At 40.5% G+C, this 57,355-nt stretch carries 59 protein-coding genes (2 of these 59 cut by a window edge); 33 read left to right on the top strand and 26 right to left on the bottom strand.

Annotated elements, in window-relative coordinates:
- The 5 genes from aspA to FTV13_RS05690 all read left to right on the top strand — a co-directional run.
- Positions 1-1,226, top strand: partial view of an aspartate ammonia-lyase gene (gene aspA, locus FTV13_RS05710; RefSeq protein WP_179992326.1) — the 3' portion only. Its footprint begins 223 nt before the window's first position; the window shows 1,226 of its 1,449 coding nt (coding positions 224-1,449); its start codon lies off the left edge, out of view; the stop codon is at positions 1,224-1,226.
- Positions 1,227-1,350: 124 nt separating this feature from the next.
- On the top strand, positions 1,351-1,710 hold the full coding sequence (locus FTV13_RS05705; RefSeq protein WP_179992327.1) for a hypothetical protein: 360 nt from the start codon (positions 1,351-1,353) through the stop codon (positions 1,708-1,710).
- Between the two features lie 124 nt (positions 1,711-1,834).
- Positions 1,835-5,296 carry a transcription-repair coupling factor gene (gene mfd, locus FTV13_RS05700; protein ID WP_179992328.1) on the top strand — a complete coding sequence of 1,154 codons (3,462 nt, stop codon included), beginning with the start codon at positions 1,835-1,837 and terminating at the stop codon, positions 5,294-5,296.
- 226 nt (positions 5,297-5,522) lie between these two features.
- The gene (locus tag FTV13_RS05695; RefSeq protein ID WP_004786072.1) at positions 5,523-5,957 is read left to right on the top strand and encodes an HIT domain-containing protein; all 435 of its coding nucleotides are present in this window, start codon (positions 5,523-5,525) and stop codon (positions 5,955-5,957) included.
- A 57-nt stretch (positions 5,958-6,014) separates the two neighbouring features.
- Complete coding sequence (locus FTV13_RS05690) at positions 6,015-7,505, top strand: adenylate/guanylate cyclase domain-containing protein (RefSeq protein WP_159122747.1); 1,491 nt, start codon at positions 6,015-6,017, stop codon at positions 7,503-7,505.
- A gap of 74 nt (positions 7,506-7,579) precedes the next feature.
- Here the strand turns inward: FTV13_RS05690 and fdx are convergent, their stop codons facing one another.
- The 8 genes from fdx to FTV13_RS05650 all read right to left on the bottom strand — a co-directional run bounded on the left by fdx (position 7,580) and on the right by FTV13_RS05650 (position 13,782).
- Positions 7,580-7,918, bottom strand: a complete 339-nt coding sequence (fdx, locus tag FTV13_RS05685; protein ID WP_034702567.1) for an ISC system 2Fe-2S type ferredoxin — start codon at positions 7,916-7,918, stop codon at positions 7,580-7,582.
- A 15-nt stretch (positions 7,919-7,933) separates the two neighbouring features.
- Positions 7,934-9,793: a Fe-S protein assembly chaperone HscA gene (gene hscA, locus FTV13_RS05680; protein ID WP_179992329.1), complete on the bottom strand. Its 1,860-nt coding sequence runs from the start codon at positions 9,791-9,793 to the stop codon at positions 7,934-7,936.
- A gap of 39 nt (positions 9,794-9,832) precedes the next feature.
- Positions 9,833-10,348, bottom strand: coding sequence for a Fe-S protein assembly co-chaperone HscB (hscB, locus tag FTV13_RS05675; RefSeq protein WP_104426170.1), 516 nt, complete (start codon positions 10,346-10,348; stop codon positions 9,833-9,835).
- A 131-nt stretch (positions 10,349-10,479) separates the two neighbouring features.
- On the bottom strand, positions 10,480-10,800 hold the full coding sequence (gene iscA, locus FTV13_RS05670; RefSeq protein WP_004786063.1) for an iron-sulfur cluster assembly protein IscA: 321 nt from the start codon (positions 10,798-10,800) through the stop codon (positions 10,480-10,482).
- Positions 10,801-10,836: 36 nt separating this feature from the next.
- Positions 10,837-11,223 (bottom strand): Fe-S cluster assembly scaffold IscU, encoded by a 387-nt coding sequence (iscU, locus tag FTV13_RS05665; RefSeq protein ID WP_004786061.1) that lies wholly within the window; start codon positions 11,221-11,223, stop codon positions 10,837-10,839.
- A 104-nt stretch (positions 11,224-11,327) separates the two neighbouring features.
- Positions 11,328-12,545 (bottom strand): IscS subfamily cysteine desulfurase, encoded by a 1,218-nt coding sequence (locus tag FTV13_RS05660; RefSeq protein WP_166136649.1) that lies wholly within the window; start codon positions 12,543-12,545, stop codon positions 11,328-11,330.
- A 1-nt stretch (position 12,546) separates the two neighbouring features.
- Positions 12,547-13,020, bottom strand: coding sequence for an Rrf2 family transcriptional regulator (locus FTV13_RS05655; RefSeq protein ID WP_004786058.1), 474 nt, complete (start codon positions 13,018-13,020; stop codon positions 12,547-12,549).
- A gap of 111 nt (positions 13,021-13,131) precedes the next feature.
- Positions 13,132-13,782, bottom strand: a complete 651-nt coding sequence (locus FTV13_RS05650) for a hypothetical protein (protein WP_104426168.1) — start codon at positions 13,780-13,782, stop codon at positions 13,132-13,134.
- Between the two features lie 205 nt (positions 13,783-13,987).
- Here FTV13_RS05650 and FTV13_RS05645 point away from each other — a divergent pair, with 205 nt between their 5' ends.
- From FTV13_RS05645 to FTV13_RS05635, 3 genes are all read left to right on the top strand, one after another.
- Positions 13,988-14,467: a phasin family protein gene (locus tag FTV13_RS05645; RefSeq protein ID WP_034170344.1), complete on the top strand. Its 480-nt coding sequence runs from the start codon at positions 13,988-13,990 to the stop codon at positions 14,465-14,467.
- A gap of 157 nt (positions 14,468-14,624) precedes the next feature.
- A complete protein-coding gene (locus FTV13_RS05640; RefSeq protein WP_004786051.1) occupies positions 14,625-14,897 on the top strand; it encodes an HU family DNA-binding protein in 273 nt (90 codons plus the stop codon).
- Between the two features lie 130 nt (positions 14,898-15,027).
- A complete protein-coding gene (locus tag FTV13_RS05635) occupies positions 15,028-16,893 on the top strand; it encodes a SurA N-terminal domain-containing protein (RefSeq protein WP_180011299.1) in 1,866 nt (621 codons plus the stop codon).
- A 110-nt stretch (positions 16,894-17,003) separates the two neighbouring features.
- Here the strand turns inward: FTV13_RS05635 and FTV13_RS05630 are convergent, their stop codons facing one another.
- Positions 17,004-17,876 carry a DUF2797 domain-containing protein gene (locus FTV13_RS05630; RefSeq protein ID WP_179992333.1) on the bottom strand — a complete coding sequence of 291 codons (873 nt, stop codon included), beginning with the start codon at positions 17,874-17,876 and terminating at the stop codon, positions 17,004-17,006.
- 35 nt (positions 17,877-17,911) lie between these two features.
- On the opposite strand from FTV13_RS05630, the gene FTV13_RS05625 reads away from it, so the two are divergent.
- Positions 17,912-18,382: a DUF6231 family protein gene (locus FTV13_RS05625; RefSeq protein ID WP_004786043.1), complete on the top strand. Its 471-nt coding sequence runs from the start codon at positions 17,912-17,914 to the stop codon at positions 18,380-18,382.
- 113 nt (positions 18,383-18,495) lie between these two features.
- A complete protein-coding gene (locus FTV13_RS05620) occupies positions 18,496-19,170 on the top strand; it encodes a YidB family protein (RefSeq protein ID WP_179992334.1) in 675 nt (224 codons plus the stop codon).
- Positions 19,171-19,228: 58 nt separating this feature from the next.
- Here FTV13_RS05620 and FTV13_RS05615 read toward each other — a convergent pair whose 3' ends face one another.
- From FTV13_RS05615 to FTV13_RS05605, 3 genes are read right to left on the bottom strand one after another with little or no spacing between them, the layout of a single operon-like run.
- Positions 19,229-19,849, bottom strand: a complete 621-nt coding sequence (locus FTV13_RS05615; protein ID WP_179992335.1) for an OB-fold-containig protein — start codon at positions 19,847-19,849, stop codon at positions 19,229-19,231.
- 20 nt (positions 19,850-19,869) lie between these two features.
- Positions 19,870-20,178, bottom strand: a complete 309-nt coding sequence (locus FTV13_RS05610; RefSeq protein WP_373684488.1) for a Rieske (2Fe-2S) protein — start codon at positions 20,176-20,178, stop codon at positions 19,870-19,872.
- A gap of 14 nt (positions 20,179-20,192) precedes the next feature.
- Entirely contained in the window at positions 20,193-21,197 is a 1,005-nt protein-coding gene (locus tag FTV13_RS05605) for an adenosine kinase (RefSeq protein WP_166136667.1), read from the bottom strand.
- Positions 21,198-21,458: 261 nt separating this feature from the next.
- Here FTV13_RS05605 and FTV13_RS05600 point away from each other — a divergent pair, with 261 nt between their 5' ends.
- From FTV13_RS05600 to FTV13_RS05590, 3 genes are all read left to right on the top strand, one after another.
- A complete protein-coding gene (locus FTV13_RS05600) occupies positions 21,459-21,908 on the top strand; it encodes a GNAT family N-acetyltransferase (RefSeq protein WP_034170350.1) in 450 nt (149 codons plus the stop codon).
- A 147-nt stretch (positions 21,909-22,055) separates the two neighbouring features.
- The gene (locus FTV13_RS05595) at positions 22,056-24,995 is read left to right on the top strand and encodes an insulinase family protein (protein WP_180011297.1); all 2,940 of its coding nucleotides are present in this window, start codon (positions 22,056-22,058) and stop codon (positions 24,993-24,995) included.
- A 22-nt stretch (positions 24,996-25,017) separates the two neighbouring features.
- Positions 25,018-26,160: a phospholipase A gene (locus tag FTV13_RS05590; protein WP_179992337.1), complete on the top strand. Its 1,143-nt coding sequence runs from the start codon at positions 25,018-25,020 to the stop codon at positions 26,158-26,160.
- A gap of 64 nt (positions 26,161-26,224) precedes the next feature.
- On the opposite strand, the gene FTV13_RS05585 is transcribed toward FTV13_RS05590, so the two are convergent.
- From FTV13_RS05585 to ilvA, 3 genes are all read right to left on the bottom strand, one after another.
- Positions 26,225-27,565: a TrkH family potassium uptake protein gene (locus tag FTV13_RS05585; RefSeq protein ID WP_159122737.1), complete on the bottom strand. Its 1,341-nt coding sequence runs from the start codon at positions 27,563-27,565 to the stop codon at positions 26,225-26,227.
- Positions 27,562-28,218, bottom strand: coding sequence for a TrkA family potassium uptake protein (locus tag FTV13_RS05580; RefSeq protein ID WP_104426160.1), 657 nt, complete (start codon positions 28,216-28,218; stop codon positions 27,562-27,564). Before FTV13_RS05580 ends, FTV13_RS05585 begins: the two co-directional genes overlap by 4 nt.
- 162 nt (positions 28,219-28,380) lie before the next feature.
- Positions 28,381-29,919, bottom strand: coding sequence for a threonine ammonia-lyase, biosynthetic (gene ilvA, locus FTV13_RS05575; protein ID WP_179992338.1), 1,539 nt, complete (start codon positions 29,917-29,919; stop codon positions 28,381-28,383).
- Between the two features lie 104 nt (positions 29,920-30,023).
- On the opposite strand from ilvA, the gene rpiA reads away from it, so the two are divergent.
- From rpiA to FTV13_RS05540, 7 genes are all read left to right on the top strand, one after another.
- On the top strand, positions 30,024-30,695 hold the full coding sequence (gene rpiA / locus FTV13_RS05570; protein ID WP_159122734.1) for a ribose-5-phosphate isomerase RpiA: 672 nt from the start codon (positions 30,024-30,026) through the stop codon (positions 30,693-30,695).
- A gap of 144 nt (positions 30,696-30,839) precedes the next feature.
- Positions 30,840-31,520, top strand: a complete 681-nt coding sequence (locus tag FTV13_RS05565; RefSeq protein WP_179992339.1) for a M48 family metallopeptidase — start codon at positions 30,840-30,842, stop codon at positions 31,518-31,520.
- 198 nt (positions 31,521-31,718) lie between these two features.
- Entirely contained in the window at positions 31,719-32,774 is a 1,056-nt protein-coding gene (gene argC / locus FTV13_RS05560; RefSeq protein WP_179992352.1) for an N-acetyl-gamma-glutamyl-phosphate reductase, read from the top strand.
- Positions 32,775-32,850: 76 nt separating this feature from the next.
- The gene (locus tag FTV13_RS05555) at positions 32,851-33,597 is read left to right on the top strand and encodes a DUF6776 family protein (protein WP_179992340.1); all 747 of its coding nucleotides are present in this window, start codon (positions 32,851-32,853) and stop codon (positions 33,595-33,597) included.
- Positions 33,598-33,615: 18 nt separating this feature from the next.
- On the top strand, positions 33,616-34,029 hold the full coding sequence (gene clpS / locus FTV13_RS05550) for an ATP-dependent Clp protease adapter ClpS (protein ID WP_034170359.1): 414 nt from the start codon (positions 33,616-33,618) through the stop codon (positions 34,027-34,029).
- 9 nt (positions 34,030-34,038) lie between these two features.
- Positions 34,039-36,315, top strand: a complete 2,277-nt coding sequence (gene clpA, locus FTV13_RS05545; protein WP_034702512.1) for an ATP-dependent Clp protease ATP-binding subunit ClpA — start codon at positions 34,039-34,041, stop codon at positions 36,313-36,315.
- Between the two features lie 107 nt (positions 36,316-36,422).
- A complete protein-coding gene (locus tag FTV13_RS05540) occupies positions 36,423-36,776 on the top strand; it encodes a YnfA family protein (RefSeq protein WP_175967520.1) in 354 nt (117 codons plus the stop codon).
- Positions 36,777-36,857: 81 nt separating this feature from the next.
- Here FTV13_RS05540 and FTV13_RS05535 read toward each other — a convergent pair whose 3' ends face one another.
- From FTV13_RS05535 to FTV13_RS05525, 3 genes are all read right to left on the bottom strand, one after another.
- Positions 36,858-37,331 (bottom strand): hypothetical protein, encoded by a 474-nt coding sequence (locus FTV13_RS05535; RefSeq protein ID WP_179992341.1) that lies wholly within the window; start codon positions 37,329-37,331, stop codon positions 36,858-36,860.
- 103 nt (positions 37,332-37,434) lie between these two features.
- Entirely contained in the window at positions 37,435-38,355 is a 921-nt protein-coding gene (argF, locus tag FTV13_RS05530) for an ornithine carbamoyltransferase (protein WP_004786004.1), read from the bottom strand.
- Positions 38,356-38,469: 114 nt separating this feature from the next.
- Positions 38,470-39,120: a TetR/AcrR family transcriptional regulator gene (locus FTV13_RS05525; RefSeq protein ID WP_179992342.1), complete on the bottom strand. Its 651-nt coding sequence runs from the start codon at positions 39,118-39,120 to the stop codon at positions 38,470-38,472.
- A gap of 229 nt (positions 39,121-39,349) precedes the next feature.
- On the opposite strand from FTV13_RS05525, the gene prpB reads away from it, so the two are divergent.
- Together prpB and prpC are read left to right on the top strand one after the other, a co-directional pair.
- The gene (gene prpB / locus FTV13_RS05520) at positions 39,350-40,234 is read left to right on the top strand and encodes a methylisocitrate lyase (protein ID WP_004785998.1); all 885 of its coding nucleotides are present in this window, start codon (positions 39,350-39,352) and stop codon (positions 40,232-40,234) included.
- Between the two features lie 4 nt (positions 40,235-40,238).
- Positions 40,239-41,378: a 2-methylcitrate synthase gene (gene prpC / locus FTV13_RS05515; protein WP_034702497.1), complete on the top strand. Its 1,140-nt coding sequence runs from the start codon at positions 40,239-40,241 to the stop codon at positions 41,376-41,378.
- A 77-nt stretch (positions 41,379-41,455) separates the two neighbouring features.
- Here prpC and FTV13_RS05510 read toward each other — a convergent pair whose 3' ends face one another.
- Both FTV13_RS05510 and FTV13_RS05505 read right to left on the bottom strand, forming a co-directional pair.
- Positions 41,456-42,070 carry a hypothetical protein gene (locus tag FTV13_RS05510; protein ID WP_034702494.1) on the bottom strand — a complete coding sequence of 205 codons (615 nt, stop codon included), beginning with the start codon at positions 42,068-42,070 and terminating at the stop codon, positions 41,456-41,458.
- A gap of 108 nt (positions 42,071-42,178) precedes the next feature.
- The gene (locus FTV13_RS05505; RefSeq protein WP_034702490.1) at positions 42,179-42,652 is read right to left on the bottom strand and encodes a CinA family protein; all 474 of its coding nucleotides are present in this window, start codon (positions 42,650-42,652) and stop codon (positions 42,179-42,181) included.
- Positions 42,653-42,906: 254 nt separating this feature from the next.
- On the opposite strand from FTV13_RS05505, the gene FTV13_RS05500 reads away from it, so the two are divergent.
- Positions 42,907-43,137 (top strand): hypothetical protein, encoded by a 231-nt coding sequence (locus FTV13_RS05500; RefSeq protein ID WP_034702487.1) that lies wholly within the window; start codon positions 42,907-42,909, stop codon positions 43,135-43,137.
- 625 nt (positions 43,138-43,762) lie between these two features.
- On the top strand, positions 43,763-43,972 hold the full coding sequence (locus tag FTV13_RS05495) for a hypothetical protein (RefSeq protein WP_179992343.1): 210 nt from the start codon (positions 43,763-43,765) through the stop codon (positions 43,970-43,972).
- Positions 43,973-44,065: 93 nt separating this feature from the next.
- On the opposite strand, the gene FTV13_RS05490 is transcribed toward FTV13_RS05495, so the two are convergent.
- Positions 44,066-44,407: a hypothetical protein gene (locus FTV13_RS05490; RefSeq protein WP_179992344.1), complete on the bottom strand. Its 342-nt coding sequence runs from the start codon at positions 44,405-44,407 to the stop codon at positions 44,066-44,068.
- A gap of 581 nt (positions 44,408-44,988) precedes the next feature.
- Between FTV13_RS05490 and FTV13_RS05485 the strand changes: the two genes are divergently transcribed.
- The 4 genes from FTV13_RS05485 (at position 44,989) to FTV13_RS05470 (ending at position 46,750) form a co-directional block, all read left to right on the top strand.
- Positions 44,989-45,135 (top strand): hypothetical protein, encoded by a 147-nt coding sequence (locus FTV13_RS05485; RefSeq protein ID WP_179992345.1) that lies wholly within the window; start codon positions 44,989-44,991, stop codon positions 45,133-45,135.
- Positions 45,136-45,691: 556 nt separating this feature from the next.
- On the top strand, positions 45,692-45,982 hold the full coding sequence (locus FTV13_RS05480; RefSeq protein ID WP_034706646.1) for a type II toxin-antitoxin system HigB family toxin: 291 nt from the start codon (positions 45,692-45,694) through the stop codon (positions 45,980-45,982).
- A gap of 1 nt (position 45,983) precedes the next feature.
- On the top strand, positions 45,984-46,385 hold the full coding sequence (locus FTV13_RS05475) for a type II toxin-antitoxin system HigA family antitoxin (RefSeq protein WP_004785978.1): 402 nt from the start codon (positions 45,984-45,986) through the stop codon (positions 46,383-46,385).
- A 212-nt stretch (positions 46,386-46,597) separates the two neighbouring features.
- The gene (locus tag FTV13_RS05470) at positions 46,598-46,750 is read left to right on the top strand and encodes a hypothetical protein (RefSeq protein ID WP_179992346.1); all 153 of its coding nucleotides are present in this window, start codon (positions 46,598-46,600) and stop codon (positions 46,748-46,750) included.
- A gap of 41 nt (positions 46,751-46,791) precedes the next feature.
- Here the strand turns inward: FTV13_RS05470 and FTV13_RS05465 are convergent, their stop codons facing one another.
- The 4 genes from FTV13_RS05465 to FTV13_RS05450 form a co-directional block, all read right to left on the bottom strand.
- The gene (locus tag FTV13_RS05465) at positions 46,792-47,427 is read right to left on the bottom strand and encodes an SOS response-associated peptidase (protein ID WP_179992347.1); all 636 of its coding nucleotides are present in this window, start codon (positions 47,425-47,427) and stop codon (positions 46,792-46,794) included.
- A 358-nt stretch (positions 47,428-47,785) separates the two neighbouring features.
- Positions 47,786-49,015 (bottom strand): alpha/beta hydrolase family protein, encoded by a 1,230-nt coding sequence (locus FTV13_RS05460; protein ID WP_373684485.1) that lies wholly within the window; start codon positions 49,013-49,015, stop codon positions 47,786-47,788.
- A 182-nt stretch (positions 49,016-49,197) separates the two neighbouring features.
- Complete coding sequence (locus tag FTV13_RS05455) at positions 49,198-50,340, bottom strand: catalase family protein (RefSeq protein ID WP_179992349.1); 1,143 nt, start codon at positions 50,338-50,340, stop codon at positions 49,198-49,200.
- 155 nt (positions 50,341-50,495) lie between these two features.
- A complete protein-coding gene (locus tag FTV13_RS05450; RefSeq protein WP_064096117.1) occupies positions 50,496-50,711 on the bottom strand; it encodes a hypothetical protein in 216 nt (71 codons plus the stop codon).
- A 122-nt stretch (positions 50,712-50,833) separates the two neighbouring features.
- Between FTV13_RS05450 and FTV13_RS05445 the strand changes: the two genes are divergently transcribed.
- The 3 genes from FTV13_RS05445 to FTV13_RS05435 all read left to right on the top strand — a co-directional run bounded on the left by FTV13_RS05445 (position 50,834) and on the right by FTV13_RS05435 (position 51,924).
- Positions 50,834-51,229, top strand: a complete 396-nt coding sequence (locus FTV13_RS05445) for a transposase family protein (protein ID WP_180011295.1) — start codon at positions 50,834-50,836, stop codon at positions 51,227-51,229.
- Complete coding sequence (locus FTV13_RS05440; RefSeq protein ID WP_179992471.1) at positions 51,177-51,647, top strand: transposase family protein; 471 nt, start codon at positions 51,177-51,179, stop codon at positions 51,645-51,647. Before FTV13_RS05445 ends, FTV13_RS05440 begins: the two co-directional genes overlap by 53 nt.
- Positions 51,648-51,783: 136 nt before the next feature.
- Positions 51,784-51,924, top strand: a complete 141-nt coding sequence (locus tag FTV13_RS05435; RefSeq protein WP_179992472.1) for a hypothetical protein — start codon at positions 51,784-51,786, stop codon at positions 51,922-51,924.
- Between the two features lie 113 nt (positions 51,925-52,037).
- Here FTV13_RS05435 and FTV13_RS05430 read toward each other — a convergent pair whose 3' ends face one another.
- Positions 52,038-52,895, bottom strand: coding sequence for an IS982 family transposase (locus tag FTV13_RS05430; protein WP_179992473.1), 858 nt, complete (start codon positions 52,893-52,895; stop codon positions 52,038-52,040).
- A gap of 279 nt (positions 52,896-53,174) precedes the next feature.
- Between FTV13_RS05430 and FTV13_RS05425 the strand changes: the two genes are divergently transcribed.
- Together FTV13_RS05425 and FTV13_RS05420 are read left to right on the top strand one after the other, a co-directional pair.
- Positions 53,175-53,516: a hypothetical protein gene (locus tag FTV13_RS05425; protein ID WP_034170370.1), complete on the top strand. Its 342-nt coding sequence runs from the start codon at positions 53,175-53,177 to the stop codon at positions 53,514-53,516.
- Positions 53,517-56,725: 3,209 nt separating this feature from the next.
- On the top strand, positions 56,726-57,355 hold the 5' portion of the coding sequence (locus FTV13_RS05420; RefSeq protein WP_179992474.1) for an MFS transporter. It continues 537 nt past the right edge of the window; 630 of the gene's 1,167 nt are visible here — the first part of the coding sequence; it begins with the start codon at positions 56,726-56,728; its stop codon lies beyond the right edge, outside the window.

Raw genomic sequence — 57,355 nt, 5'->3', positions numbered from 1 at the left:
AACAACAAAGTAGTGCTATTCAACAAGCCTGTGATGAATTAATTCATCAACCTCAGGACTGGCAGGAGGCATTTCCGCTTGATCCTTATCAGGGTGGAGCTGGTACTTCTATCAATATGAATGCGAATGAGGTTATTGCAAATCGGGCGCTAGAATTGCTCGGGCATCGTAAAGGCGATTACCATATCCTGCATCCAAATGATCATGTGAATACTTCACAATCAACCAATGATGTCTATCCCACGGCACTACGTCTAGCGACTTATACACGTCTGGATGAACTGCTTCATGTACAAAAATCGTTGATTGATACTTTATATAGCAAGTCATCAGAGTTTCAATATGTGATCAAGATGGGGCGTACCCAGTTACAGGATGCAGTCCCAATGACTCTGGAACAGGAATTCCGTGCTTTCGCAACCTTATTAAAAGAAGACCTGAAGCTGATTGAGCAAATGCGTCAGTTATTGCTGGAAGTGAATCTGGGTGCGACCGCCATTGGAACCGGCGTGAATACTCCAGATGGTTATGCCAAACATGCAGTACAAACTTTAGCGAAAATTACTGGCCTACCTTTAAAAGGCGCGGAAGATTATGTCGAAGCGACCAGCGATTGCGGCGTGTTTATTATTCTATCAAGCAGCCTGAAACGTCTGGCTGTTAAATTATCCAAGATCTGTAATGACTTGCGTCTTTTAAGTTCTGGCCCGCGTACCGGTCTAGCGGAAATCCGTTTGCCAGAATTACAGGCGGGTTCTTCTATCATGCCAGCTAAGGTCAATCCGGTTATTCCAGAAGTAGTCAATCAGATTGCATTTCGTGTGATTGGTAATGACCTGACTGTGACAATGGCAGCAGAAGCAGGGCAATTACAGCTTAATGTTATGGAGCCGGTCATTGCAGTATCCTTAAATGAATCCATCCAATTATTAACTCAAGGTATGCAGACCCTACAACAAAAATGTATTGCCGGGATTCAGGCCAATGAACAGAACTGTTTAAATGCAGTGATGCGCAGTATCGGGATTATCACCTTACTGGAACCACTTTTAGGTCATGCCACTTGTGATGAAATTGGCAAGCAATGTATTCGTGAAAATAAAACTGTACCCGAAGTGGTGCTGGAACTGGGTTTGTTAAGTGAAATTCAGCTGGATGAAATTTTTGCCTTTGAAAATCTGGTTTCAGAAGTCCCAATGATGAATCAATGGGAACAGGTATCCTGAAAGTTTAAGGATGAGCCGAATATAGATTCGTGCTGATTTTAACCATTTGCCTCAAATCCCGTCTGTGGGTTTGGGGCATTTTCATCTAGACTATATCGATGACACAATGAATTGAGTGCATAGCATGTTTGATAAAATCAGCAACTTATTTAAATCAAATAAACCTGATCCGGCTCAGATTTTTCTGGAAGAGAATCATATCCAATATGTAGAAGGGACTGGCTATATTGTGGATGGGATTAATTTAAATCAGGAGCTGGGTGAGCGACTGGAATATTTGTCTAACCGACGCATGAAAACTTTTGATGATTTAAAAGCGCTATATTCAACTGCAATGATCATTAATGAAAAAATTGATCTGGAAATTGCCAATCAGCGTTTTAATGCAAGATTAGGAAATACTGAAGAAAACCTGCTGCAATTCAAAGCAATTGTGAAAAAGTTGAATGACTATTATCGTAACTTTTTACGTGATAAAAAATAACTGAATCATAGGCTGATTTTATCCTATGCAGTCAATCTGTAACGACTGCATAAAAATAACGAAATAGCACCAGATCATCGTGATAGTATAAGCTTCATGTTGTTTAGACTTTAAAGCTATATACATGTTCCAACAAGAAATTTCCCAACTTAATTTAACAAAGCTCAAGGTAGGCGAGAAACGCTGGTTAGGCAATCTGCAAGGCTCGTCTACTGCATTATTGCTGAAAGAAATTATCAAGCAGCAACGATCGCGTCTATTTGTTATTGTTGCGCGTAATAACCAGCATTTGGGTCAACTGGAAAGTGAACTGGAATTTTATGGGATTAAACCGACCATATTTCCAGACTGGGAAATTTTGCCTTATGACCGTCTGTCACCGCATCAGGATATCGTCTCTGAACGTCTGGCAATTTTATCTAATATGCCCCAAGGTGGCGTATTGTTGCTGGCAGCTTCTACATTGGCACAGCGTGTTGCACCTACTTCATGGGTGCTGGGTGAACACTTCGATATTCGAGTCGGGCAAAAGCTGGATCTGGAACAGCAAAAGAAAAAACTGATTCAGGCTGGTTATCATCTGGTCGACACCGTTTATGACCATGGTGAATTTGCAGTTCGCGGTAGCATTATCGATATATATGCTTCAGGTCAGGATGCACCAATCCGGATTGACCTGTTCGATGATGAAATTGAAACCCTGAAATTTTTTGATCCGGAAACGCAACGTACTACGCAAACTCTAGAACAATTTACCGTATTACCTGCACAAGAATTTCCACTGAAGGAGGGTCGTGCTACTTTCCGTGACCGTTATGCAGAATTTTTCCCCACAGCTAATCCAAAGAAAAATCCAATTTATCAGGATGTAATGGATGGCATTGCTTCACCGGGAATTGAGTTCTACCTGCCTTTATTCTTTAGTCATGAAGCGATGCAAGGGCAAAGTACCTTAATTTCATACTTACCAAAGAATGGCATTGTCATTACAGATAAGGCGTTGGAGCAGAGTTTAGAACAGTTCTGGCAGGACGTAACTCGCCGTTATGAAGATCGCTGCCATAATATTGATCAGCCGATTCTGCCGCCTGAAGCACTGTTCTGTCCGACCAATCAGCTTTTAGAACAGCTAAATCAGTTTAGTCGCATCATTGCGGCACAAGAAGCTTTTGATGAGAAAGCCGGCGTGATTAATCTGGATACCCAGTTACCACCACGCTTGCCTGTTGATCCAAAACGTGAAAAGCCCTTTACCGAAGTCAAAAAATATATTGATGCGGCCGATCATCCGGTTTTACTGGTTGCTGAAAGTGCTGGTCGTCGTGAAACCTTAAAAGATGCGCTGCGCCCAAGTCTGGGCGATATTCCGACCGTAGAAAACTTTGATGCTTTTGTCGATTCTCTGCATGCGATTGCGATTACCAGTGCACCATTGGAACGTGGTCTGGTTCTGACAAATCGGATCAGTGTGATCTCGGAAAATCAGCTTTACGAACATCGTGTGGTCCAACGTCGTCGCAAGCGTCAGCAGGAAGTATCAGAAGAATTCCTGATCCGCAGTCTGACCGAGCTAAGCATTGGTGCACCAGTGGTACACATTGATTATGGTGTAGGACGTTATGCAGGCTTAATTACTTTAAGTATCGATGATCAGGACCATGAATTTCTGCAACTGGACTATGCTGAAGGCGCTAAAGTCTATGTGCCGGTGACTAACCTGCATCTGATCAGCCGCTATAGTGGTGGCGATCCAGATCTCGCACCGTTACATAAACTGGGTACGGATGCCTGGAATAAAGCCAAACGTAAGGCTTTGGAACAGATTCATGATGTCGCAGCCGAGTTATTACATATTCAGGCACGTCGTTCATCTAAGCCGGGCATCAGTTTTGAGGTTGATCAAAGTCTGTATATGCAGTTTGCTAGCGGCTTTGCTTATGAAGAAACACCGGATCAGGCCAATGCGATTGAAGCCACACTATATGATATGCAACTGGCAAAACCAATGGACCGTCTGGTCTGTGGTGATGTCGGTTTTGGTAAAACTGAAGTCGCCATGCGGGCAGCCTTTGTCGCAGTTCAAAATAACCGTCAGGTTGCGGTATTAGTGCCTACCACTTTGCTGGCACAACAGCATTATGAATCTTTTAAAGACCGTTTTGCGGACTGGCCAGTTCGGATTGAGGTGCTTTCCCGTTTCGGTTCATCTAAAGCGCATACCAAAACGATTGAGGGTTTAGCGGATGGCAAAGTCGATATTGTCATCGGCACCCATAAGCTTTTACAGGAAAATGTCCAGTTCCATAATCTGGGACTGATGATTGTCGATGAAGAACATCGTTTCGGGGTGCGTGATAAAGAACGTATTAAAGCCTTGCGTGCCGATGTGGATATGCTGACCCTAACAGCAACGCCAATTCCACGTACCCTAAATATGGCCTTTAGTGGTATGCGTGATCTGTCCATTATTGCAACACCACCAGCACGCCGTCTGGCTGTAAAAACTTTTGTGCAGGAACATACCAGCGACACCATTCGAGAGGCGATTCTGCGTGAATTACTGCGTGGTGGTCAGGTCTATTTCCTGCATAATGAAGTCGATACCATTGACCGTGCTGCAGAAAATATCCGGAATCTGGTGCCGGAAGCACGTGTCATTGTGGCCCATGGGCAAATGCGTGAGCGTGAACTGGAGCAGGTGATGCAGCAGTTCTATCACAAGGAATACAATGTTCTGGTGTGCTCGACTATTATCGAGACCGGGATTGATGTACCTAATGCCAATACTATTATTATTGAGCGGGCAGACAAGCTCGGTCTTGCACAGTTACACCAGTTGCGTGGCCGGGTTGGGCGTTCGCATCACCAGGCTTATGCCTATCTGTTAGTGCCATCCCTAAAAGCCTTGAAAGGTGATGCAGAAAAACGTCTGGAAGCGATTCAACGTGCCTCGACTTTGGGTGCAGGCTTTATGCTGGCCACCGAAGATCTGGAAATTCGCGGTGCAGGTGAACTTCTAGGTGAGCAGCAAAGTGGTTCGATGCAGGCGATCGGCTATAGCCTGTATATGGAAATGCTGGAAAAGGCGACTAAAGCGATTCAAAAAGGTAAAACGCCGAATTTTGATGCACCACTGTCTTTAACTGCGGAAATCAACCTGCATATGCCAGCCCTGATTCCGGACGATTATCTGGGTGATGTACATCAGCGCTTGCTGTTCTATAAACGCATCAGTAATACTGATACTCAGGAAAAACTCGATAATATCCGTATGGAACTGATTGACCGTTTTGGCATTCCGCCGCAACCGGTGAAACAATTATTTGCTGTGCATCAGCTACGTCTTAAAGCCGAGCAATTGGGCATCACTAAAATTGACATTGGTGGGCAGGGTGGCCATATCGAATTTGCACCAGATACGCCAGTTCAAGCCATGAGTATTATCCAGATGATGCAGAAACATCCGACATATTTCAGGATGGAAGGCGGTCAGCGATTAAAAGTGATGGTGATGCTGGAAGATTATCAAAAAAGAATCCAGTTCATCAGCGATTTACTGGATAGCCTATTAAAAGAGCTAAATTAATAGTTTTAGATTTTATAGAATATGAATATTCACGCTATATTTCATTTTTATAAATATAGTGTGAATATCAGCTTGTTTTCATATGAAATTATTTAAGCTAATAGTTTGCCGTTTTGTCCTTCACAATTCATACAAAATTGCCCTAAAGCACCCGCTTACAATACTCAGCCGCAATTGTATATGGTAGTATTAGCCATCATTCTAATTTTGCATCATTTATAAAGATATGTTTAGTTTGCATCCACAACTTGCTCAAGATACGTTTTTTGTAGGCGACTTTCCTTTATCAACATGTCGTTTGATGAATGATATGCAATTTCCGTGGTTGATTCTGGTTCCGCGTGTACCAGGCATTACCGAATTATATGAATTGAGCCAAGCTGACCAAGAGCAGTTTTTACGTGAATCAAGCTGGTTATCTAGCCAGTTAGCGCGTGTATTCCGTGCCGACAAAATGAATGTCGCAGCTTTGGGCAATATGGTGCCGCAACTGCATTTTCATCATGTGGTTCGTTATCAAAACGATGTGGCATGGCCTAAGCCGGTATGGGGCACTCCAGCAGTTCCTTATAGCAGTGAAGTATTGGCACATATGCGTCAAACCTTGATGCTGGCTTTACGCGGTCAAGGAGATATGCCATTTGACTGGCGTATGGACTAAGCGTTGACATACATTTTATGGTCCATTCAGGATTTTGGACTTTAAGAGAGTAATTGAGTGCAATTAGACGACTGGATTCATCAGGAACCAAAACAGTTTGAATATTTCCATCGGATGATGGGATATATCATGCTGTCTCTGGTTCTGATCGTCTATCACTACACGGAACCGGACACCAATTACCAGATTTTTGTTCCGTTATTTCTGGCACTGGTTTTGGTGATCACACCGAAATTATCCCGGTGGATGATTTATAAATACGACTATAATTTAAAACGTAATTTCTTCTTTGTTCTAGATGTGATTATCGTATCGGTTGTACTTGCAGCTGTGCATCTGGATCTGGTGTTGTCTCTACTGGCAGTGGTCACATTGCTATATACCGCCATTAATAACAAGATTTCGTTCATGATGGTGTCACTGGCTGGCCTGATTGGCACCATGATCTTTTATCTGTCTACCATTGGCATTTTTGGGTTTACCAGCTATTTCAGTCCCACCAGTACCGAACTCACCGTACTAGGTTTCATCTGTTTGATTACTTATTTTGGTGTCGGAAATTTCTATCAAAGCGGTCGTATGCAATATATGACCCAAAAGAAAAATCATTATTTTGACCAGATGAACCGTTATATGGAATTTGCTAACCAGCTCAGCCGTTATGCGCCAGTGCAGTTATGGCAATCCATCATGAAAGGCGAGTCTGAAGCTAAGATCGAATACAAACGTAAAAAACTCACGATTTTCTTTTCGGATATTCAGGGATTTACAGAGCTTTCTGAAACTCTGATTCCGGATGATTTGGCTTTCCTGTTGAATGACTATTTAAGCCATATGACTGAAATCGCAAAAAAATATGAAGCAACGGTCGATAAGTTCATGGGGGATGCCATCCTGATCTTCTTTGGCGATCCGCACTCTGATGGTGTAGAGCAGGATGCTAAAAATTGTCTGGAAATGGCGATTTCAATGCGTCAGCAAATGAAATTACTACGCGAACGCTGGATTAAAATGGGTTATCCGCCATTACATATCCGTATGGGGATTTCGACCGGTTATTGTCACGTGGGGAACTATGGTGCCAATCACCGTATGGCCTATACCATTGTTGGTCGTGATGCCAATCTGGCTGCACGCTTACAAAGTGCTGCGGAAGTTGATGAAATCCTGATTTCTGAAGATACCCATAACCTGATCAAAAATGATTATCTATGTGCACCTAAAAAGCCAATTTTCCTGAAAGGGATTAAGGCGCCGGTACGCACCTGGCAAGTGATGGAAAAATATGCCTTCCAGAAAGTTGAATATCAGCGCTGGTTTGATTATGAATATAAAGGTTTCCATTTACTGTTAAATCTGGATGAAGTGCAAAACTATGATTATCCAGAGTTGCTGCATGTGCTGGAGAAAATGATTAAACGCATTCAAACCCAACAGCAACTGACCAACTCTCAAGGAATTGTGAAATTAAAACTTGAAGATGAAGTCATTGAACCTTTGTCTGCTGAAGAAGCATTTCGAGCAGCTGAACGATCAAAAGTCATCTAATTTTTATGATTTAAATAAATGATAAAGACCATAAAAAAAACCACGCCTAAGCGTGGTTTTTTGATTGCAGAATCTTAGTGATTTTCTGAAGCATGGTTGATGGTATATTTTGGAATTTCAACTTCCAGATCTTCATCCACAATCTTCACTTGGCAAGACAGACGGGAATCAGGCTCTAAACCCCAAGCACGATCGAGCAAATCAGCTTCGACATCATTCATTTCTTCAAGGCTGTCGAAACCGCGACGAACAATTACGTGGCAAGTGGTACATGCACATGACATATCACACGCATGTTCAATCTTGATTCCGTTTTTCAGCATGCTTTCACATAGATTGGCATCTTGTTCAACTTCAAACTCAGCGCCTTCAGGGCAAATTTGCGCATGTGGAAGAACTTTAATACGTGGCATAGTCTTTACCTTAAATTAGTTTGAGTTTGACCAATCGTCGAGTTTAGTGCCTTTAAGGGCAGCATCAATATGTTGATTCATGCGCAGAGCAGCAAATGCATCACTATGTATTTTAAGCTGTTCTACTGCAGATTCAATGGCTTTGATATCTGTGCCTTGTAGCTCGGACTCAAGTCGTGCTTGCGCAGCAGTCAGTTCTGCCAATTGCTGTTCATTCATCAATTGAGCATCTACTTTCAATGCCTGAACCAGTGCTTCAAGTTCACGTTGTGCTTCCACCTTGGTTTCCTGCAAATGACGAAGATTCTTATCTTCTTCAGCAAACTGATAACCTTCTAACAGCAGACGTTCAGTATCTTCACTCGACAGACCGTAAGATGGTTTGATATCAATTTGTGCAGTCACACCTGAAGTCATTTCTTTGGCAGAAACGGTTAATAAGCCATCCGCATCCACTTGGAAAGTCACTTCAATGCGTGCCTGACCTGCGGTCATTGGTGGAATACCATGCAGGACAAAACGGCCTAAGCTACGGCAATGTTCTACCAGATCACGTTCACCTTGTACCACATGAATCAGCATAGCGGTTTGGCCATCCTGATACGTTGTAAATTCCTGGCGACGTGCAACTGGAATTGCGGTATTGCGTGAAATCAGACGTTCAACCAGACCGCCCATAGTTTCCAGACCAAGAGAAAGTGGAGTCACATCTAATAATAATGATCCATCTTTGCTGTTGCCAATGAGCTGATTCGCTGTAATTGACGCACCAATCGCAACTACTTCATCCGGGTTAATGGTGCACAGAGGTTCTTGGTTAAATACATCACGTACTGCTTTTTGCACGGCATACGAGCGGGTAGAACCACCTACAAGCACCACATTCTGAATATCATCAAGTTCCAGCTTGGCATCACGCATGACACGCTTGCATACGCTGATGGTTTTATCCAAAGCAACCTTGATGATTTCTTCAAAAGTCGGACGATCTAAAGTCAGGCTTTGGTCAAGCAGCTTTAATTCAACTGAGTCAGCATTAGATAATGCTTCTTTAGCTTTACGCGCAGCAGTAATGAAATGCGCATATTCAGCATCATCTAGGGTTTCGATATTAAGCTGTTTTTTAGCCCATTTTAGAATCAGGCGATCCAGATCGTCACCACCCAGAGCAGTATGGCCGCCAGTCGCTAATACTTCGAACACACCTTGAGAGAAACGCAGAATTGAAACGTCAAAGGTACCGCCGCCCAAGTCATAGATCACATAGTTGCGATCTGTGCTCAAGTTAGTTTCCTGATCCAGTCCATAAGCTACCGCAGCAGCCGTTGGTTCATTCAATAAACGCAGAACGTTTAAACCGGCCAGTTGCGCGGCATCACGTGTTGCCTGGCGTTGTGCTTCATCAAAGTATGCAGGAACCGTAATCACGGCACCATTAATCTCATTTTTTAAGCTGGCTTCAGCACGTTCTTTAAGCTGCTTTAAAATTTCCGCAGAAATCTCAACTGGCGTTTTACGTCCTTGCGCAGTTTCAAATGCCGGCATTTCATTCGCTTCGCCCACCAAGGCATAAGGATGCTGGAATTTAATATCTGCTTGGGAGCGACCCATAAAACGTTTTACGGATACAATCGTATTTTTAGGATCGGTGGTAATAAAAGGTTTGGCGTCATCGCCATATTCAGTGCTTTGTGCTGCATAATGAACGATAGAAGGAAGTAACACACGACCTTGTTCATCTTTGAGTACTTTGGCTTGACCTGAAAGAACCGTGGCAACCAAAGAGTGGGTGGTGCCTAAATCGATACCAATCGCAATGCGGTGTTCATGTGGTGCACTTGATTGACCTGGTTCTGCAATCTGCAAGAGAGCCATAGTGTTACATCCTTTGCACGTTAAAATTAAATAGAAAAATTAAAATTCATCATCAAGATCAAAGCTGTCATCATCTAGGAAACGGTCTTCCGCTTTGTCGATGTCTGCCATGACTTTAACAAAGAAACGCAGTTTACGCACGGTATCGCGAGCTTCACTCCAGTCTTCATCTTCATAGTCGATTTTGAACTCACGAACCAGACCATCAATCCATTGCTGAACTTCAACTTTCAGAGAGGAAAGATCTTCAGCCGATGAGGCTTCATCTAATTGTTCGCGAATTTCCAGCGCATCCTGAAGAAATTCAAAATCGCTAATAGACTGATCCAGATGATAGTCTTGTTTTTTTAAAGACAGTAAATAAGCTGCACGGCTATCAACCGCTGACAAAGCCTTGAATGCTTGGTTGATCTCGCTTGATTTAATCAAAGCCTGATCTTTATCTTCAGCTTTATCGGGGTGATATTGTTGCTGCAACTTTAAAAACTCTGCTTTTAAAGTGGCTAAATCAATATCGAGTGCTACAGGAAGATTGAACAACTCAAAATGATTCATGGGAGATAGAGTCCGCGATTAATATGCAAAAATGATTAAGCTTGATGACAATTAAAATAACTGCCTAAATGCAATTAAAACAGTGTATTTCACACTGTTTTAATGCTGAAAAAAGAGAATTATTGCTGCAATCAGACAGTGAATGACTCACCACAACCACATTCGCCTTTTTTATTTGGATTGTTAAATTCGAAGCCTTCGTTCAAGCCGTTTTTTACGTAGTCCATTTCTAGACCTTCGAGATACACCAGACTTTTTGGATCTACGAAAACTTTAACACCAAACTGTTCAAAGACCTGGTCATGAGTATCGACTTCGTCGACAAACTCAAGAACATAAGCAAGACCAGAACAGCCTGAAGTTTTCACACCAACACGAATGCCTTCACCCTTACCGCGACTTTTGAGGTAATTGCTGATATGAGTTGCTGCATTTTCAGTTAAGTGGATCATGAAAACTCCGTGAATCTTTCTTCAAAAAACGAATGATTAAGCTTTAGACTTCTTGTTGCGGTAGTCTTCAACAGCCGCTTTAATTGCATCTTCAGCCAGTACAGAGCAGTGCACTTTTACTGGTGGAAGAGCCAATTCATTTGCGATATCAATGTTTTTGATTGCTTGTGCTTGGTCTAAGGTTTTACCTTTTAACCATTCAGTCACTAATGAACTGGATGCAATTGCAGAACCGCAACCATAAGTTTTAAAACGTGCTTCTTCAATCACGCCTTCATCATTTACCTGGATCTGTAAACGCATTACGTCACCACAAGCAGGTGCACCGACCATACCAGTACCAACGTTTTCTGCATTTTTGTCTAAAACACCAACGTTACGTGGGTTTTCGTAATGATCAATTACTTTTTCGCTATAAGCCATGTTGCTTCTCCAAAACTCGGGGTCAGCCTTAATATAAATATGGGGATTAAAAATTTTTTATCAATGAGATAGCAGTGTAAATACAACTATCTCAGAGTCAAAAATTAGTGCTCAGCCCATTCAACTGTAGAAAGGTCGATACCTTCTTTGTACATATCCCAAAGCGGAGAAAGTTCACGTAATTTCTCAACAGCAGCTTTAGTGATATTTAAAACGTGATCGATATCTTCTTCAGTGGTGTACTTACCAAAGCTGAAGCGGATCGAACTGTGTGCAAGCTCATCAGAAAGACCTAATGCACGAAGTACATAAGATGGTTCAAGTGTTGCAGATGTACATGCTGAACCTGAAGATACGGCTGCATCTTTCAGTGCCATCATCAATGATTCACCTTCAACAAAATTGAAACTTACGTTTAAGTAGTTTGCAACGTTTTGAGTTGGGTGACCGTTCAGGAATACCTGTTCAAGACCTTGTAAGCCATTCCAAAGCTTGTCACGAAGGACACGTAAACGAGCTTGTTCAGACTGTAAATTTTTGCCTGCAAGTTCAAATGCTTCACCCATACCAACGATCTGGTGAGTTGCAAGAGTACCAGAACGCATACCACGTTCATGACCGCCACCATGCATTTGTGCTTTTAGACGTACACGTGGTGAACGACGTACGAACAGGGCACCAATACCTTTAGGACCATAGATTTTATGTGCAGAGAAGCTCATCAAATCGACTTTCAATTGAGAAAGATCGATTTCAACTTTACCCGCAGCCTGTGCAGCATCAACGTGGAAGAAAATCTTTTTCGCGCGGGTGATTTCACCAATCGCAGCAACATCAGTTGTCGTACCGATTTCGTTGTTTACCATCATCAGGGAAACAAGAATGGTATCCGGACGAATCGCTGCTTCAACCATTTCTGGGGTAATTAAGCCAGTTTTTGGTTGCGGCTCAAGATAAGTAATCTCAAAACCTTCAGACTCTAGCTCACGACAAGTATCCAAAATTGCTTTATGTTCAATTTTAGAAGTGATGATGTGTTTGCCTTTAGATGCATAGAACTGAGCCACACCTTTCAATGCAAGGTTGTCAGATTCAGTTGCACCTGAAGTCCATACGATTTCACGCGGATCAGCTTTTACTAAATTCGCCACTTGTTCACGGGCGTATTCAACTTTTTCTTCCGCTTGCCAGCCATAAGCATGTGAACGAGATGCTGCATTACCGAAGGTGCCTTCGAAAGTTAAGCATTCCATCATACGTTCTGCAACTTGAGGATCTACCGGAGTTGTTGCTGCATAGTCAAGATAAATCGGACGTTTCATGTCAAATACCTGTAACCGATAAAAGGGCTGAATCAATGTTTGCTGAATTTTGGCGTAATGACACGGTTTGTACGTTGTCACGGGCTACAAGGTCAGCAAGGGTGATTTTTGCGAGATAATCGGCAATGTGGTGGGAGAGTTCTTGCCATAAATCATGAGTCAAGCACATCGCGCCATTTTGGCAGTTGCCTTTATGGTCACAGCGAGTCGCATCAACTGTTTCGTTTACAGCTTCAATAATTGCTAACACAGTAATTTCATCTGCGCTGCGTGCTAAATGATATCCACCATTGGCACCGCGAACACTCGAAACTAGACCATGACGTTTTAGTTTCGCAAATAACTGCTCGAGATAGGCAACAGAAATAGTTTGACGTGCTGCAATTTCAGCAAGCGTGATCGTTTGTTCAGATGGCTGCAAAGCTAAATCAAGTAGAGCAGTCACTGCGTAGCGACCGCGAGTGGTTAGGCGCATGATTCGATACACATGGTTAGACTAGATGTGTAGATTTTATGAATCCCGACTAAATTAGTCAAGTTATTTTTGTGAATGGCGAGCGTATTTAATTTTCTGAAAATGAAAGAATTACGCGCTGATCCAATTATACACTAATAACGCAATCAAAAGTACTGTGATTATACTAAAGACCATATTGATCCGCTTTTGACGGCGTTCCATACGTTTAATGCGGTTGCGATACTGTTTAACTTCAACTTGCAGGCTATTAATTTTAGAACGCTGATCTTCAATTTTCTTTAATAAAGGCGCAATACGTTTTCTTGATGAAACAATATCGGTCTCATCTGCCGGTGGTTCAGATAACCAGTGTTTCCAGTCGGACAATACTTTAGGTAAGGCAAATAAAGTCAGTAAATCACGGAACTCGTCTTTTAAAACCTGATTACCGTCAATTCGCATTGCACGAATGCTTCTGCGATTGCCAAAGATAAAGATCTTAATCAGATCCATTAAAGTAGTGCGAACATCCAGATCAATAACTCTGCCTGGTGCTTTATAGTCAAATAACAGCCCGTCTTTGGTAAACTGAACATAGAAATCAAAATATGGAATATAACTATTGATTTTTATTGTAATATTCTCATCTACAAACTTCTTCGCCTGAAGAGCAACAACACGGTCATGTTTGAGAATGAACGTGAATATTGTTTCTAAAACGATTAAAGTCATCGTAAGCAACAAATGTGGTTGATTTTGACTTTGTTGCGATTCACTCATATATAAAACCAATCCTTACCTGAAAATTAAAATGAAAAAGCATCCTGCTGAGTAAAAGATTTCAGGGTTAAATCAAATTAGACTTGAAATAAAGTGCTTTGTAGAACAGTTTAGCAAATCTATCAAGCCCTTAATTTGCTATTATGCGGTGATTTTGTAGATAATTTTATGATATTTGCATAGAAAATAAGCAGGAGTCGTGTACATGGATAAAACAAAAACGACACAAGATACAGATCAGGAATTGATTGAAAAACCAGTGAAGAGTAAGTCAAAGTCTGCTTCAGAGCGACGTTCAATGCTGGATTTTCGTAAATATACCAAGCAGATCTGGTTGGCTGGCCTTGGGGCATTTTCCCGGGCAGAGGAAGAAGGCAATAAACTGTTTGACTCGCTGGTCAAGGTCGGAGAAGAGCTAGAATCCAAAACAGTCGATATTGCAGATCAAACTGTGGAAAAAGTCTCCGAAAAAGCACGCGAATCTGTGACAGATACCAAAGATAAGGTTGAAAAACTGATCGACAACTCTGTTCATCATTCCTTGAATCGTATAGGATTAGTCACACTGAAGGATGTACAACATCTGGAGCGTTTAATTCTTCAGTTGCATGCCAAGGTTGATGAATTGACCTTGCAGCAAGAAAAAATACAGAAAGAATTATCGGAAAAAATACACACAAAATGATTTTCTTCATAATTCAATGTTTTTTTCGCATATATTTTGAAAAAAAAGAGGTTTATAAGTATTGCGTTTATACCTAAAGCATTGCTATAAAGGCGTTATGGTAGTTTAAACAAATTCTTGGACCTTAAATAAACGATATTAAGAGGACGTAGTTTTCATGAATAAATCAGAATTAATTGATGCAATTGCAGAGAAAGGGGGATTATCTAAGGCTGACGCAGGTAAAGCTTTAGATGCTACAATTGCTTCTGTTACTGAAGCTTTAAAAGCGGGTGATACAGTAACTCTAGTTGGTTTCGGTACTTTCGGCGTTAAAGAGCGTGCTGCACGTACTGGCCGTAATCCACAAACTGGTGCTACTCTTGAAATTAAAGCAAGCAAAGTACCTAGCTTCAAAGCAGGTAAAGGCTTAAAAGACGCTGTTGCTTAAGCTGCTTCAATCCTAAAACGCGCCTTCTTTGGCGCGTTTTTTATTGATAGATTTAATTGTTTTGATTAACACATTCATTCAATGGGTTTTTTCGGTTAAAATCCTCTGCAAATAAAATATTGGAATACTTATGGAATCTTTTCGTAAAGTTATTAAGGGTTGGTTGGGCAAGGTCTTGCTCGTTCTGTTTTTAACCCCTTTAGCGCTTGTAGGTATTGAAGGATATTTTAGCGGCGGGAATTCTGATGCAGCAAAATCAGTCAATGGAACTGATATCTCTAAACAAGAATTAGAGTCACTGACAAAATCATTCAAACAACAATACTTAAGTTATGCCAATGGTGATGAAACCTTATTAAATCAAAGCTTCATCGATCAAAAAGCGATGGATACCCTGGTTGCGCGTACATTGCTCTTGCAACAGGCTGAAAAACTCGGGATTAGCCTGAGTGACCAACAAATTGCACAAATGATTTCTCAGCAACCTTCTTTCCAGGAGAATGGCAAATTTTCTAATGCTTTATATGAAAATTACCTGAAATCAATCGGCATGACTAACAATGCTTTAGTAGAAAGTTTACGTAAAGATCATGCACTGAAAATGCTGTCTTCTACTTTTATGGATTATCCACTGGTCAGTCCGGTTGAGATGCAGCAAATTGCAGATCTGCAAACTGAACAGCGTCATATTCATATCGCTAGCGTGAATCTGGACAGCTATAAAAAAGCAGTAAAAGTATCAGAAGCTGATATTGCAGCATATTATGAAAAGCACAAATCCCAGTTCAAGCAACCGACTAGCGTTGATGTGGATTATGTGGTGATCAAGCCGAGCAATATTGATACTGCCAATGTAGCCGTCACTGATGCAGAATTGCAGGAAGCTTATAATAAATTTGTGGCTGACCAGAAGCAGAATGTGAAACCAGAGGTTAAACATATTCTAGTGACTGCAGATAGCCGTAGCGATGCTGTAGCCAAAAAACTGGCAAACGAAATTGCAGCTAAAATCAAAGCTGGTACCACTTTTGCACAAGCAGCAGCTCAATACTCTGAAGATCCTGAATCTAAATCTAAAGGTGGTGCTATCGCTGTCTATGAAAAAGGCGTGTTCGGTACTACATTTGATCAGACTGTTGCATCTTTAAAATCTGGTCAAGTTTCAGCGCCTGTTAAAACGGATTATGGCTACCATATTATTTCAGTCCAACTGCCTGATGTAGCAGTTCCATCGTTTGAATCTCAAAAAGCACGTTTATCTGAAGAAGTATTGACAGCGAAAAAATCTAATGCATTCTCTGATACGGTAAACAGTCTGAATGACATGGTCGTAAGTGCGGACTCGCTGGATGTTGTTGCTCAGGAAGTGAAGGGCGTTCAGGTTCAGAAAGCAAATGGTGTGACCCTTGCGACACGTGATCCATTGCTAAGTAATGCGGCTGTCAAAGTTAAACTGTTTAACGATGACGTGAAAAATGGCGACCGTAATGCATCTTCAAGCATTCAGTTAGCCAATGGTGATGTGGCTTGGGTAAAAGTTCGCAATTATCATGCAGCAGGGGAGCAGACACTGGCAGAAGCTAAACCAGCAGTAAAAGCGAAACTGATTCAAGATAAAGCATTTGCTGCGGCCAAAGCTGAAGTTCAAACTGCATTGAATGAGTTTAAAACCAAGCCTGCAGCATCCGTTGCGAAAGGTAAACTGGTATTTGAAGATGCAGGCATCTATACACGCGCAGAAGGTCTGCTTAAGCGTGATGTACAACGTGCAGCATTTAGCGTGCCAGCGCCTAAAGCAGGTCACTGGTCAGTAACGACAGCAAATATGCCAAATGAATTGGTGGTTGTGGCAGTTTCTGAAGTGAAGAAAAATCCGATCGATGTTTTAAGTGCAGAGCAACGTAGTGAGCTGGTGAAATTGTATCAACAGCTTCGTGGTCAACAAGAATTTGATGATTATACGCGTTACTTAAAATCTCACGCAAAAATCAAATAAGATTCGCTTTTAAAAAACCAGCCTACGGGCTGGTTTTTTATTTTCTTAAGTAAGAAATAATATCCAAAATAAGAAGAGAGCATATAACTCTCTTCTGAAATCCGGTCATTTTATTCCGCTCTAAAAATTAGCTCATAACCTGTATATTTACGGATATTAATCACACCAGTATCCAGAATCAGATATTGGCCTTTAATCCCTTGTAGTTTGCCTCGGATCACTGGAGTTTTATCTAAATTGTGAGATTTGATTTTTTCTGGATATTGCTCTATCGGATAGATGAACTCACGTGGTAATTCCTTATCTAAAACTTCAATATTCTCATTAAACTGCAAATTCTGATTAAACTCTTCACGGATAGTTTGGATTTTCGGTGCAAATTCTTCAATCAACTGATCGCGAACTTCAATCAGATTTAAAGGTTTCGCTTCACCTTTGAGTAATTTACGCCAGTCGGTTTTATCTGCGACTTGGGTACCAAACATCACTTCCAGTTTACCGGAAAGACGGCGAGAACCCACTTTCATGATAGGAAGGGCTTGAGTTGCACCCTGATCCAGCCAACGAGTCGGCATTTGATTGATCCGGGTAATTCCGACTTTTAAAGCACTAGAATTGGCCAGATAAACAATATGTGGTTGGAAGCAGACATTCTGTGCAAACTCATCTTCCCGGCAAGTGCCTAAATGATAATGGCAGGTTTCTGGTTTCATGATGCACATATCACATGACGCTTTAGTTTTAAAACATTTAAAACAGTGGCCTTGTGAGAATGATTTAGAAGTTTTTTTGCCGCAAGAAACACAATAGATATTTCCAGTCCATTCAATCTCGATTTCCTGACCTAACTGGAATGGAAGGTTAATTTCTGATCCATCTAATATTAATTTATATTCAACATTTGCCCGCTGGGTATTTTGATCAGTTACACTAAGGTCTGTAAGACCGACGTGCATTTTATGGCAAATGCCCTGAAGTTCCATAAAAAATTACTCACTTAAATCATAAGGATGCAGTCATGGCTGAACAGAATGTCATCACTTCAATGCTAGACGACTTCGCCAAAGAACAGCCAATTCATACTGCTATTTGTATCGGGCAGGATTTAACCCAATCTCAGTTTCAGCAATCTATTCAATGGCACTATTTTAACGTATCTGAGGTTTTAAATCTGCCTTTTCAACAGCGTTATGACCTGGCAGTAGTGATGCTGGACACTCCTGAAACCTTAGCATTGTCAGAACAGCAGAAGAGTCAAATTCTGGTTAAAATGCGTGATTTATTTGCAAAACGTCTGGTTGTGGTGAGTCGCTTGCAGGATGAAAAACTGCTCAGGTCTTTAGGTCTGACCCAGTTGATTGACAAGACGGTTCATGGGGCGGATTTTGCACTCTGGCAATTCAATATTTTAACTTATAAACATGTGCCAGACTGGTTTAACTCTAAATTCTGGGCTAACCCTGAAAACTGGGATAAATATCGCTGGTAAAATTGGAAAGCTAGGAAGGACTTATATCAGTATTGCAAATATTAACAAAATCCTGCATGGAAAATATGAACTCACACTCTATTCTGTAGAGAAGGCGTATACAGGAATGAGTTATGACCAATCTTAGTAGTATTGTAGAAATGCTGGCCAAGCAAGCTTTAGGAAATAACCAAGCTCAATCCCAGCAGCGTTCATCCCAGCAAGGGGGATTGGCAGATATTCTTGGATCAGTATTGGGTCATATCAATAATGCTAATCAGCAAAACCAGAATCAAAATCAGCAGCATCAAAACTCACAACAGCAAAACAAGCAAAATGGCCTAGGTGCAATTTTAGGTTCTGTACTCAGCCAGCTCGGCGGTGGGAGCCAATCTTCCGCTCGACCAAGTTCTGGACTGGGTGGCAGTTCAACAACAAAGACTTTATTGATTGCTGTCTTGCCACTGGTCTTGGCCTGGATTCAGAAACAGGGCGGTTTGCAAGGAGCATTGGATAAGCTCAAAGGACAAGGTTTAAATAGCCAGGTTGATGACTGGGTCTCTACTGGCCCGGGTGAAAATGCCAATGTCGATCCGCAGCAGGTACAAAACCTGTTTGATGACCAGGAAGTAGAACAGGTCGCAGAACAGACCCATGTGCCTAAACAGGATGTCTATAGCGCCATTTCTCAGGTCTTGCCGCAGATTATTGATTCACTGACACCACAAGGTGAGCAAACCAGCAAGCAGGAAGCCAATAATGATATTCAGAATGTATTGAATATGGTCTCAGGCTTGTTTAAAAAATAAATCTATCTATCCAATAAAAAATCCCGACTTTTAGCCGGGATTTTTTCTATTGAATTCTTTAAGCTTCTTCCAGATTCAAGCTAAAGAGTCGGTTGGATTTACAGATCTTCTTGGCCACATAATGCGATTTTCTAAGACGGATTAAAATAATCTGAGACTGAAATTCCAGTTCGCCAAATTCAGGTTCAACCTGAACATAGTGTAACTGACCATACTCATCCCGAACTCGTGCTTGGGCAGAAAAGCCAGGACGGGCATTACCGCTTGAAATTGTAGCTAAACGGCCTAATAGGTTTACATCATTCTTTTTATATTTAGGTGGAATAACCTGATCCAGACAATGAATCATAAATACGGTAAAGAAAATCGCAATGATCAATGCCGGTAGAATGATGTAATAGGCAGGTAAGAAATGATATTCCTGTGAATAGATCAGAAACTGAAGAAAATAGCCGGAAAAGCTAAAATTCATCAGGAAGAAAAAAACAATCAGGGTTTTGGAAAATTTGACATTTAGCCATTCAACATTCTGAAAGTCATATGGAGAAATGCGTTCCAGGAGTTGACTGGGTTTAAGCTTAAAATAGAAGGCAACTGTTTTTGCCACGCCAAGCAGAATGATGAACAATAAACTGAGATGAAATGGCATCAGGTTATAGTTAAGTAAAAACTCAGGCATGGCAAAATCCGTTTTAGCTATTATTCTGAAAGATAAATTCCGCCATCAGAATGCACGGTAATATCAACTTTTTCAAGTGATTGGCCTTGACAAGGTCCAGAAATACATTCACCGCTTTCGACTACGAACAGCGCGCCATGAGTAGAGCATTCAATAAATTCCTGATCACGGTCCAGAAACTGGTTTTCCAGAAATTCCAGTTCTACCTGTAAATGTGGACAAATATTCTGGTAAGCATAAAACGAACCATCACGCTGGGTAATAAAAATTGTATCCCCATTCGGAAGTTCAAAAGAGCGTGCTTCACGCTCTGGAATATCGTCAGTCATGCAAATTTTAAACATTAAGCACATTCCTTAAGAACATCTTTTAATAATGCTGTGTATTCTGAAACCGCCAGTCGTGGCCCAAATTGCGCTACCACTTGACTAGACACCAAAATTGCCAGTTCTGCTGCTGTTTTTAAGCCAAGACCCGCATTAAGTGCATATAAAAAAGCACCCGCGAAAGCATCGCCAGCCCCATTGGCATCCACTGCAGTTACAGCACGGCCCGGCACAGTAAAGGTTTCACCATTATTGGAAATAAGCGCACCATCAGCTGACATTGTAATGACAACGTATTGACTTAATTCCTTGAGTTTAGCCAGAGCTGCTTCGATGGTATCTGTTTCGGTATACATCAATGCTTCTTGCTGGTTGCAGAACAAGAGATCAACGCCATCTGCAATCATTTCATCCAGACCGGCACGGGCATATTGCACCATCGCAGGATCAGAAAGGGTAAATGCGATTTTAACCCTATTGGCTTTGGCAATTTCACGCGCCTGTTTTACGGCCTGACGTGCTGTTTCGGAAGTGGATAGATAACCTTCGATATAGAGCCATTTAGCAGTTGTTAAAGGCTGGAAGTCAATCTGTTCATCTGTGAGTTCAGCAGTAATACCTAAATAGGTATGCATGGTACGTTCAGAATCTGGGCTGACCAGAACCATACAGGTACCTGTTACGCCTTCACTAATCGATTGGGTTGTAGTTTTAATGCCAGCTTCATTTAAGCCATGCAGATAGATATGACCCAAATCATCATTACCGACACGGCAGGCATAGAATGCAGAGCCGCCCAAAGCTGCAAATGCAACTGTAGTATTGGCTGCTGAACCGCCTGAAGCCTGACCTTTATAAGTTTGAGTTGCTTTTAAGTTTTGATACAGAGTAGCCTGAGCTTCACCATCCGCAAGTTGCATGGTGCCTTTTTGCAAGTGATGTGCAGTTAAAAACTCATCAGAAACTTTAAATTCCTGGTCAATCAGCGCATTGCCAATCGCAAAAAGGTCAACAGTAGACATATCCAAATATCACATTAAAAATGAAAGTGCTAAGTTTACACGATTGCTCGGGTTTGCTGTAGTTCACTGAAACATTTTCAGAATACTTTAAAAAATACTGTAACTTATTCAGCTTGAATCTTTGGTCTAAGAATTGATTTATTTTTAAACGGTAGCGAGTGCAGCCATTGATTTAAAGGTTGGATTTTATTTATAAGATTAGAGTACCAAGCAGTTATACTGGTGCGACATTTGAACAATCATCTAAAACAGTGTGGGTATATGGATATTAAGATTGTAACAGCCGAGCAGCTCCCTGATCAGATTGACACTTTAGCGACACTGGCGCGTAAAGAAGGTTATGACCTGATTGATAAGTTAATTGAAGAATACCGCACTGGAAAAAACTGTTTCAGTCAAAATAATGAATTTCTGGCCTGTGCCTATGATGGCAATAAACTGATTGCCTGTGGCGGCTTAAACCAGCAATGGGGCGATAACGGCATTGAAGAAAGAATTGGCCGGGTACGTCGCTTCTATGTGCATCCAAAATATCGTCAACATGGTGTAGGTAAGCAGCTTCTAGCTTATCTGGAGCAGTTGGCACGACCATTTTATTCAGCACTTTGTTTACAGACCGATACCAAACTGGCCGCCAGTTTCTATCAAAAACAGAACTATGTCTTTGTTGAAAACCACCCGAGTTATAACTATTTCAAGTATATGATCTAGAGATCATTGCCAAACCTGATCATTTAAAAATCAGATGATCAGGTTTACTTAATTCGATCAAAATCCTCGGTTTTCTGCGTGAATAATTCAAACAACTACAGCTATAATGCGAATAATAATTTTTTAATTTAAGCATTAGGAGATCGCATGACTGTAGATGTCACTGAAACCATTTCTCAAACTGTACATCCTGCGTTTCAGTTGGTACGTCAACAACATGTTGAAGCTTTAGACATTTTAGTGTCTGAATATAAGCATAAAGTGACTGGCGCCACCCATTATCATCTGGCGACCAATCACGATGAAAATGTTTTTCTGGTTGCGTTTCGCACCCAGCCAATGGATTCAAAAGGTGAAGCGCACATTCTGGAACATACCGCACTGTGCGGCTCAGAAAAATTCCCGGTACGTGATCCGTTCTTCTTGATGATTCGCCGTTCGCTTAATACTTTTATGAATGCCTTTACAGCGGCAGACTGGACGGCTTATCCATTCGCAACTCAAAATGATAAAGACTTCCAGAACTTATTAGAAGTGTATATGGATGCGGCTTTCGCTGCGAACCTGAATCCGTTGGATTTTGCTCAGGAAGGCATCCGTATTGAACTGGAAAATGGCGAACCGGTATATAAAGGTGTGGTATTTAATGAAATGAAAGGGGCAATGAGCTCACCTTCAGATCAGCTTTATCATACTTTGGCGCATCACTTATTCCCGGACACCACTTATCACTACAACTCAGGCGGCGATCCTAAAGATATTCCAGACCTGACTTATGAAGAGCTGGTGAACTTCTATAAAACGCATTATCACCCAAGTAATGCTGTATTTATGACCTTTGGTAATAAATCTGCTGCTGAGTTACAGGAACAGTTTGAAAATCTGGCGCTGTCTAAATTTGAAAAAGGTGAAACACTTTATTCAATACCAGAAACCCGTTTAACTGCGCCACTCAATGTGACAGAAACCTATGCAGTTGATGGGGAAGATCTGAAGGACAAGACTTATCACGTATTGTCATGGTTATTGCCAGAAGCGAGTGATATCAAGTTACGTTTAGGCTTGCGTCTCGTAGAAGGGATTTTGCTGGAAGATTCAGCATCTCCCTTACGTCATTACTTGGAAACCTGTGGTTATGCACAGTCAACTGGCCCATTCATGGGCGTAGATGATTCCAACTTTGAAATGACCTTCTACTGCGCGGTTCAAGGTTCAAACCCTGAACATGCTGAAGAATTCAAAAACGGAGTTTTCAAAGTTCTGGAAGAAGTTGCCTCTAAACCTGTTGATCAACAGGCAGTAGATGCGATCCTACATCAGATCGAATTGCATCAGCGTGAAATCAATGGTGATGGTACACCGTATGGTCTAAGCCTGATTTTAAGCGGCTTAAGCAGTGCAATTCACCATCGTGATCCAGTTGAAGTCTGGGATGTGGACTCTGCAATTGCTTCAGTAAAAGAAGAGTTGCAAGATCCAATGTGGCTGTCGAATCTGATTAAAGATCATCTTTTAGATAACCCGCACCGTGTTCAACTGACTTTAGTTCCAGATGCAACTAAATCTGCCAAAGAAGCGGAAGAAGAAAAAGCACGTCTGGCTGAAATTGGTAAAGCTTTAACTGAAGAGCAAAAAGCAGAGATCAATGCTCAAACTGAAGCGTTAAATATCCGCCAAGATACTCCAGATGATTTGAATCTGTTACCTAAGGTGGGTCTGGAAGATGTGCCTGCGGAATTGCAGATTGTTCAAGGCCAGTTGCGTGAGATTATCTGTAACTGCGTAGATACGCCGTTGAATCTTTATCATGCAGGTACCAATGGGATTTATTACCAACAGGTGTTGGTGAAAATTCCAGATGAAGTGGTGCAATCACCGTATTTCAACCTGTTGTCTATTTTAATGGGTGAAGTTGGTGCGGGTGAATATGATTACCTGCAATTCCAGCAACTGCAAACAGCAGTCAGTGGTGGTCTGGGCATGGGCGCTTCATTGCGTTCTAAAGTGGATGACAAAAACAAGATCAGTGCGTGGCTAACTTTAACGACTAAATCTTTGGCTAGCCATCTGGATGCGATCCGTCTGTTAAAAATCGGTTTCGAGCAGCTACGCTTTGATGAAAAAGGCCGTATTATTGAGTTATTACAACAGCGTAAAACTCGCTGGCAGTCGCGTATTTCCGGTTCTGGTCATAGCTATGCGATGCAAGTAGCATCACGTCAGCATAGTGCTCTAGCCTTGCGTGATTATCATAATACCGGTCTGGGTGCCTTGAACTGGCTGATTAACTTGGTCAATCACGCTGAAAAAGATCCAGCAGCTTATGACGCCATGATTGAGGAATTAAAACGCATTCATGCAGTCTTGCTACAAGCGCCAAAACAATTCCTGTTGGTGTGTGAAGAACAGCAGTCTGAGCGTCTGATTGAAGAAATTCAAAACGTGTGGGACAAACTGGAAGTGAATACTGCACCTGCAGAATTGACTCAGGTTGAAAAAGTTAATCATAGCAATGATGAAGCCTGGTTGATTCAGACTAATGTGCAGTTCTGTGCAGCAGCTTATCCTGCGGTAGAAGTTTCACATCCTGATGCTGCTGCCTTGATGGTATTGGCAGGCTACTTGCGTAATGGTTATCTGCATAGCGCAATCCGTGAAAAAGGCGGTGCTTATGGTGGTGGCGCAAGCTATGACGGAAATGCATGTTCTTTCCGCTTCTATAGTTATCGCGATCCACGCTTAGCAGAGACTTTCCAGGACTTTGATGCAAGTATCCAATGGTTGCTTAACGCACCTCAACAACCGCATCAGCTGGAAGAAGCCATCTTGGGTTTAATTGCCAGTATGGACAAACCGGGGTCACCAGCAGGTGAAGCGATTACAGCCTGTTATGCCTACCTGCATCAACGTACGCCAGCATTCCATAAACAGCTTCGAGAACGTTTGTTGCATGTCACTTTAGATGATTTGGAACGTGTCGCACAGACTTATCTGGTTGAACAGCAAGCTTCAAAAGCGGTGGTTGCGCCATTTGCCAAACGAGAAACTTTAGAACAACTCGGCTTTACAATTCAGCAAGTTCAATAAATAAAAACAATGAGGATAGAGGATGGCGCTTAATTCTATTAAGCGCTCAACTTTGCAGCTAGGCGTTTTGCTTGGCTGTGCAGTTGGGACGCAAGTTAATGCGGAAGATAAAACTGTAGCGAGTAGTCCGATGCCGGCAACGGCTGAGGCTTGCTCTGCGGTTGAAACCAATTCAGAACGCTTGGCCTGTTATGATGCGGTATTTAAAATACCGGCCGATAGTAAGCCTGATATTGTTTCTGAACGGCGTGCAGCCATAGAAATTGCGCCCGAACCCGACAACCTCAAAGCGAAAATTGAACAGACCGTTTCCAATATCTATGCTTCTGAAGGATCAAAGCTGACTCCGGCTTTATCCTTGCTGGATAGCCGTTGGGAATTGTCGCCAGAAAGTAAACTGGGTACCTGGAATATCCGTTCCTATCAGCCGATTTATCTGATGCCAGGATTCTGGACTTCCAAGAAAAACGAGTTTCCGCAAAGCGAAAACCCAAATAACACGGTTAAAGAAGACCAGAATTTGACCTCGATTGAAGGGAAATTCCAGTTATCTTTAAAAACCAAGGCGGTTGAAAATATTCTGGGTGATAACGGTGATCTCTGGCTGGGCTATACCCAGTCTTCACGTTGGCAGGTGTATAACTCGGAAGAGTCCCGACCATTTCGTGAAACCAATTATGAGCCCGAAGCCAGCCTGATCTTCCGTACCAATTATGATCTGTTTGGTTTGAACTGGCGTATGCTGGGATTGACGCTTAATCACCAGTCTAATGGCCGTTCCGATCCATTATCTCGTAGCTGGAACCGGGTAATGCTGAATCTCGGTTTTGAAAAAGACAACTTCGCCATGATGCTGCGCCCTTGGTATCGTATTGAAGAAGACCGGGCTGATGACAATAATCCCGAGATTAAAAACTATATCGGGCGTGGGGATTTAACTGCATTTTATCGTCATAATGCCCACGATTTTTCCCTGATGTTGCGTCATACGCTAAAAGGTGGAGATGATAACCGTGGTGCAGTCCAGTTTGACTGGTCATTTCCGATCAGTGGGCGTCTACGCGGTCAATTCCAGCTCTTTGATGGTTATGGTGAAAGTCTGATTGATTATAATCACCGTGCGACCTATGTGGGCTTGGGTGTATCCTTAATGAATTGGTACTAATCTGTTTCATGTAAAAAACCACGCTTAGGCGTGGTTTTTTTGCTTATACCTATTCATTTAAATCTTAACCAATCTGAATTTCTGAAGGCGGATGTTTAAGACGGCTTTTCTTCGGTGTTGCAATTAAATAGGCAAGGGTCAAAGGTCCTAGACGACCCGCATACATCATCAGCATCAGAATGATTAAACTCGCTGGCTGCAATTCTCCAGTGACACCACGTGTTAATCCAACTGTACAGGCGGCAGAAACCGCCTCAAACAGCAAATCTAAAAAATCATGATCGGGTTCTAGAATGAGTAAACTCATAAAACCGGTCATGACCAGACCTGCAGTAATACACACAACCGCTAAGGCTTTAAAAGTAGTTTTCTCAGAAATAGAATGATTGAACAAGCGGATTTCATCTTCACGGCGTAGAAAACTGATTACGCTGATCACCACAATAATAAAGGTACCAACTTTAATTCCGCCCGCCGTACTTAAGGAACCGCCACCAATAAACATTAAAAAAATGGTGACTAGACTTGAGGCATCGCTCATCTGGTCCATGGGCAGACTATAAAAACCCGAAGAGCGGGGAACAGTGGCATGGAACCAGGCATTGAGTGCCTGATCACCTACACTCATCAGCGCTAAAGTCTGTGGATTAGAGGCTTCTAATAGCCAGAGTACAATAAAAGCACTCAGGTTAAGGCCCATAATCGTCGTTAGAATCAGCTTGCTATTCGGGCTAAGCTTGCGCCAGCTTTTATTCTGTTTTACATCCATCAGAACCAGAAAACCGATCCCGCCAATGATATACAGCATGCTGATCGTAAAGGTCACGAAATACTGGCCGGAAAAGCTCATCAAGCTATTGGGGAAAAGGGAAAATCCGCCATTATTAAACGCAGAAACACTATAAAAAGCCGCATAAAACAGTGCTTCACCAAAAGGATAATCTTCCAGCCACGCCATGGTTAAAATTAGGGTGCCAATGGCTTCGAAAAACAGGGAATATAGGAATACCGCTTTAATGGTAAAACTGACTTTCTTCAAACTGGTCTGGCCAATAGATTCCTGTGCCATCACTTGCTGTCTTAAACCAAGTTTAGGTGACAGACTCATAAAAGCGAGTATGGCAAAGGTCATAAAACCGAGGCCACCACATTGCAGCAGGAACATAATCACGACCTGCCCAAAGGGTGTATAAGCTTCACCAACATTGACCACAGATAGCCCGGTAATTGTCACTGCAGAAGTTGCTGTAAAAATCGCTTCTAACCAGCTGATTTCAGTTTGATGCGCAAAGGGCAGCATCAGTAATAAAGAACCAATAAAAATCAGTCCGAGAAAACCTAAGGCCAGCAGACTCGGTGGACTGAGATTGACAATCCTGTTCTGGTTTAAATTTGAGCTTTTCATATGGCCTTAAAATGCTTGGACAAACGGCGTAGAGGCTCTAGTAATCCTTCGACCACCAGAATGTCACCTTCCTTAAGTAGCAGCTCAAGATCCACGATATGTTGTATTTCAGTGCCGCGTTTATGTAAAAGAACTTTAATTTCGGGAACCTGACTCATTAACTGGTGTAAGGGAGTGTCATGATGATCGGCATGAATCTCGATCTTGACAATATAATGATCATCTTCAAGTGACATATAACGGCTAACCATCGGGTAGCTGAGTGATTGTGCCACACGAACGCCCATATCTTCTTCTGGGTGAATAATTTTTTCGACATTCAGATGAGTCAAAATCATATGGTGGGCTTTGGATTTGGCTTTGGCCCAAATTTTCTTTACACCCATATTTTTTAGATGCAGTACACACAGAATGCTGGCTTCAATATCTTCACCAATCGCGACTACGACTGCTTCACAGCGCTGGATATCCAGTTCATCCAGGACATGCTCATCGGTTGCATCGGCAATCACCGCATGGGTAAGCTGATCGGAAATATTTTCCACATATTTTTTATCGAGATCGATTCCAATCACATCATGTTTCAGGCTGATCAGTTGAGTCGCTACTGTTGCACCGAAGCTGCCCAGCCCAATGACTGCAAATAATGCCATGCATATTTCCCTAAATCTTTTTATTTCAAATTAGTTCATGTCTAAGTGCGTATCTTAAAGATTTTTATAGTTTTCAGCTATCTGGCCTTACATAAATACTTCATACATTTTTTTAGCTGGACATAAAAAAACCGCCTCGAAAGGCGGTTTATATCAAACTGATTATTTCAAGAAACGCTGATAACCCAGGTTGTTGGTGATTTCTTCATATGGATAAGTAATGCTTTCCAATGTCTCAATCAAACCATCTGGATTTTGCTGTGCATCTTCTGCTTCCAGGCCGACCAGTACGCGACCTTCTGCAGCGCCGTGGTTACGGTAATGGAACAGGGTGATGTTATGCGTTGGGCCAAGACGTTCCAGGAACATTAGCAGGGCACCTGGACGTTCCGGGAATTCCACGCGGAACAGGCGTTCATTTTCAATATCGGCATGACCGCCAATCAGGTAACGGATATGTAGTTTTGCGACTTCGTCATCAGACAGATCATCAACATCGTAGTCGAATTTCAGGTTTTCATAGATTTCCTGACGTTCTTTTTCACCATTTTTCAGGCTGATACCGACAAAGACCTGAGCTGCAGAAGCATCACTTGAACGGTAGTTAAACTCTGTGATATTACGGCCTTGTAGTGCACGGCAGAATTTCAGGAATGAACCTTTTTCTTCTGGAATAGTTACGGCAAAGATAGCTTCTTTGCGTTCGCCGAGTTCTGTACGTTCGGCAATATAGCGCAGACGGTCGAAGTTCATGTTCGCACCGCAAACAATCGATACGATGTTTTTGCCTTGAATGCCGTGTTCAGCGACATATTTTTTGATACCGGCCAATGCCATTGCACCTGACGGTTCTACGATGCTACGGCATTCATCATAAGTATCTTTAATTGCTGCACAGACTTCATCGGTATTGACCAGTACCACATCAGGTTCAACAATTGGGCCAGAATTATCTGATTTTTGCAGACGGATCACATCAAATGGTTTTTCACCAATTTGTGCCACCGCAGTACCATCGGCAAATAAACCGACAGATGGAAGAATCACACGTTCATTGGCTTCTAAGGCCGCTTTTAAGCACGCGGATTCATCATATTCCACAGGAATCACTTTGACATGCGGAGCCACATCTCCCAAGTACGCTGCAACACCGGCAATCAGGCCACCACCACCAACAGCAACGAAGACATATTCTACATCGCGCCATTGACGCAGGATTTCATTGGCAATCGTACCTTGACCTGCCATCACCAGTTCGTCGTCATAAGGCGGAATAAAGGTCATGCCATCTTCTTCGGCACGTTGAATGGCATATTTGTTGGCAACGTCAAATGAATCACCATGTAATACTACTTCACCCCCTAAACGTTTTACTGCTTGGACTTTAATGTCGGGCGTGGTCTTTGGCATCACAATAATCGCGCGAATACCCAGCTTTTTCCCTGACAGTGCCACGCCTTGTGCATGGTTGCCTGCTGAAGCTGTGATAACGCCACGTTCGAGTTGTGATTTCGGTAATTGACTAATACGGTTATAGGCACCGCGTAGTTTAAATGAAAAGACCGGTTGTAAATCTTCACGTTTAAAGCGAATGTTATTATTTAAGCGTTCGCTAATTCGTGGCGCTGCTTCGAGTGGGGTTTCGATTGCAACATCGTAGACCGTTGCTTGTAAAATTTGTCGAACCAAACGAGACAGCATGTTAATTTTCCATCTAACAGTTTAAAATAAGACTCTATTGTAACAAACCACACGGCTTTGCGGTTTAAAATTACTGCAAAAGTCCAAATTAGTTGAGTGATGTCATGAGTCTATATGCAACCCAAGATGAGAAAAAACAAGCTGCAGCCAAAGCGGCTTTAAAACACTTACCAAAAGGGGGCATTTTAGGCGTAGGTACAGGTAGTACCGTTAACTTTTTAATTGACCTTTTACCAGAACTGCAATTGGAAGCTGCTGTTGCAAGTTCTGAAGCGACTGCACAGCGTCTGAAAAAATTAGGCATTGAAGTGGTTGATATGAATAGCGTGGGCGGTTTAGATGCCTATGTCGATGGTGCTGATGAAATTGACCGTCATATGCACATGATCAAAGGTGGTGGTGCTGCGCTTACACGTGAAAAAATCGTGGCGTCGATTGCGAAAAAATTCGTATGTATCGTCGATGATTCGAAATGGGTAGAGCAGTTGGGTCGTGATTTCCCATTACCTGTTGAAGTGATTCCAATGGCACGTTCAGCAGTCGCACGTAAGTTGGTGGCATTAGGTGGTGATCCTGCTTACCGTGAAGGTGTAGTGACTGATAATGGAAATGTTATTTTGGATGTGCATAACCTGAATATTCTGAATGCGCTTGAGCTGGAAAAAACGATTAATGACATTCCAGGCGTCGTATGTAACGGTATTTTCGCGATCAATAAAGCGGATATTGCGATTGTTGCGACCAATAATGGTATTGAAGAGCGTACAGCGATTTAAGAAATCCTCCCTGACCCTCCTTTTTCAAAGGAGGGAAAAGTCTTTAATTTGATAAAGCTCCTCGAAACTTCTATAAGTTTGAACTTCCCCCTTTATTAAAGGGGGATCGAGGGGGATTAGTAAAATAACGATTAAATATAAAAAATGATCCTAAACGACCTGCCCGAAATTCAAATCACCCGAAATGTTCGCTCAACACGTCTCAGACTGCGTGTAGAGGGTGATCAAATCCGTTTAACCGCACCTGTATTTTGTAGCAAAAAACAGATTCAAAATTTTATTGACCAAGCGGAAAGCTGGCTACTCAAAACCTGGAAATTGCAGCAGGAAAAAAATCAAAGTATTGATAGATCTTTACCAGCAGAATTGCAGCTTTTTAATCAGACTTCACCCATTCAGATTGTTTATCAAAGTCAGAAGCAGAACTTCCTTTTTGATGCTGAAATATTACAGTTGTCGATTAGTGATCGAAATCCTGAAGGATATTTAAAAGCTTTTATTATTTCTTATGCCAAAGAGCAGCTGTCTGTTTATCTGAACAAAGTAAGTCAAGAAACAAGATTATCATTTAACATTTGTAATGTTCGCCAGCCGAAAACACGATGGGGCAGTTGTTCGGCCAAACATGACATTATGCTAAATAGCGGCATCATTTTATTTTCTGAAAAAATCGTGCGTTATTTATGTGTGCATGAACTGGCCCATACCCGGCATTTTGACCATAGTCCACGATTTTGGGCAGAGGTAGCAAAGCATGATCCAAATTATTTAATTCACCGTAAAATTCTGAAAAATACTGTCATGCCATATTGGTGGGCAGCTTAAGAATATCTTTAAAGGAACGAGGATAGTATTTATTTACTTCCAAATAGCCTAAGCAATAGGTATCATCCTCTCAAATTTTTTAAAAACACTCAAAATAAAAGGGTAAATAAAAAACCATCAATCCCTAGTGAAACAGTTTAGAAAACCTCAAGTTCCTGTCATACTACAGCCCATAAAGGAAACATCTAGTTTGAGGTAATCATCGTGATTTCAGTGGGTATTGTGGGTGGTACAGGTTATACAGGCGTTGAACTTTTACGTCTATTACTGCGACATCCGAATGTAGAGGTTAAAGCACTGACATCACGTACTGAAGCAGGCCGTCGTGTTGACGATATGTTCCCGAGTCTGCGTGGACATACGGATCTTCAGTTTTCTGATCTCAGCCTTGATCTATTAAAATCATGTGATGTGGTATTTTTCGCGACACCACATGGCGTTGCCATGAAACATGCTGAAGAACTTGTTGCTGCCAATACCAAGGTAATTGACCTTGCAGCGGATTTCCGTTTGCAAAATCTGGCACAGTTCGAAAAATGGTATGGCATGGAACATGCTTGCCCAGAAGTGTTAAGAGATTCTGTTTATGGTCTGTCTGAGCTTAACCGTGACCAGATCAAACAGGCGAGTGTAATTGGTAATCCGGGCTGTTATCCAACGACGGTTCAGCTTGGTTTGGCACCAGTTTTAAAGGCGGCAGAAGCTTTGGTAAAACCAGAAAGCATTATTATCGATGCAAAATCTGGGGTATCAGGTGCAGGCCGTAAAGCCAGCCTGGGCATGATCTATTCTGAAAATGCTGATAACTTTAAGGCTTATGGCGTTGCGGGCCACCGTCACCATCCTGAAATCGTAGAAGCATTAGAAAATATTTCAGGTCAAAAAGGCGTGTTTGACCATATCCTGTTTGTGCCGCATCTGGTGCCGATGATTCGTGGGATGTTATCAACGATTTATATCGATTTGACTGAAGCAGGTCAGGCAGCTGACTTGCAGTCACTGTACGAGCAGTTCTATGCCAATGAACAGTTTGTTGATGTAATGCCAGCAGGCAGTTCACCAGAAACCCGTTCGGTGCGTGGTGCTAACCAGTTGCGTATTGCACTATACAAACCACAACCAACCAAGCTGGTGATTCTGGTGGCTCAGGACAATCTAGTCAAAGGTGCAGCTGGTCAGGCAGTACAGAACATGAACCTGATGTTTGGCTTTGCAGAAAATGCAGGCTTGAATAATATTGGTTTATTACCATAAAAAACGTATTAGAACTTCACACACATTTAGATTTGGATTTAAATGTGTGTCTTGAACAAAGTATACAGAGATCAAAATGCCGAATAATGAGTCAAACATGACGATCCAGGAACCCTCTACAAAGAAACCATTGATGAAAGGCAATACACCTTTGGTAATCGGTGCTGCTGTGTTGATTCTGGGTAGTGGCTTGCTGGGCTATACGGTCGGGCATCGGCAAGGTTTGACTGCGGTAGGTTTTGAGGCGGATGCGGAACAACTGGTTGAAGTGGTACAAAAACAGAAAACTAGTCTGGAAACACTGAATAAATCTCTGAATACAGCGGTTCAGGAACGTGATTTGGCCGTTAGCAATGCCAATGATCTTTATCTGGCTGCAAATAAGGCGCGTGATGCCCAGGAGCAGGCTGAAAGCGTTGGTACGATCTACCGCGAGATCTTGCGTCAACGCGGTGGTTTAGCATTGACAGTTCAACATCTGGGGATTAAGGCATTGCCTGATAATGCCTTCGAATACCAGATTGATCTGGTTCAGGTCAGCCCAGGCAAAAATCGTGCTTCTGGTACAGTGGAACTGCGCTTGATTAAGGGTACTGAAATTCTGGTCGTGCCGCTTGAAGATAAAAACTTTAATTTTGACAATTACGAACGTTTGACTGGTCGCTGGACCATGCCTAAAGGTTTTAAACCAGAATTTATTGAAGTGCGCCTCTCAGGGACTAAGCCTGTGATTCGCCGTTTTAGCTGGGATCAGGGGAAAGCTGTTGAAAGCCAGTCAACAGTCCTGTCAGAGATTCCAAAAACTGAAGCAAATGCAAATTAAGTGTGAAATAGAAATCGTATGCCAAGCAATAAACGTCCAAAATGTTTAAGTGAGATCAAAAATTCTTTTTACGAGTCCGGCATGGTTGATTGGCATATTAGCCCGCGTTTAACAGACGAGCCTTTTCACGATGATGACGCTGACCTTGCAGTCCAGACTGCACCTCCTGAACTGAAGCGTCCACCGATGTATGCAGTGGTATTATTGAATGACGATTACACTCCAATGGAGTTTGTAATTGAAATTTTACAACAATACTTTGCAATGAATCTTGACCAAGCTACACAAGTAATGCTAACTGTACATTATGAAGGAAAAGGTGTAGCTGGGGTCTATCCTCGAGACATTGCGGAAACCAAAGCGAACCAAGTCAATAATTACGCTCGATCTCAAGGTCATCCTTTACTTTGCCAGATTGAGCCGAAAGATTAAGGGGGTTGCATGCTCAGTCGTCAATTAGAAGTATCACTACGTTTGGCTGTCAGCATGGCTCGTCAAAAGAGACATGAGTTCCTGACCGTAGAACATTTATTATTAGCTTTACTCGACAATGATTCTGCCGTGAATGCCTTAAAAGCATGTGGTGCAGATATTATCGTTTTGCGTAAAGAATTAGAAGAGTACGTAGAACAACATACCCCTAAACTCGGTGAAAATAGTGATCAGGCACCTCATCCTACAGAAAGTTTTGACCGGATTTTGCAACGTGCAATTTTCCATGTTCAATCCAGTGGCGGTGATCGTACTGTAGAAGGCGCCGATATTCTGGTTGCGATGTATTCTGAGCGTGATTCTTTTGCAGTTTATCTGCTTAAACGTCATCAGATTAACCGTCTGACTTTAACTCAGTACCTTTCTCATGGTACGCGTAAAGACGAAGTACAGTCTGAAGAAGAAATTGAAGAACTGGACGGTGAATCGGCCTCTTCCAATAATTCTGGTCCGCTAGAGTTATATACGACAAACCTGAATCAGGAAGCTCAACGCGGCAAGACAGATCCATTGATTGGCCGTGAAAAAGAAATTGAGCGGGCAGCGCAAATTTTATGCCGCCGTCGTAAAAATAATCCCTTACTTGTTGGTGATCCAGGTGTGGGTAAAACGTCGATTGCTGAAGGTCTGGCTTGGTTAATTGTGAATGGCAAGGCACCTAAGCCACTGGAAAATGCTGAAATCTATAGCCTAGACATCGGCGCACTGGTGGCGGGAACTAAATACCGTGGTGATTTCGAAAAGCGTTTAAAACAACTATTAAATGCCTTGAAGAAAAAACCAGATGCAGTACTGTTCATTGATGAAATTCATATGATCATCGGTGCAGGTTCAAGCATGGGCAGCACCATGGATGCATCGAATCTAATCAAGCCTGCATTGGCAAATGGTTCATTGCGTTGCATCGGTTCAACCACATTCCAGGAATACCGTCAGGTCTTTGAAAAAGATCATGCCTTGTCACGTCGGTTCCAAAAAATAGATGTGAATGAGCCTTCGATTACAGAAACAATTGATATCTTGCGTGGCCTGAAATCTAAATTTGAAGATTTCCACCATGTGCAGTATGACGATCAGGCACTGGTTTCTGCGGTTGAACTGTCAGCGAAATTTATTAATGACCGTTTCTTGCCAGATAAAGCGATTGACGTGATTGATGAGGCCGGTGCACAACGCCGTTTGAAAGCTGAGCAAGATGACAGCCTGATTACAGTTGAAAACATCGAAGACATTGTGTCCAAGATTGCCCGTATTCCACCGAAAACGGTTTCTAAAGATGACAAGTCTGTACTGGAGAACCTTGAGCGTGATCTGAAACGTGTGGTCTTCGGCCAAGATGAAGCAATTGAAGCTTTAGCTTCTGCGATCAAACTGTCTCGTGCAGGTTTGAAATCGCCTGATAAGCCAGTCGGTAGTTTTGTCTTCGCAGGTCCAACGGGTGTAGGTAAAACTGAAGTCACCAAGCAATTGGCGAAAATTTTGGGTGTAGAGCTGGTACGTTTTGACATGTCCGAATACATGGAACGTCATGCAGTCTCTCGTCTGATCGGTGCGCCTCCAGGTTATGTTGGTTTTGACCAAGGTGGTTTGCTGACCGATGCGATTCACAAAAATCCGCATTGTGTATTACTTCTAGATGAGATTGAAAAAGCGCATCCAGATGTATTCAACTTGCTATTACAAATCATGGATCATGGTTCCTTAACGGATAATAATGGTCGTAAGTCCGATTTCCGTAATGTGGTACTGGTTCTAACGACTAATATTGGTGCGGAAAGTATTTCCCGCGTCAGCATTGGTTTCATGGAACAGGACAACAGTAATGATAATCAGGAAGCGATGAAGAAAGCCTTCTCGCCAGAATTCCGTAACCGTCTGGACGGTGTAATTCAGTTTAAGGCATTGCCGAATACCATTATTGAAAATGTCGTGGATAAATTCCTGACTGAACTTCAGGCACAACTGGATGAGAAGAAAGTGGTGCTGGAGGTGGATCAAAGCGCACGCGAATGGATGGCTGAAAATGGCTATGACCGTTTGATGGGTGCTCGACCAATGCAGCGTCTGATTCAGGAACATCTGAAAAAACCACTGGCTGAAATGATCCTGTTTGGTGAACTGGCTGAAAATGGTGGTAACGTTTCAGTTTCTGTGAAGAAAGAAAATGGTAAATCTGTCGGTCTGAAACTTGAAGTCTTCGAAGATCAGACTGCTGAACCAGCTTAATCATTGAATAGATCATCATCAGACCCGTGTTCGCACGGGTTTTGTTGTTTTATTTGCCCTTAATTTATGTACTCTTGGTTTAAAGAGTTTCTGATTTAGCGGAATATATGGATATCCAAATTAGCAAACTTTTAACTACGTTTTTTCTATTTTTATTAACAGCATTGATGGAAATTTTGGGCTGTTATTTTCCTTACCTGATTTTAAATCAGGCGAAGAGCCAGTGGTTATGGGTTCCGACGGCATTAGCTTTAGCTGCTTTTGTCTGGCTTTTGACTTTGCATCCAGCCGCTTCTGGGCGTATTTATGCCGCCTATGGGGGAATTTATATTTTCTCAGCATTGATGTGGCTGAGATTCGTTGATCAGATCAGCCTTTCACGTTGGGATCTGCTTGGGGGAATCGTGGTCATTCTAGGTGCATTAATTATTATTTTACAGCCGCAAGGTTTGATCCGTTGACCGTCTGTTTATATTTACCAAAATAGAATTTATCAAAATATAAAAGGCAGCTAAAGCTGCCTTTATTGATTCTAGACAAGATTATTTTACATTACAGTCTTTCTGGGAGAGGTCAACATTATAAGTGTGTGTTTGGGAGCTGAGACTAAGTTCGATTTTATAAGGATTGACGATCTGATAGCGATGTTCAAAAAAGATCTGGCAGTTATTTAGAAGATTATTACGAATCACTTTAAGAACTTCTTTACGGCCTAAGTCTTTCTCAAACTGGCTAAAGTCGGGTGTCGTGATCATGCCTTTAAGCGTGGTTTTATTGGCTGTAAGTTGTAACTGCTCTATGATTGTATTCTGATCGATCTGTAGCGGTAAAGTCTTGGAATCTTCCGCACTTAGCACGGTAAGCAGCTCGTTCAGCTCAGCTTTTTTCTCAATTTTAAACTTGCTGTCCAGAATGCCTTTTCCTTGGAGATACTGGTCGAATTCAGAAGCATACACCGGTAAAGCAGCACTACTAAAACCTGCCAGGAGTGCCAAAGTCCAATATTTTTTTTGCATTGTATCGCATCACTTTTTATGTCATTTCAATTCTGATTATAAGAGCTGAAACAAAAAAAGCACCAGAGATTGGTGCTTAATTTGTGAAGATTTTTTGAAGGAATCAGTCTTTTTTCAGGTTTTCATTCAACAGGAATTCAACCAGTGCTTTTTGTGCATGAAGGCGGTTTTCTGCTTCATCCCAAACCACAGCATTTTTGTGATCCAGCATGTTTTCAGAAATTTCTTCACCACGATGCGCAGGTAAGCAATGCATGAACAGGCAGTCTGGGTGTGCAAGATCCATTAGGCGTTCATTCACCTGATAATCTGCAAAAGCTTTTTCACGGATTTTCTGTTCTTCTTCCTGGCCCATACTTGCCCAAACGTCAGTGACGATCAGGTCGGCATTGACTGCTGCATCTTCAGCAGTATCGACCAGTTCTACACAGTGTGCGAATTCAGACAGGAACTGTTCTTGAGGCTCATAGCCTTTCGGTGCAGCCACTTTTAGCTTGAAGCCCCACATGTGCGCTGCTTCGATATAAGAGTTACACATATTATTGCCATCGCCGATCCAGGCAACAGTTTTACCTTCGATCGAACCGCGATGTTCCAGATAAGTCTGCATGTCAGCAAGTAACTGGCAAGGGTGATGATCATCAGTCAAAGCGTTGATCACTGGAACTTTTGAATAAGAAGCAAAACGTTCTACGATATCGTGACCGAAAGTGCGGATCATCACAATATCCAGCATGCTGGAAATCACACGTGCAGAATCTTCAATTGGCTCACCGCGACCCAGTTGGGTATCGCGTGAAGACAGGAAAATGGCGCTACCACCAAATTGGCTCATGCCAGCTTCAAACGAAACACGCGTACGGGTACTCGATTTTTCAAAAATCATGCCCATCACTTTACCAACAAAGGGTTGGAACACTTCATTGTTATGCTGTTTGCGCTTAAGCTCAATTGCGCGTTGCAAAATCTGGTTAAGTTCTAAAGTTGATAAATCGCGTAAGGTGAGAAAGTGACGGAGAGCCATTCGTTACTCCACAATAATTGCCGAAAAACTCGATCAACAATCAGTTGTTGGTTAGTTTAAGAAAAAATACGGAATCGGCTAATATACTATAAGCAATGAAAAATGCAAAAAAAACTAGACTTTTTGATGACCGTCTAAAAATCGATCCACACAATAACTGATGTATTTGTCGATTTCCTGATCATCTTCCTGTACCGGAATTCCCATCAGAATCCGCCATTCCAGATTACGCAAGATGCCAAAATATAACTGGGCCGAATATTGCGGATTCTCGCAATGCAATAAACCTTGCGCATCTGCTTGTTCTAAAGCCGTGGCAATCGCACTTTGTACATGTACTGGGCCTCGTTCATGAATATGCTGCGCGAGTTCCGGATTACGCTGACTCTGTTCCAGCACCAGACGCATAAAGGCTGAATTTTCCGGTTGCATGATCTGATGATAAAAATTAAGCAGCGTATGTACCAGATAACTACGAAAATCCAGAGCCATCAGCTCGATCGGAATACTGATATCTTCAAAAAACTTGATACGACGATAATCGCAAATGGCCTTAAACAAGCCTTCTTTGTTGCCAAAGTACTTGTAAATAGAAGCCTTGGAACCGCCTGCATGCTGGACAATATCATCAAGAGAAACTGCATCATAACCATGTTCCAGAAACAGTTCGGTCGCAGAGATCAGCAGCGCAACGCAGCGCTCATGACCACGTTTGGTTTGTGGCAGATCTTTGGCGAGTGGTTCCAGATGAACAAGGTTTTGCATAGAGGATGGTATATCAACAGGTTATATAAACTTGGTAGTTCATCATAACAAATATATCCGCAGATTTCACAATCGGACCGGATGAAGGCGGAATTTATTCAGTGAATCAAGTAAAACTTAAAAGTTTGACTAAAGTTTTAGAGTTTTTATTCTATTGGCTTATAGCATCATGGTTTCAAATCGGTATACTCAAATCTCAATAATTATAGCCAAGACTGTGGAAGGGAAGATGACAGAACAAATGTCTGCAGGTTTAAAGTTTAGACAAGCGCTTGAAGTCGAAAAACCATTACAAATTATGGGCACAGTGAATGCCTATGCTGCCATGATGGCCAAACAGGTCGGCTATAAAGCCATTTATCTCTCTGGTGCCGGTGTTGCCAACTATTCTTATGGTCTACCTGATCTAGGCATGACCAGCCTAGATAATGTTCTGGAAGATGTGCGTCGCATTACTGAACGTGTGGATACACCCTTGCTGGTTGATATCGATACAGGCTGGGGCGGTGCATTTAATATCGCACGTAGCATCAAGCAGATGATTGCTGCTGGCGCTGCAGCTGTGCATATCGAAGACCAAGTTGCACAAAAGCGTTGTGGTCATCGTCCGAATAAGGAAATTGTGACCCAACAGGAAATGGTTGACCGGATTAAGGCAGCTGTCGATGCCAAAACCGATTCAAACTTTGTGGTGATGGCACGTACCGATGCATTACAGAAAGAAGGTCTGCAGGCAGTGATTGACCGTGCTTGTGCCTGTGTCGAAGCAGGTGCAGATGCCATTTTTGCTGAGGCAATGACGGATATTACGATGTATCGCACCGTATGTGATGCAGTTGGTGTCCCAGTATTGGCCAATATTACCGAATTTGGTGATACCCCATATTACACCACTGAAGAACTGGCTGAGCAGGGTATTCGCATGGTACTTTACCCGCTATCAGCCACCCGTGCGATGCAAAAAGCGGCACTGGAAGTGATGCGCTCAGTGCGTGAAAATGGTACACAGGTGCATGTTCTGGATAAAATGCAACCGCGTAAAGAATTATACGAATTTTTAGATTATCACAGCTTCGAAAACACATTAGATAAACTGTTCAAGCAGGAGAATTAAAACAATGGCTGAAGGAAAAGTACTCACTGGCGCAGGATTGCGCGGACAAGTCGCAGGCAAAACTGCACTTTCAACAGTAGGCAAAAGTGGTGCAGGCCTGACCTATCGCGGCTATGACGTACAGGATCTGGCAGAAAACTGTCAGTTTGAAGAAGTCGCTTACCTGATTTTCTTTGGTGAATTACCAACTTCAGAACAGTTGGCAGCCTATAAAGCAAAACTGAAATCTTTGCGTGTACTGCCACAAGCATTGAAAGAAGTACTTGAGCGCATTCCAGCGGACTCACATCCAATGGATGTGATGCGTACTGGCGTATCGATGCTGGGCAACCTTGAAACTGAACAGTCTTTTGATCAGCAACAGGATGTTGCAGACCGTATTCTGGCGACGCTACCAGCAATTATCTGCTATTGGTATCGCTATAGCCATGACGGCGTACGCATTGATGAAAATACCGATGATGATTCAATCGGTGCTCAGTTCCTTCATTTGCTACATGGCAAGAAGCCAAATCAGCTGCATGAACAGGTGATGAATGTATCCCTGATTCTGTATGCAGAGCATGAATTTAATGCTTCAACCTTCACAGCGCGTGTTTGTGCATCAACTTTGTCTGACCTGCATTCATGTATTACCGGCGCAATTGGTTCACTACGGGGTCCATTACACGGCGGTGCCAACGAAGCGGCAATGGACATGATTGAAAACTGGAAATCTCCAGAAGAAGCCGAGCGCAAAATGCTGGGCATGCTGGAGCGTAAAGAAAAAATCATGGGCTTTGGTCATGCGATCTATAAAGACAATGATCCGCGTAATGGCATTATCAAGCAGTGGTCTGAAAAACTGGCAAAAGATGTGGGTGATACTGTGCTCTATCCAGTATCAGTACGTTGTGAAGAAGTGATGTGGCGCGAGAAAAAACTGTTCTGTAACGCAGACTTTTTCCATGCTTCTGCTTATCACTTTATGGGTATTCCAACCAAACTGTTTACGCCAATCTTTGTGATGTCACGCGTCACAGGTTGGGCGGCGCATGTGATGGAACAACGTGCAGATAACCGGATTATCCGTCCGAGCGCGGATTATACCGGTCCAGAATTGCGTAAAGTGGTTCCAATTGCTGAACGCACTTCTGCTGCGTAAGCCAGAGATATTCTAAATATAAAAAATAAGGTCTCCACGAGACCTTATTTTTTTTCTGATTATTTATTGACGTTGGTTTAACGACTTAATAATGCTGGATCTTCAATATGATAACCGGTTTCGAATGGGAGGCCTAAGTATTTTACCGTCACCAGTATTTTATTCTGTTTCGGTACTTTATAAGTCTGGTTTAATCTTAAATCTGCTTTATAGCTGACTGCTTGTTGAACAGGACTTTTATACTGGCCAGATTGCACTCGATATTGATAAGTCCATTTTGGGACTTTCTGTTTAGGGTCATGCCATGCAGGGGCGGTACCTTTGCTGGTCTTTAATAGCTTAAGCTGGATGGCTTGCTTTCTCAGTGGTACCAGCGGAATTAGTCGCTTTTTAATTTTGGCAATTTCCTGGTTAAACTTACGGCTGTCCTGATCGTAGTCAATCTGCTTGGTTTTTGGATTGATATACAGGGAGTTCACCTGAATTAACTGATTCGGAGTTTTGGATTTAAAATTATAATAATACAGTTGAGGTAGGCGTCCGCGACCATCGAGATAATGCCGCAACAGATAAAGTTTCTGGTCTTTGACTTCATAACCCAAAACTTCAATATTCTGTGGGCCACCAACAGTGGCGAAAGCGGATACAGGAATACCAAGGGCGAGCAAAAGGGCTGCAATTCTTATTTTCATCACTGATCAGGCCTCATTAAAAAAACGTACTTTTATAGAAATAATTTAACTATAAATACAGTAGAAATAATGAAGTTTGATCAGCACTCAATATAAACAGTTTTAGCTTTAGGTGTTGAGTAGATTAATCATGTCATGTGCGATGACGGCTGCCAGTTTATTGAGACGTTCCTGTGGAGTACCTTTAATATAATACTGGAACTGGTGAGTCTGAAGACCATCATAAACAGCGGCAAAGAAAGTACCTTCCGGCTTATCTGGGGTCGCGCTACCGCCTGGTTTAAGCAAGCCTGTACAAGCAATAATCCAGTCAGCTTCCTGAAACATTTTTTTGCCTGCCTCAGCCAGAGCAACCGTTACAGGCATGGATTCAGCTGAATGGGTACTAATCAGATTCGGAGAAATTCCCAAGACATTAATCTTCACAGACGGATCGTAGCACACTAGACCACCCAGCAAGATTTCAGCACCTTCATTTTTGCAAATTGAAAACTGACTGGTTAAATAGCCAGAACTTGCACTTTCAATAAAAGCAATCTTGATGTTTCTTTGTTCCAGCAGGCCACAACATGTTTTAATCATAATGTCTATTTTGTCTTAGAAGGTAATCCTTATTCCAATGTAGTCCCATTTTGCTTTTGTATCAACTGTGAGATTATTTCTTTATTATGATGAAAGGTAAAATATTTTTGTAATTTTAGTATTCCAAACGTAAGTTTGGCAGTTGTTAAACTGATTGCTTAATGCTTGGACAATATTTGAAATTAATGGTTTTAACTTGCTCTGATCAGTGGTAAAAATAAAAATAAAGTGCGTAAGGAAAGTAGGTTGTAAGAATGAAAACCACAGTAAAGTATTCCGTATTAAAAAGTCTAGATTATCAACTGGGTACTCCTTTATTTCAGGAAGAAATTGAGGCAGATGGTCAATATTTTGATCAGATCCCAAGCATCATTCATTACCAGAATTTAAAGTTTAAAGTCAAAAGCAAAGAATTAAAGCGTTTATATCTGGCCGAAGAGCAAGAAGAAAGCCAAACCATTATTGTAAAAGTGGTCGCAATCTAAAAATAACTTATTAAAAATAAGCCTCTTAAAATAAGAGGCTTATTTATTGGATAAAGATCGTTAAAATAAAATTTGATTAGATTTAATAAAAAAATCTAATAATAATTTTAAAAATATAAAGTCAAGGTAAATTGGCAACTGAAAAGGCCTTATTTGTGATTCTATGTAATATATTCTGCTATTTAAAAATGGTTTTTTTCGTTTTTATATTTAATGATCTAATTTTTAGAAAATTAGGTTAAACATGTATAAGAAATTATAATTTTAAATAATTAATAAAATTCAATATCTTATAAATATAATCATATTTTATATAAGTAGCAAAATGTATTTCTAAATTTTATTTTAAATTTAAGTTTATATACAATTTTTTGATTAAGTTATGACTTTAATTGAAAAATAAAATTTATAAAAGATAGAAAGCTTTCAATATGTGTTCATTCTATTATTAAAAGTAATTTATGTTTCTTATAAATCCAGACTTCAATTACTTAACTTACCTTTTTTTACATTGAATTAATATGTAACAGGTAATAACTTGGCGAATTTTTAAAAATAGGTAGAGTAAATATTAAGTCGAATCCTAATCATCGGCGATTTAAAGCAAATAGTAAGGAGTTACACCATGGCTAATAATCAACAGCAAAATCAGCAAGACCAACAGAACCAACAACAACAGCAAGACCAACAACGTCAGCAAAACCAGAATCAAAATCAGCAACAGCCGAACCAGCAGCAACAACAGCCGCAGGGCCAACAGGACCAGCAACGCAATCAGCAACAACAGCAACAGCCACAACAAGATAACCAGCAGCAAAATTTGCGTAATCAATAAGATTAGTCAAAGCTGCAGCGTTCATATCTAAGCTGTGTAATCTCTACAAAAAACCGCCTTCTTTAAGGCGGTTTTTTTATTGTTCAGAATAAATCAGCATTGAATATTGGATTTTACTTTATAAAAGTCGAGCGCATTTTTCAGATCTTTCAGTAATTCCTGCTCCTCATATTCTTGTGGCATTAGTTTTATTAGGGCCGGCATATAATAAGTTTTATATTCTTTAGGATAATCCTCACATAAAATATGTGTTCTTTCCTCAAGGCTAATAGTAGAAGAATCTAATTTATCTAAATAAGCACTCAATCGGGCATCGGATTGTTCAAACTGAGCTTTCACTGCCGGATCAGGTTCAGCTGATACATCTGCCTGTTGTTTTTGGCAGCCTGTGATGGCCAATGCCAATAGGGCAATTATGAATAATGATATTTTCATGGCAACAATATATTGTTATCAGTCGTTGGAAAAATTATAAAGAGAAATGAGTGAAAGAGCACCTGCCTTTAAACTCATTGACAGCTGAGAAAATAGAAAATTAAAAGGACTTTGATAAAATAAATAAAATATCTACCAATATGTATAAGTTGCATCTCTGCTTTTATGACTCACTTGATTGAATGAAAACTGAATGAATCAAAGTTTTTTGTATTTAATTGCATCTAAGTTGATGAAAAATAGCCAATAAAATATAAAACATAACCTATATTCAACATTTGGTAAAATAGCCTCTATATTTCATATACATATTAGATGCATGACAAGTGGTACTTTATCACCACTATAACAACTCAGATAAAATAATTTAAAATCAGCAAGTTAAAAAGCCTTGTTTAATCTAGACAGTTAAACAGGGCCCATTTTTTAGATCATAAATATGTCTAAAACAGATGATTCTCCGATATTTATCCTTCACATAAGTTTTCATATACAACATAAAACCTGAAAATACGTTCAAGTGTGAAACATGAATAGATGTTATTTATATATCTCTTTTCATGAAAAGACAGGGTAGAGCTATGATGAGATGTATCTGTGCATTTGGTATGGGTGTCATGGTGGGATGTTGCTTTAAATCTTGCAAAGAAAAAATGTGCCGGATGATGAGCAAGGATCAGGGTACCAAAGACCAAGCGCCAAAACATGAAGAGAGTGTACAAATTTAGAGGCTATAGCTTGCCTGTGCGATCGCAGTACAGGTGAGTGATTCAATCGTTTCAAGGTAAATAAATCGTGGAGCTGTAAGCCATTATCTTTAAAGCAACTAAGCTCGATCCATGATCGAGCTGTTCACAGTCAGGAGAAACACATGTTCCAATTTATATGTTGTTTATTTGGTCTTCATGGTGCGACTGAAATTGATTACACAGTCGATGATTTTGAAGTCAAAAAGTGTCGTGATTGCTTGAAAGATTTAAATTAACTCTCTAGACCTTCGCGGTATAGATGGATGTTGAACCCCCGTTTGATATAGATCGACGGGGTTTTCATTTTTTATTATTGATATTTGATATTTGAAAATAGAACTAATATATCAAAGCGATATTTTTATAAGTTATTGATAGTTAATTAATAAAATTACTAAAAATAAGGGTTTATTTAATTTTAACTTGTGATTTGACCATAACAATACTCATCTCAACTAAATTCATCCTTTAAGCGTTATTGCAATATGCGATATTTAGGTTATACTCTGAATATAGCAAAATGCGATAAATAATTATGCATGTGATCACTCACGCTCGGATTCTGGAAGCAATGCAAAAGTGGCCACACGCTGAAACTGCATTGGATGGTTGGTATCGAATTATCAAGGCCAATGATCCTAAGGATTTTGCCGACATGAAGCGATTATTTCCCGCAGTCGATAAAGTCGGGAAATTTCATGTCTTTGATATTGGTGGCAACAAGATCAGGTTGATCGCAGTTGTGATGTATCAAGCAAAACGTGTCTATATTCGCCATGTCTTATCCCATCAGGAATATGACAAAGGTCATTGGAAGGAGGCTTAATATGAATGCAATGATTAAACAGGCCGTTGATCACTGGCGTTATGTTGCACCTTTGCTCAGCAAGCCAGAAACTGAAGAAGACTTTAATACGCTCACTGAAGCTTTAGATGAACTTCTGGATATTGTAGGTGATGATGAGTCGCATCCCTTAATGGGGCTGATTCTTCAACTGGGTGATTTAGTCTCAGCTTATGAACATGAGCATTTGCCGATGCCAGAAGGCGATGGTCGTACTGCACTGGCTTTCCTGATGGAACAGCATGGTCTCAGCCAATCAGATCTATCTGACATAGCTACCCAGTCGGTCATTTCTGAAATCCTGAATGGTAAACGTCAGCTCAATATCCGTCATATTAAAGCTTTGTCTGAACGTTTTAATGTTTCTGCAGATACTTTCTTTTAAGTAATAAGAAACCAAATTTTAAGATCGATGAGCTGTGTTTCCTGAAAGCAGGTTGCACAGCCAAATAGATTTAGATTCGAACCAGAAGTCTATATAAGCTCTGATTAGAAGAATGTATGTTTATTAAAATGTATGGAAAACATAAATATTATTGATGTTTAACCTTATATGTCCTAATAATTTTCTAAGCATCTAGAGGAAAGGGAATATATATGACAACTCATGCAGAACACCAAACAGAGCAAGAAGATAATCCGCAAAAAGAATCTAATGATGATAAAGGCAATCAAGCAACCTATAAGGGCGTAAAGCCTAAGAAAAAGCCTAATGCCGAGCCAGAGCATCCGCTGAGGGAGCAGAAATAAGTATTTTATATGAATAAAGCCCTAGCTTGGTTTAGGGCTTTTCAGTTGGTCCACAAACCTTGCTCTTTAGGCCTTGCTATAAATTCATCTTTCATTTCAAAGAAAAAATTATGAGCTTGTTCATGGTCGCAGTTGAGCCAGTCGTGTCGTAATTCTTCAGGAATCACAATAATCGAACGTTTTTCATCATTCGGCTTGTGAAACCGTTTCATAAATGGGTGCTGATCCGAATTTATGGTAAGCATCGAAAAGGATCTGATTTTCTCACCTTCAATCAATGCATCCTCATAAATTGCTGCAACCGTGAAAGGATGACCATCTTCACGTGAAATACCAAACCAGTGTGGTTTATCGTCTATATATTTAGGCTCAAAGAATGTATCGACTGGGACTAAAGTAAACTGGTTATTTTTCCAGGCATGTCGAAAACTTGGTTTGGATGCCACTGTTTCACTCCGGGCATTGTAGGTATGTCTGCCATATTTCAACTCTTTTGCCCAAGATGGAACTAGTCCGAAACGTGCAATATCCAGCTCAAACTTGTCCGCACCACGCATAATGATTGGGGCGGGTGCTAATGGATAAACATGTATTTTTATTCCGAGTTCCAGTTGTTCTTCATGAATATCTAGTAAGGAAAGACGTTTTTTTGAAGGGAATTCATAGTTCGAGCACATAAAGAACCTCTTTCATTCTCATTGTTGTTTGCTAAAGAATTAAGGAATCAAAATGGGGAACTCAAAAATCAAAATTATGAGTTTCAGCAAAAGCTCTAATACTTGCTTTAGCTACACGTTTGCGAAGGAATAAAATTTGGATTAATTAAAGTTAGTTGGCCTGTAGCAGGCCCGGATTAATCTCAAATAAATGAAATATTACGTTTCGATATTCGTTACTGCTTAACTGCGATAAGCGTGTTAAGGACATACTAAGGTCATAAGAGCTAAACTTTTAATGCTATGCAGTCTAGTAACAGACTGCATATTTCATAGACTTACCATGATCATAAATATCTAATCGACAAAAATATGAACATTAATTTGTCTCACAAGTACTCATAAATTTTCCTTGTTCAACTGAGTTGATAAAGTCTTCGACCATAAATTGACTTTGTCTTAAAGAGCCATGATGATCTGCACCTTCAACAGTTTTAAATGCAATCGGCTTTTGTTTGGTACACATTAGCTGATAATAGGCATGAGTACCTTGATAATCTACAATCTGGTCTTTATTACCCTGAACTATCATTACAGGGACAGTAGGTATCATATTTTCGATGGATTGTTTTTTTGAATATTCTATTAAGGGATTAAGATCTGCATCAGTTTTGAAAACTGTTTGAGGTGCTTCTTTCACATCAGCTTGTAATTCCGATAAGCCATGATTACGCGCATAATTGACAATCTGGGCCATTTCAGGACTCAATAAATTCATAATATTGAGGCTAGGATCCGCGGCTTCAGCACCTAAAAGAACGATAGGAAGAAATGCAACCACACTTTTTTCGATTTGAGGATGCGAGGCTGCGTATTGAGCAATTCCCTCATATTGATATCCTCCTGGGGCGACGACCAGTGCTCCACGTAACTTTAACTCAGGTGCATCTTTTTGCCCATGTGCAGCTACCATTAGGGCAGCAGCGCCTCCCTGACTGTGACCCATGACATACCATTTCCTGTTAAAATGATAAGGCTTTAAAAAATGAAGTGCTCTTACAGAGTCAACCACAGTATGCAGTTGGCTCTGTGCATTCATGTAGGGGTGTTTGCCGGGTGTACCTAAGCCCTGATAATCGGTGGCAACTACTGCATAGCCTTGGGCAAGCCAGGCATCAAGTGGTTTGGAAGCCAGCTCTTGATAGGCATGCACGGGTCCACCGACATAATCACCAGAAGGGGCACAGGTATCTGCCACTCCGGTGGTGCCATGTGCCCAGGCTAAAACGGGCCAGCCACCTCTAGGTGGTTTGCCTTGTGGCAATAAAACAAATCCGGAGACAACAATGGGTTCTGAATGTATACCACGGCTGCGATAGGTAATTAAAAATCGTTGGGCGGCATGGGGAAATAAATCAGTACTTTGTTCTTCGATAGCGAGTAGAGTTCCGGGGGTCTTTGCAGCAATATCACAATTATGATGATTGCATTTCTGGGAATCCTGATTCTTGCATTTCCGGGAAATAGCAGGAGAGGCGAGCAAATAAGCAGAGCCTAAGCCCGCACAGCCCACTATAATTTTCAGGAGAGGACTTTTTGTTTTCATCACAGATACCATTTCAATTTTTATAATTTCATTTATAATGTAGCAGTCTTAGCCATGTTTCTAAATTAACTATTAACAAACTTTGTAAACTAAAATTATTAAGCTAAATTAAATAAATGATACAATAATCGCTCTAATTTTAGTTTAAGTTATAATTTAATTAATAATTCATATATATTTAGTTCTCAGTGTGGTTCTAATCTTTTAGTAGCATTCATCTCATGTCTAAGCTGACTGATACGCTCATAAATCACCTTTCGCATCCGGTTTACTCCTCCCAGAGGTTTGTGTTCCGGTACTGTATGCCATGGCGTAAAGGAGAGGTTTTCACAAAATTCGTTTTGTTCAGGTGTATCAAAAACCTGTTGAAGAATATGAATAGTCGCTAGCTTGTAAAAAGGTGCCTGGTTTTCTGGGCATTCGGTCATCGAATCTTCGACCGACATGCTGTTTGATGTTCGGGGTTGTACTAAAAACTCCATGCATGCCTTACTTTTTTGCAATTGATTCCGTAGATTTTCTCTTAGAAAATTATTGTGGGGATTATAGGGTATAGGATCTGTTCCTCTTGAACATGCTTGGGCTGAATACTTTACAGCTTGACGACCACTGCCTGTTCCTAATTGATAGGGCACCATGGACCAATATCGGGTTTGCAGAGGATTAGATATTGTATTTCTCGTATTTAAGGCAATCCAGGTTCCTTTAGCCCCTAATGCAAAAGGGGTATGCAATTTTTTGAGAAAGCTTTCACTATTTATATCCTGCATAAATGCCATATAACGAGCTGGATCATTCACAAAAAAAACCGGATGATTAATCATGATGAAATCTTGAGTAGACATTTCATCATGATTTAAAAGTCTTTCTCCCGGTACTGCCAAAAGCTTTATTGCCATGCCACGGGCATCTTTTTTAATATCTGCTTGTTGAGCATTACTAGATCCATTAGAAAAAAGTATCCAGGCTTGATAGGTTTTTCCGGGAAGAAAAATACCTTGTGCCAACTCTTTGGGAAGTGCTTCAGCTATCTTGAACTCTGCGCGTACACAACCGTGTGCCTTAGGGTGTGCATCACGTAGCGCGATACCGGTCGAATACTCTTTCCGAATAGATTTCTCAATAATGTCTGCGATCTTTTTAGCTGTGATTTCTTCATCAGGATAAAGGCTTTCATTTAAACCACGATCTATATTGGAATATGTGATAGCTTTGGGAGATTCAGGGGTTATAGGCGAGGTATCAGCATATATAGTGTTAAAGATATTGATGGTCATCAGCGGGAGGTAAAGTAGGCCCAAGCCTACAGCTCTTATAAAGTCAGGCATTGAGTATCTCCTTGATATACCGCTAAAGTTAGTTTTAACTTATGATCTGAAATTCTTTGAAGGCCCTTTAGACCAATAATAATGATCATATTTGTTTGATTATCATTCTTTATTAGATACTCTATTTCAAAGTAGGTTTTTACTTTTAATTCAACTTAATAATAAAAATAGGGATCCTGACTGTTTTTTGCCACTTTATTGCAGTTCTTGCACTTGATACTTTCAATAGAGTAGCGCCCATGAGTTTGCTTGCCTTCTGCAGCAGCAATAATAGAAAATTGCTGAGTATCATTAAAGCTATAGTCATCCTGTGCTTCACAAATAGAACACTTGATAATTTTTCTATCGCAGTAGATGTATGCTTCGTTCATTATGTATCTCCTGATTCTTGGTTTTATATTTTCACTAGATATCTTTCATAAATCAAAAAACGATCTTCTTTTTGGTTAATATTTGCACTCCGGATTTCTTAGCATTCGTGCATAATCTGCGGATGAAATACATCGATTCAAACAAGCTTTCTGATCCTCAGTTCAAGCGATACACGGGCATCTCATGGTCAACCTTTGATTTAATGGTTGAGCAATTGAAGAAACATGTCTCTGCCAAAGGCAGACCGCCCAAGTTAAGCCTGGAGGATCAGGTTCTGCTCTGTCTGAGCTATTGGCGGGAATACCGAACCTTATTTCACGTTGCGACGAGTTACGGGGTTTCAGAGCCCACAGCCTCAAGAATTGTCCGTCATGTTGAAGACTGCCTGATTCGGTCCAATCTGTTTAATTTACCCAAAGATTTACCCGAGGGCGAAGGCATCGACTGGAATGTTGTAATCGTGGATGCCACGGAAATTCCAATCCAAAGGCCTAAAAAAACAGAAGAAAAGCTATAGCGGCAAGAAAAAGACCCATACCTTTAAAGTACAGGCCATCATTCATTATCAAACTCAAAAAATCCTGAGTTTATGTACCAGTCGCGGTGCAGTGCATGATTTCGAGTTGTTCAAACGCAATTTAAACCAGATTCCTTTTGGGGCTTTTATCCTTGCAGATAAAGGCTATCAGGGGATTTATGTGTTGTATCCGAATAGCCTGTTGCCATTAAAAGCCAAAAGACACTGTAAATTGGATCCTGAATTGAAAATCTATAATCAAGAAATCAATAAAAGAAGAATCGGAATTGAGCATGTATTTGGCAGCCTGAAAACCTTCAAAATCCTTGCTGAGCGTTATCGAAATAGAGGTAAAAGGCTTGGTTTGAGATTCAATTTAATCGCTGGAATCTACAACTTGGAACTGAGCAAAAAATGATTTATGAAAGAGGTCTAATCTATACAGATATACATAATTTAACTTTTTATTTAAAAAAACACTCTAAATGGCTTTGGAAAGCTACAAATATAGATGTTAGTTATATAGGCTTGCATTTATGAGCATGAGGTGAAAGATGAAGTTGTTAACGTTAATTGGTGCAGGTGTACTTGCAGGTTATTGTTATAAGAAAATGAAATACAAAAAGGACGGTTCAAACAATCCTACTCCTCAGAATGAACAGGTAGACAGTCAAGCAGCAAACCCTGTTGAATAATGCCTTTAAAGGGCCTCACAACTAGCAAGAAAAGGTTGTGAGGTCTCCCATTCTTTCAGTAGAGTCATCTCTGACAAGTCTTATATAAACCCCAATCATGGATAAGCCTAGTTTTACATCGTTGTAAATTGAGGCTTATTGTGATGACAGATTTGATAAGCACACAAGGATGCATAAATCCCAGCCAAATAACCTGAAATGGAACGATGGCGACTGCTTACCAAGTTATATTGTTGCTTCAGTAAGCTAAAGATGGTCTCTATTTTATTGCGTTGTCTTAGCATCATTTCATCTTCTGATGATAGCTTCACTGGTCGCATATTCTTGCGATGATAGGTAATTAATTCAATATCCTGCTTTACCAATTTTTCTTTTAAAGTTTCACTGATGTAGCCACGATCACCAAAGATTTTACCGATGTAGCCTTGAGCTAGCTTCGGCAGAATTTTTATATCTGAAGTATGGCCATTTGACAGTTGGGTCTGAATAAATTGACCCTGAGCATCTACTAATACATGTAATTTACATCCATAGAACCACCCCATTGAGCTTTTAGCTCGTGTGGCAATCTTTTTTAAAGATTTATGACGTTGGATACGCTGATTCTTACATACGGGTAAAGTTGTAGAATCAACCCAGGCACAAGCTGTTTGAGCGCTAGAAGTTAGAGAAATATGCAATGCTTGAAGTGCGAGTTGATGTTGATTGATTAAATGAACCATCCGCTGATAGGATGGGAGGGCCTTGAAAAGCTTATAATAAAAGCGCTGTATCATGCCATAAAAGGCTTTGAAATGATGAAGTTGAGAGTTCTTATACCAGACCGCGATAAAAATGATTTCAGATAAACAAAGAACCCCTGATCTCTGCCTGACCTTCGGATTTTCTTGTTTTAAATATTGCCAATAGATGGCTTCATTTTTCTGAAAAAAATCGTCAATCGTACAGAATAAAGTTGTAAACTCGAACATAGGATGGCTAGTTAAATAGTTTGTGTGGTAACTCACTTATCAACTTAGCCATCTTTTTTTTCAACTGAATTTCTTATCCATGATTCGGGTTATATAATATTCAGAACTTTGATATTTTCAGAGAAACAGCAAGCTCTTTTTAGCTATTATACCTTTTCATCTGCTCTAAATTTTCCTGATTAAATTTATTGATAAAGTTGAATGGTTTACAAAACTATTCATTTTAATAATAGCCATACTTTAAAAATAATGTGATCCTCTTTCTCAGGAGGACAGCTTATGAAAAAACTAATTATCTTGCCTCTTGTAGCTTTAATACTTCTGGGGTGTAGTCAACCAAATACACAGCAAGAAGCTGACTCTAAGATCCTACAGGATGAGGATTTAAAAAAATTTAGGGAGATGGTAAGGAATGCTTTACCGAATTCAGACCTGGTTCAATTTCATCAACAAGAGGGAGAATGTGGTGAGGTTAGTTTCAGAGATAAATCTACGAATGAAATGAAGCATCGGAGGTTTATTGTAGTGAATAAAAATATTGTGCTGATTGAAAGACGGCAGGTCGATCAGGAATATTTTGACCTTTCATGGAGGAATGCATGTCGTGATTATTTCGGGTAAAGAAAGAATATTTATTAAAATTCTTATTTGAAAATAGTGACCGCTATAATTGAATATCAATAAAAACATTTGATCATTGAGCCACTTTTTAGAGTGGCTTTTTAATGTCTGGATTTCTGAATTTTGTTCGAAATATGGTTACTGAATAGATCTGTATTTCATATTCTGGCTTCGTACTAATAGATAGAATGTTGATCAATTTATATAGATAATAAATATAAAAATTATTTAAAAAAGGAACAAATATTGCTTCTTGAAAGTATAGTTTTTGCTTTAGGTTCTGGATATGTATCTCTTTAAAATATGCGGCATTATTTTCCTTGTCATCCTTGCTGTTTCTCTCATGGTTTTAGGTCTTATTTATCAGGATCCTTTATTTGCTTTGATAGGGCTCTTGTTTGCTGTTTGCGCAGTATTATTATTTTCCATGATGAAGGAAAGTCTTGCTGACTTTTAGATCACTCATTTCGTTTAAAAGCTTAAAGATTTGGACTAGAGATCAAGGTGAATAGCAGGATGATAGTCATCAATATTATGCACCGAGATGGAATCAACAATTTAGAAAAATAATTGTGTTGAAAAGTCTTTGGATTAATCAGTGTAATAAGGAAGACTTATACGGGCAACCAGTCATGTGGATTAGATTGATCAGATGATCTGATAATACACTCATTGCTGGGTGCTATTTTGCAGAAGTTCATCGAAAGATGGGCTTTTTTGTTACCTAAAATAAAGCTTTATCAAGTTCATACTAGAAATTATTGACTCCAAAGATCACAATTTAGACTTTTTATATATGGATAGATATTTAATTTCTATATATATTTATATTTGTCATGAATTGGCTATTGTTTGACCGTTGTACATTTCGTCAACAATCCTGAATCAGCGCAAAATGATAAAGGGGAAGAGCCCACAGCAATGTGGGCTTTTTTATTGCCTAAAGAAAAGTTTGGCTTAATTTCTTACTAGGTATCTGGCTTGAATAGCTTAGCTAAGTAATAGATCTGGTCAAAGAGACTGAGATTAACTAGAAATTTGAATAAGTGACTTATTTCTATTTTATCGGTCAATATGATTGTTAATCATCGACTTAATATCAAAGTGTGATTGACTGCATACAATATTTTCATTATATTTTACCATATGTTCAAAAATCTCCACGTTTTGAATTTAGAGTTCTGCCCACATCGTCCCCAATGATGTGGTTTTTTTTTGACTAGAATAGCTAAGTGATATTTTCATTAACCTATAATTAAAGAAGAGGGTAGCACCTAGTTCTGTGAAGAGGCTATTTTTACATCAATAGGTATGATAGATTAGGGTTCTGGCGGTAACTGCCTATACGGATCAGTCCAGCAAGTTCATCTTGTGACACTCCCGTCGTTTGAAGTGTTACTATGAAGAAGCTCATCGAAAGATGGGCTTTTTTGTTGGTTTATTAAACAAAAGGGTTCATACTAAGGCTCATGCTTAAATTAAGTTGAATCTTTTGAAAAACAAAAGAGTTGTAATTTTAGGCGGAGTATTTTTGGCATTTATATTCTTTCTGTGTTTCCATTTATATAATCTTTCTAGCGAACAAGAAAGAGCAAAGAGTTTAGAAAAATTGTCTGATGAGCTTAAAGCTTCTGAATAGATAAGTTTAAAAGATAAAACGAAAGCCCATCATAAGTGGGTTTTTTTTACAGGTATATACATTTTTATTTCTTAAAAATAATATTTATTTAATTAAATGAAATGTTATAAAGAATCTTCACAGTCTTTTAAATAGATTGATGCACCTTATGAATAAATATAAAGCGATAGATCTAAGTTTTCTTAATTGGGTATATGATGAAATTTTAGCGACTTTCGAGCCCACAAAATCTAGAACAATAAATAAATCACGATTTCTATCAGAAAATCTAAAGTTAATTGCTGAACATCTCGGTGAAGATGCGTCAGTGACAACTAAGGTATCAGCAGTAAGATTTAAATATAGATCACAAACTAAAACTTTATGGGTATTTGACGTACCCGATATTAATGACAGGTTCACATTCATTAAATATTTATTCGATTTCTTTCCGAGTTTTTAAAGTCCATAGAAATAAGAGCTTTTTTGTTGCCTGATAAACTTTATACGGCGACCAGAACACAAAAATAATTAAATAGTGTAATTCCTGTCTAACAAATAACCAAATTTAACCCAAAGCCAACCAGCACCCACCATTCAGTAATGCTTCTTATACTATTGCTGCACTATATAAGTGCTACTTTAAAGGTGCTCCATGAATAATGATGAACTAGCTAAAAACTATAACGACGTGTTAAAGAAGCCTACCCGCTTAACTTCCCCAGGTTAAGCGGGTTATTTTTTGTCTGGAAAAAAGTATGCTCCGATTACTATTCTGCTTATTCTGCCTACATGGTGCGACTGAGATTAGCGACGGCAAGAAAGAATGCCGGGATTGTTTGAAAAAAGTTTAATTTAGAATGATAAATTTTTTTTATTATCAATGAGTTAAGTATTCTGTGCTATTTTATTTTTCAATAATAATAGGCTAATAATTGGTTTGAATTTTGACTTAACGGGCTGGTTATGAGCACACATACAATGTATTCACACAACTGATTACTTAATATCAGTTATCAATTCTAATGTTATTAATTTTAATAACCCATATTTTGAATTCAAAGAGGCTCGAAAGGAGATGAGCGCTAAAACTCTTGTTGAGGTGGAGCGCTACTATCAATACTCAGCTATCGACCTAACTATCACCCAAGTCAATGGATGGGTTGAGTTTAAAGCAAAGTTAAAATCATAGCCGAACGTATTACGGCAAACTAAACCTCTTACATTCTAAATGTTGAGGGGTTTTTCTTTTCTTATTGGTGAGCCCCATGATAGACAAAGTACAAGCTAAATAAGGCTCAGATTTTGTAACGTTAAGCTGTCTAAATGTCAGAACCTCAGTCATTTTAATTCTTAGAACCATCAAATGATTACGATTGATAAGCTCATGATTGAACTAAAAGAATAAATTAAGAATTTAGGTAATGTATTAAGTTAAAATCTAACTTTTCTAAAATTAGTTAAAGAGCTTTGAAGAATCTATAGATGATTAGCTTATAGATTAACTAGACTCAACCGAGACCCATTCAATGCAACTAAGTGCAACTTATATTTATTTTAAGTTATCAAAAATGAAAGAGTATCTAGTTTGATGCAATCTCTAGCTATTCATTACAGACTCAGTTTTTTCTACTTTTTTTATTATGCGATTGTGGGCGCATTCATGCCTTTCTGGAGTCTGTATCTAGAGGATCAAGGCTTTAATTATCAGGAAATTGGGATTTTATCTTCGATTGCGATTGTCACCCGATTTTTTGCGCCATTTATTTGGGGATGGATTGCAGACAAATCCGGGAAACGCATGTTGCTGGTGCGTATAGCTACTTGGATGGAAGCCTGTATCTGGTTCATGATTTTTATCATTCCCAATAGCTTCCAGTCAGTTGCTTTGCTCATGCTGATTTTCAGTTTCTTTCAAAATGCAATTTTGGCTCAGTTTGAAGGCGTGACTTTATTCTGGTTAGGTGAGAAAAGGGCAGAGCTCTATGGCAAAGTCCGTAAGTGGGGATCTATTGGATTTATTATTGGCGTATTTGGTTTAGGGGCAATTTTTGAAATTATCAGCATCAGTATGCTACCAATCTTATTGCTCTGTATTTCATTTCTGGCTTTTCTCTGGTCATTTACCATCAAAGAACCTACAGCAGCACCGACAGCTCAGAAAAAACTTGAAGCCTTATGGCCGATCTTCAAGCGTCCAGTGGTATACAGTTTTTTCCTG

This window comes from Acinetobacter sp. YH12235 (assembly GCF_013417705.1).
In the GTDB taxonomy this organism is placed as follows: domain Bacteria; phylum Pseudomonadota; class Gammaproteobacteria; order Pseudomonadales; family Moraxellaceae; genus Acinetobacter.
Note: the sequence above shows the minus strand (reverse complement) of the source record. Positions and strands in the feature narration are given on the sequence as shown.

Excerpts from the sequence above, each read along its gene's own strand:
- FTV13_RS05615 (WP_179992335.1), bottom strand. The coding sequence starts at position 19,849 with ATGCCTGAGTTTTTACTTAACTATAACCTGATGCCATTTCATCTCAGT.
- rpiA (WP_159122734.1), top strand. The coding sequence starts at position 30,024 with ATGAGTCTATATGCAACCCAAGATGAGAAAAAACAAGCTGCAGCCAAA.
- FTV13_RS05540 (WP_175967520.1), top strand. The coding sequence starts at position 36,423 with ATGGATATCCAAATTAGCAAACTTTTAACTACGTTTTTTCTATTTTTA.
- FTV13_RS05485 (WP_179992345.1), top strand. The coding sequence starts at position 44,989 with ATGATGAGATGTATCTGTGCATTTGGTATGGGTGTCATGGTGGGATGT.
- FTV13_RS05625 (WP_004786043.1), top strand. The coding sequence starts at position 17,912 with ATGGCTGAACAGAATGTCATCACTTCAATGCTAGACGACTTCGCCAAA.
- FTV13_RS05440 (WP_179992471.1), top strand. The coding sequence starts at position 51,177 with ATGCCACGGAAATTCCAATCCAAAGGCCTAAAAAAACAGAAGAAAAGC.
- argF (WP_004786004.1), bottom strand. The coding sequence starts at position 38,355 with ATGGCTCTCCGTCACTTTCTCACCTTACGCGATTTATCAACTTTAGAA.
- FTV13_RS05585 (WP_159122737.1), bottom strand. The coding sequence starts at position 27,565 with ATGAAAAGCTCAAATTTAAACCAGAACAGGATTGTCAATCTCAGTCCA.
- FTV13_RS05595 (WP_180011297.1), top strand. The coding sequence starts at position 22,056 with ATGACTGTAGATGTCACTGAAACCATTTCTCAAACTGTACATCCTGCG.
- FTV13_RS05600 (WP_034170350.1), top strand. The coding sequence starts at position 21,459 with ATGGATATTAAGATTGTAACAGCCGAGCAGCTCCCTGATCAGATTGAC.
- iscU (WP_004786061.1), bottom strand. The coding sequence starts at position 11,223 with ATGGCTTATAGCGAAAAAGTAATTGATCATTACGAAAACCCACGTAAC.
- FTV13_RS05650 (WP_104426168.1), bottom strand. The coding sequence starts at position 13,782 with ATGAGTGAATCGCAACAAAGTCAAAATCAACCACATTTGTTGCTTACG.
- FTV13_RS05655 (WP_004786058.1), bottom strand. The coding sequence starts at position 13,020 with ATGCGCCTAACCACTCGCGGTCGCTACGCAGTGACTGCTCTACTTGAT.
- FTV13_RS05565 (WP_179992339.1), top strand. The coding sequence starts at position 30,840 with ATGATCCTAAACGACCTGCCCGAAATTCAAATCACCCGAAATGTTCGC.
- FTV13_RS05480 (WP_034706646.1), top strand. The coding sequence starts at position 45,692 with ATGCATGTGATCACTCACGCTCGGATTCTGGAAGCAATGCAAAAGTGG.
- FTV13_RS05450 (WP_064096117.1), bottom strand. The coding sequence starts at position 50,711 with ATGAACGAAGCATACATCTACTGCGATAGAAAAATTATCAAGTGTTCT.
- FTV13_RS05620 (WP_179992334.1), top strand. The coding sequence starts at position 18,496 with ATGACCAATCTTAGTAGTATTGTAGAAATGCTGGCCAAGCAAGCTTTA.
- clpS (WP_034170359.1), top strand. The coding sequence starts at position 33,616 with ATGCCAAGCAATAAACGTCCAAAATGTTTAAGTGAGATCAAAAATTCT.
- FTV13_RS05610 (WP_373684488.1), bottom strand. The coding sequence starts at position 20,178 with ATGACTGACGATATTCCAGAGCGTGAAGCACGCTCTTTTGAACTTCCG.
- FTV13_RS05580 (WP_104426160.1), bottom strand. The coding sequence starts at position 28,218 with ATGGCATTATTTGCAGTCATTGGGCTGGGCAGCTTCGGTGCAACAGTA.
- FTV13_RS05425 (WP_034170370.1), top strand. The coding sequence starts at position 53,175 with ATGAAAAAACTAATTATCTTGCCTCTTGTAGCTTTAATACTTCTGGGG.
- fdx (WP_034702567.1), bottom strand. The coding sequence starts at position 7,918 with ATGCCACGTATTAAAGTTCTTCCACATGCGCAAATTTGCCCTGAAGGC.
- FTV13_RS05590 (WP_179992337.1), top strand. The coding sequence starts at position 25,018 with ATGGCGCTTAATTCTATTAAGCGCTCAACTTTGCAGCTAGGCGTTTTG.
- prpB (WP_004785998.1), top strand. The coding sequence starts at position 39,350 with ATGACAGAACAAATGTCTGCAGGTTTAAAGTTTAGACAAGCGCTTGAA.
- hscA (WP_179992329.1), bottom strand. The coding sequence starts at position 9,793 with ATGGCTCTCTTGCAGATTGCAGAACCAGGTCAATCAAGTGCACCACAT.
- FTV13_RS05505 (WP_034702490.1), bottom strand. The coding sequence starts at position 42,652 with ATGATTAAAACATGTTGTGGCCTGCTGGAACAAAGAAACATCAAGATT.
- FTV13_RS05525 (WP_179992342.1), bottom strand. The coding sequence starts at position 39,120 with ATGCAAAACCTTGTTCATCTGGAACCACTCGCCAAAGATCTGCCACAA.
- prpC (WP_034702497.1), top strand. The coding sequence starts at position 40,239 with ATGGCTGAAGGAAAAGTACTCACTGGCGCAGGATTGCGCGGACAAGTC.
- hscB (WP_104426170.1), bottom strand. The coding sequence starts at position 10,348 with ATGAATCATTTTGAGTTGTTCAATCTTCCTGTAGCACTCGATATTGAT.
- FTV13_RS05660 (WP_166136649.1), bottom strand. The coding sequence starts at position 12,545 with ATGAAACGTCCGATTTATCTTGACTATGCAGCAACAACTCCGGTAGAT.
- FTV13_RS05555 (WP_179992340.1), top strand. The coding sequence starts at position 32,851 with ATGCCGAATAATGAGTCAAACATGACGATCCAGGAACCCTCTACAAAG.
- mfd (WP_179992328.1), top strand. The coding sequence starts at position 1,835 with ATGTTCCAACAAGAAATTTCCCAACTTAATTTAACAAAGCTCAAGGTA.
- FTV13_RS05490 (WP_179992344.1), bottom strand. The coding sequence starts at position 44,407 with ATGAAAATATCATTATTCATAATTGCCCTATTGGCATTGGCCATCACA.
- FTV13_RS05495 (WP_179992343.1), top strand. The coding sequence starts at position 43,763 with ATGGCTAATAATCAACAGCAAAATCAGCAAGACCAACAGAACCAACAA.
- FTV13_RS05430 (WP_179992473.1), bottom strand. The coding sequence starts at position 52,895 with ATGTTCGAGTTTACAACTTTATTCTGTACGATTGACGATTTTTTTCAG.
- FTV13_RS05445 (WP_180011295.1), top strand. The coding sequence starts at position 50,834 with ATGAAATACATCGATTCAAACAAGCTTTCTGATCCTCAGTTCAAGCGA.
- iscA (WP_004786063.1), bottom strand. The coding sequence starts at position 10,800 with ATGATCCACTTAACTGAAAATGCAGCAACTCATATCAGCAATTACCTC.
- FTV13_RS05645 (WP_034170344.1), top strand. The coding sequence starts at position 13,988 with ATGGATAAAACAAAAACGACACAAGATACAGATCAGGAATTGATTGAA.
- FTV13_RS05455 (WP_179992349.1), bottom strand. The coding sequence starts at position 50,340 with ATGCCTGACTTTATAAGAGCTGTAGGCTTGGGCCTACTTTACCTCCCG.
- FTV13_RS05465 (WP_179992347.1), bottom strand. The coding sequence starts at position 47,427 with ATGTGCTCGAACTATGAATTCCCTTCAAAAAAACGTCTTTCCTTACTA.
- FTV13_RS05630 (WP_179992333.1), bottom strand. The coding sequence starts at position 17,876 with ATGGAACTTCAGGGCATTTGCCATAAAATGCACGTCGGTCTTACAGAC.
- FTV13_RS05535 (WP_179992341.1), bottom strand. The coding sequence starts at position 37,331 with ATGCAAAAAAAATATTGGACTTTGGCACTCCTGGCAGGTTTTAGTAGT.
- FTV13_RS05475 (WP_004785978.1), top strand. The coding sequence starts at position 45,984 with ATGAATGCAATGATTAAACAGGCCGTTGATCACTGGCGTTATGTTGCA.
- clpA (WP_034702512.1), top strand. The coding sequence starts at position 34,039 with ATGCTCAGTCGTCAATTAGAAGTATCACTACGTTTGGCTGTCAGCATG.
- FTV13_RS05500 (WP_034702487.1), top strand. The coding sequence starts at position 42,907 with ATGAAAACCACAGTAAAGTATTCCGTATTAAAAAGTCTAGATTATCAA.
- FTV13_RS05470 (WP_179992346.1), top strand. The coding sequence starts at position 46,598 with ATGACAACTCATGCAGAACACCAAACAGAGCAAGAAGATAATCCGCAA.
- FTV13_RS05705 (WP_179992327.1), top strand. The coding sequence starts at position 1,351 with ATGTTTGATAAAATCAGCAACTTATTTAAATCAAATAAACCTGATCCG.
- FTV13_RS05510 (WP_034702494.1), bottom strand. The coding sequence starts at position 42,070 with ATGAAAATAAGAATTGCAGCCCTTTTGCTCGCCCTTGGTATTCCTGTA.
- FTV13_RS05635 (WP_180011299.1), top strand. The coding sequence starts at position 15,028 with ATGGAATCTTTTCGTAAAGTTATTAAGGGTTGGTTGGGCAAGGTCTTG.
- ilvA (WP_179992338.1), bottom strand. The coding sequence starts at position 29,919 with ATGCTGTCTCGTTTGGTTCGACAAATTTTACAAGCAACGGTCTACGAT.
- FTV13_RS05435 (WP_179992472.1), top strand. The coding sequence starts at position 51,784 with ATGAAGTTGTTAACGTTAATTGGTGCAGGTGTACTTGCAGGTTATTGT.
- FTV13_RS05695 (WP_004786072.1), top strand. The coding sequence starts at position 5,523 with ATGTTTAGTTTGCATCCACAACTTGCTCAAGATACGTTTTTTGTAGGC.
- FTV13_RS05640 (WP_004786051.1), top strand. The coding sequence starts at position 14,625 with ATGAATAAATCAGAATTAATTGATGCAATTGCAGAGAAAGGGGGATTA.
- FTV13_RS05605 (WP_166136667.1), bottom strand. The coding sequence starts at position 21,197 with ATGTCTACTGTTGACCTTTTTGCGATTGGCAATGCGCTGATTGACCAG.